This is a genomic window from Arthrobacter psychrolactophilus (assembly GCF_003219795.1).
GTDB classification, from domain to species: Bacteria; Actinomycetota; Actinomycetes; order Actinomycetales; family Micrococcaceae; genus Specibacter; species Specibacter psychrolactophilus.
This window is the reverse complement of sequence record NZ_QJVC01000004.1, coordinates 286,400-342,904: the sequence shown is the minus strand read 5'-3', so window position 1 is coordinate 342,904 and position 56,505 is coordinate 286,400. Positions and strand designations below refer to the sequence as shown.

Below are 56,505 nucleotides of genomic sequence, written 5' to 3'. Positions count from 1 at the left end.
GCCGCCGGGCTTGGCTTCAACGTCTCGCGCGCCCGCCTGCTGCTGACCATTCTGGGTGTCTTGTTGGCCGCGCTGCCTACCGCTGCGGCCGGCCCCATTTCCTTCGTGGCCTTCCTCTCGGGCCCCATTGCTAAACGCCTTAATGGGGGAGTGGCCAGTCTGCCGCTGTCGGCCCTGGTGGGTGCCGCGATTGTTTTGGCCGGTAATTTCACGGCCGTCAATGCCATCCCGGGAACCTCGTTACCCGTGGGGGTCGTCACGGGTGCGCTGGGTGCTCCCTTCCTGCTGTGGCTTCTCATCTCTTCTAACCGTGCGAATCAAGGAGGCTGACATGAGCGCAACAGCTGCGAATTCTGCCGCGACACTTTCCGCCCACACGCTGACTCTGGGCTACGGTGACCGCGCCATCGTGGACGAGCTCACCGTGGAACTTCCCGCAGGAAAGGTGACCATCATTGTGGGAGCCAACGCCTGCGGCAAGTCCACCTTGCTCCGTGGTCTGGCCAGGCTACTCAAGCCAAGTTCCGGCGTCGTGCATCTGAACGGGACGGACATCCATAGGATGCCCACCCGCGAATTGGCGCGAGAACTGGGTATCCTGCCGCAGACCCCCGTGGCGCCCGACGGCATCACCGTCGCGGACCTGGTGGGGCGCGGCCGCAGCCCGCATCAAGGCTGGTTCCGGCAGTGGACCCCGGCCGACGATGACGCCGTGGCCGCCGCGCTGAATGTCACCGGGACGGCCGAATTGGCCGGGCGCAGCATCGACGAGCTCTCCGGCGGGCAGCGGCAGCGTGTCTGGATTGCCATGGCTCTCGCGCAGGAGACCGATGTGCTGTTGCTCGATGAGCCCACGACCTACCTGGATCTGGCGCATCAGGTGGAGGTGCTGGATGTGGTCTCGGAGCTCAACGCGCGGCGCGGCATCACGGTGGCGATTGTCTTGCACGATCTAAACCTGGCCGCGCGCTACGCCGATCACCTGATCGCCATGAGATCCGGCTCCATCGTGGCCCAGGGTGCGCCCGGCGAGGTCTTGACGGCCGAGTTGGTGCAGACCGTCTTTGGCTTGGAATCGGTGGTCGTTCCGGACCCTGTTGTGGGCACACCCATGGTGGTGCCAATCGGCCGGCGTGCGGCGCAACTGGCCGATGCGGCGGCCACGAAATTTTCAGACGATGCAGCGGTCTTGAGCCCTGCTGTTGAAGGAGTGCAAGCATGAGTTCCGTAACCCTAGACAACGTATCCGCTGTGTCGAACCTCGACGACGATCCCGTCAAGCCCATGCGGGCCTTTGAGCTACGCGTCAGTGCCGTGCAGCAGCTGAGCGAGCACTTCCGCCGCATCACCCTGACCGGGCCTGACCTTGCGCTCTTTGGTTCCAATGCCGCCGGGGAAACGCTGGATCTGCGCGTCAAGGTCATGATTCCTTCTCCGGGTCATGCCTTGCCGGAATTGAGCAATATTCGTGGTTCGCTGCAGGACGATTGGTACCAAGGTTGGTTGGCCGTGGACGAGGCTGTCCGCGGTGTCATGCGAACCTATACGGTGCGAGCCTTGCGTCCTGCCGTTCCCGCGGTAGGCGATCAGGCAGCCATCCCGGCTGAGCTGGACATTGACTTTGTGTTGCACTTAGACGGCGGCTCCGGTCCGGCAGCCCAATGGGCCGCGTCGGCGCAGCCGGGGGATGCCTTGATGCTGGTTGGCCCCTGCGCACGCTGGGGTGATTGCCTCGGCATTGAATTTGCGCCGGGCGACTCGGAGCGCTTGTTGCTCGTGGGGGATGAGACGGCCGTTCCCGCCATCGCCGCCATCTTGGAAACCCTCCCGGCCCATGTCAGCGGACATGCCGTGCTGGAGGTCCCGACTAAGGCCGATTTCCTTGACATTTCTACTCCTGCCGACATGGAAATTCGCTGGTTAGCCCGGGATGCGGCGGCTCATGGCGTTGAGCTATCCCGCCAGGTGCGTGCCTTGGTTATTCCGGCAGCCTGCGATGTGGGCGAGGAGCCCGAGGACGTCGACGTTGACGCCACGATTTTGTGGGAAACTCCGATGGCGTCGGCCGGCCACGGACTATATGCGTGGATCGCGGGGGAGGCGGCCACGATTCGAGATCTGCGCCGTTACCTCGTGCGTGACGTCGGCATGGATCGCAATGCGGTGGCCTTCATGGGCTATTGGCGCAAGGGTCAGGCGCTGTCCTAAAAAATTCTCGTCCCGAATTGCTGACAGGGCGGCGGGGCCGGAGCATAATTTCAGTCATCACCTTCGTGAGTCTCATCCGTACCAATTCGGGAGCACCGTCATGACTGTACGTCTCAACCCTTACCTCAACTTTCGCGAGAACGCGCGGGAGGCCATGGAGTTTTATCACTCCGTCTTTGGTGGCACGCTGGAGCTGAGCAGCTACGGAGAGTCTGGCGTCTTTAATGATCCGGCCGAAGCGGAGAAGGTCATGCACGCCATGCTCACGGGCGACAATGGCGTGGTGCTCATGGGATCCGATGTGCCCGCGTCGATGGAATCTGGCCCGAATTCCAACATCTCGCTTTCCGGTGACGACGATGCCGTGCTGCGTGGCTGGTGGGACAAGCTGTCCGATGGGGCAACGATCGCCGAGCAGCTGACCAAGGCTCCGTGGGGTGACACCTTCGGGATGCTGGTTGACAAGTTTGGCGTGCCTTGGATGGTCAATATCGCCGGGGAACCCCAGGCGTAGACCCCTTCTGCGTTGACTCAGCAGATCACGCCCCTAAACCACAAGCTTAAGGGCGTGATCTGACGGGTCAACGAAGGGAACCGGAAGGGCGGGTCCGTTAGTCGCGGAGTTGGGCCAGAATCCTGGCCAACTCGGCGCGATCTTCGCCGCCCAGGCGGCTGAAGTACTCATTGGACTTGTCGCGCCGTCCCGCGCTGATGTCGGCGAAGAGCTGGCGACCGGCCTCCGTGGCCACAATCAAGGTGGCGCGCCTGTCCGTGGGATCCGGTTCACGGCAGACGAGTCCCTTAGCCTCCAGTTGATCCACGACCTCGGTCGCCGAACGTGGTGCAATACGCAGCCGCTCGGCCAGGTCCTTGAGTCGAATATCGCAAGGCGCGGCATCTGGGCGGCGCCGCAACAACGTCATGAGGGCCCGCCACTGATGGGGAGTAATCTCCCAGGGGGCTAATTGCTCCGCCCAGGTTCGGCGCAATCCACGGAAGGCGGCGTGGAAGAGTTCGCCAAGGTCTGGTGCTTCATCGTGGGAGGCCATAAACACATCATACTAAACTTGACGGGCAACCACATAGTGAGGTAACCTCTGTATTACTTGGTGCGATGCCCGCACCCCGCACACCATTGGAGGTGGCGCCCATGACGGAGAACATCCTTAAACAAAAACCAGGCCGTGACAATTCCGGCTCCTCAGATCACAGCGGCCGTGGACCGGCCCGCATTAAGCCCGCCGACAAGGCTCAAATCCAGCGTCACCCCGTGAGTTTAAAGCGCGTTGTCGCGTTATTTGCACCGCATAAGGTGACCATTGCCGTCGTCGTGCTTCTCATCAGCGCATCCAGTATTATCAGCCTGGCGCAACCCTTCCTCATCCGTGGCATTATCGACACGGCCCTGCCCAACAAGGACGTCCCGATGCTGGCCTGGCTGGCCGGCGCCATGATCGCGGTCGCCGCCGCAACCGCCCTGATTGGGGTGGTGCAGACGTGGATGACCACCTCGATGGGGCAGCGGATCATGCACACCTTACGCACACGGCTCTTCACGCATCTGCAGAAGCAATCGCTCGCCTTTTTCACCCGGACCCGCAGCGGCGAGGTGCAATCGCGCCTGAACAACGACATTTCCGGCATGCAATCCGTCATCACCTCAACGGCAACCGGCGTGGCCTCGAACGTCACCACGGCCGTCGCCACAGCGGTCGCCATGGTGGTCCTGTCACCGAAACTGGCGCTGCTGTCCCTCATCGTGATCCCGCCTGCCGTCTGGTTCTCCCGCCGCGTGGCCTTGCTGCGCCGCGACATCACCTCCACCATGCAGGCCGAGCTAGCCACCATGAACACCTACGTCGAGGAGGGGCTGAGCATCTCCGGCGTCCGGCTCGCGAAAACTCTCGGCACCACTGACCGCGACGCCACCCGCTACACGGAAAGTTCCGAACGCCTCATTGGGCTGGAACTGCGCTCGCAGCTGGCCGGTCGCTGGCGCATGGCCACCATGGGTATCATCTTTTCCGCCATCCCGGCGCTGATTTACTTCGCCGGCGGACTGCCCGGAAATACCATGAGCATCGGTACCATCGTGGCGTTCACGGCGCTGCAGGCCACCATTTTCCGCCCCATCATGGGATTGCTGAACCTCGGCGTCCAGTGGGTCACGGCCATGGCGCTGTTTAGCCGCATTTTTGAATACCTGGACCTGGTCCCCGACATCACGGCTCCGGCCGACCCGGTGGCGCTTGAGCCGTCCACGGTGCGTGGCGAGGTCCGCTTTGAGAATGTCCATTTCGCGTACGACGACGGGCCCGACGTTTTGGGCGGCATCAACCTCACGCTTCCCTCAGGTACCACCACCGCCGTGGTTGGTCCCACCGGTTCCGGCAAGTCCACGCTCGGCGCCCTGCTGCCGCGATTGCACGACGTCACCTCCGGCCGGGTCACGATCGACGGTGTTGACGTCCGAGATATTGCTCCCGAGGTGCTGGCTCGTATGGTGGGCGTGGTGTCGCAGGAGAGCTATTTGGTCCATGCTTCCATCCGTGAAAATCTCTTGCTCGCGGCGCCCGGCGCCGACGACGCAACGCTGTGGCAGGCTCTGGCTTCTGCACAGATCGCAGACCTTGTGGCCGGCCTGCCCGAGGGTCTGGAAACCCTGGTGGGTGCCCGCGGCCACCGCTTCTCCGGCGGCGAGCAGCAGCGCTTGGCCATTGCCCGCACCATCTTGCGTAATCCGCGCGTGCTAGTTCTGGATGAAGCCACCTCTGCCTTGGATAACACCACGGAGGCGGCCGTGCAGTTGGCCCTGGACCATCTGGCCGTTGGCCGCACCACGCTGACCATCGCCCACCGACTCTCCACCGTGGAGGACGCCGATCAGCTCGCCGTGCTCAGTGGCGGTTTGCTCGCCGAGGTAGGCACACCGTCCGATCTCAAGGATGCCGGCGGCGCCTATGCCGCCCTCCGTGAGGCCCGCGAGGAAGAACACACCGAAGCGCAGGAGTTGCCGTCAAGTAAGCGGCGCGGCTCCAGTCAGCGTGAATTCTCCGGACGGCGTTAGTTGGCCGCTCGTCGAGAGACCAGCAAGGTACTCACGGCCAGCACGGCGGCCACCCCAAACGCCATGACGTAGGCGGTCTCGCCCGACGTGAGTAGCGCGGCAAAGACGGCGCCGACAATGCTCAAGGCCGTCGCCGTCAGCAGTGTCTCGCTCAATTGCAGCGCTGAAGCGTTGGTGCCTTGCTCGCTGCGGGAGGACTGCCCCAGAACCACCACGGATTGCGTGGGGTAGGCCATGCCAATGCCAAATCCAGCGGCGGCCCACCCCAGCCACGCAATCCAGACAGGCCAGCCCGGAAGCAAGACCAGCGCCGAAATCAGCAGGCCAAGCGTCATCAAGAGGGCACCCCAGCGCACGCATTGCCGCGGCTGCAGAGTGCCCCGCGCCGAAAGCCACGCGCCAACGGCCCACGTCACGCCACCCACCGTGAGTGACAGCCCCGCAAGCCAGGCCGGCAAATGCCGCTGATCGATCATGAACAGCGGCAAATAAACATCCGCGATCGTGAAACCAGTTCCCATGAGCCCGCGCATGAGGATGAGTGCGGGCAGCCCCCGGGCCGCCCGCCACGTGCCTTGTGGCAACAAAATATTCACGGCGACGGCCAGAAGTACAACGGCGATCCCCAGTTGGGCGGGCCACCACGGCTGGGTGCGGGTCCCGGCGTCGCTCATCATGAGTACCGCGAGTGCCGCGATCAAGCCCCACAGGGGTTTCACCCATAGTCGGCGTGCCGCGGCCTTTGCGGGATCTTCCAGCGACTCCGGATCAACGGCCTGGTTCATGGAGGTTCCTCGGCTGCCTCGCAGCAGGAGCACCATGGCCACGATCGCCAAGACGGGAACCGTGGCGAATACCCAGCGCCAGCCAAAGTGTTCCGTGACGAGGCCGCTCAAGGCGGGGCCCACGACCGATGGCAGCAGCCAGGCCATGGCAAGGGCGCCAAACATTTTGGGACGGATATGGGCAGGAAAAACCCGTGCAATGGCAACATACAGGGCCACCCCGTCCAGTCCTGATCCCAATCCGGTGATCGCACGCCCGCCCACGAGCAGTTCCATGGTGGGTGCCGCCGCGGACAGCAACATGCCCACAACATAGATGCCCACCCCCAGAAGGAGTGGTTTCTGCGGGCCGGATCTATCGATCCACAGCGCGGCGAGTGACATCGAAACCACAGAGGTGGCCATCGTGATACCAAAGGCCAAACCGTAGAGCGGTAGGCCATTGAGTTCATTGGCCGCAGCCGGCATGGCCGTGGTGATGGCCGCCGTCGAATAAGCCACCATGAAGGCCAAGCCGAAAAATCCAAGGGTGGCGCCGCGATACTGGGCGGCCCAAATGCTCGTGGGGGCGTTCACGCGGGGCAAGGGTGGAACGAAGTCATAGGATTAGCCTAGTTAACATTTGGCGGAGAAATGACCGCCGAAAGAGTCGGCCGGCGCCGATGAGAGCGGCAAGGAGCAGCGTGGAATTTGCAACACGGTATGTGGCATTGGGTGACTCTTTCACGGAAGGCCTCGGCGACACCGACCCGGCCCTGCCCAACCAAGTTCGCGGTTGGGCAGATCGCGTGGCCGAGCAGCTCGCACTGGCCCATCCCGACGACTCCGTGGGATATGCCAACCTCGCCATCCGCGGTAAAAAGATGGATCAAATCCTGACGGAACAAATTGATCATGGCGTGGCTCTAAAGCCCACTCTGGTCACCATCTATGCCGGCGTCAATGACATCCTGCGCCCCAAGGTCGACATCGACGCCATGGTTGCCAGGTATTCCGAGGGCGTCGCCAAACTTGCCGCGACAGGTGCCAGGATTCTGGTGTTCACCGGCTTCGATGCCAGCAGTTCCAAGATCTTCTCCAGCATCCGCGGCCGCACGGCGGTCTACAACGAGCTGGTCCGTGAAGTTGCCGATCTGCACGGTGCAGAGCTGGTCGACTACTGGCGTTTTCGGGAATACGATGACTGGCGGTTGTGGGGCATCGACCGCATGCACATGTCCACGCCCGGCCACATCAACATGGCCAACCGGGTCTTGGAGCAATTGGGCGAAACCGTGCGGATTCCGCTTGTGGAGCTGCCGTCCATCCCGGAGAAGACGGCCAGGGAAAAACTTCAGGACAACGCCGCCTGGACGAAGGAATATGTGGGCCCCTGGGTGAGTCGACGCCTGCGTGGCGTGTCCTCAGGCGACAACCTCAGCGCCCGCTGGCCCGCCTTGCGGGCGCCTTTGGGATAAAGATACGTAGTACTTACCGATGCCCTGCGGCACCTCTTCTTCGTAGTCTCTTAGGTATCGCCACCATTCCGTGGTGAAAAGCGTCGATCCTGACGCGAGTAGCTGGGGGATATGGGGAGATGGGCATGACTGCAACAAGGGGAGAAACCGTACGGCTGGTCTCGAATCAGGGACGTGATTCGGAGAAGTTTCAGCATGACGGGCGGGGCAACGGTGTCGTCGACGGCGGAACAGCCGGGAGTTCGGCCGGGTACGAATCCTTGCCGATGTCGAGGAGTGTGCGTGCCTCAGATTCTGACATCAGGGGCAATTGGCCCATTTGGGCTACCTCTTTCCACTAATGCGCTGCGATGATCCGGGCAGTGTGGCGCTCAGCCACCGTTCGTTGGGGGATGGTGGCTAAGCCGATGTGTGGGGCCCGCGGGAGCGGCCGGGGATATTGGATTCGGGTCGATTCCTCGCTTTAGGGATAGCTATGGTATGCCAATTGGTCATATTCGTCTTGAGGAACTAGACTAGGCAGGCGCATAGGTAGCGCGGAGCGTGTGCAATTGCTCCGGTTGGCGGTGATTATCCTCCCGTAGGCCGGTAGTTAGGGGCTCAAGTTGCGTGCATTCGGGTATTCGCCGGACAGCACCTTCCTCATCATCATGGAAATGACGACGGGGAATCATGCTGTCCAAGGACGGACGCTGCCTACGCGCACGGTTTACACCAGTGAACCGTTTCCATTCATTTTTTAGGAGTGATCATGGCAGCACATTGCCAGGTGACTGGAGCCGAGCCGGGCTTCGGACATAGCATTTCGCACTCGCACCGCCGCAACAAGCGTCGGTTCGATCCGAATATCCAGAAGAAGCGCTACTGGGTACCGTCCTTGCGCCGCAACGTTACGTTGCAGCTGTCTGTCAAGGGCATCAAGACCATCGACGTCCGCGGCATTGACGCAGTCGTTGCCGAAATTCTGGCTCGTGGGGTGAAGCTCTAGTGGCAAAAGACAAGGACGTACGTCCGATCATCAAGCTGAAGAGCACCGCGGGTACCGGTTTCACGTACGTAACCCGCAAAAACCGTCGTAACACTCCGGACCGTTTGGTTCTGAAGAAGTACGATCCCAAGATCCGTCAGCACGTCGAATTCCGAGAGGAGCGCTAAGACTATGGCTAAGAAGTCCATGATCGCGAAGAACGAGCAGCGCAAGGTCATCGTGGAGCGTTACGCCGAAAAGCGTCTCGCCCTGAAGAAGGCCCTCGTTAACCCGGCCTCCACTCCGGAAGAGAAAGAAGCAGCCCGTTTGGGTCTGCAGAAGCTCCCCCGCAACGCCTCACCGGTACGCGTTCGTAACCGCGACGCCATCGATGGCCGTCCGCGTGGAACGCTCCAGAAGTTCGGTATCTCCCGTGTACGCTTCCGCAAGATGGCGCACGCTGGCGAACTGCCGGGTATCAAGAAGTCCAGCTGGTAATCACTGATTTTCAGTTGTAAAAGGGCGGCAACCTTCGGGTTGTCGCCTTTTTTGTTGCCCAAAACAGGGGCGGCGGCAGGGCCCATATGCGTCAAAATGGCCTCTCATGACTTGGCTGAGAGCGAAATATCCCTAGAATCCAGGGAATTTGCCTTCGAATTCACTGAAAAACACCAAAATTTGCCGGATTCCCGCGGAATTACTGGTAAGTTCGCTAGCAGTGGTTGACACGCAACCGCGTGGAATTAGATTCACTTGACGTCCAGGAGGACAAACATGGCTAAGAACCGTAGCGAACTCGTTGCTGAAGTTGCTGCAAAGGCTGAGACCAGCCAGACCGCAGTAAACGGCGTTCTGGATGCTCTCTTCTCGGTATTCGAGAGCTCCGTTGCTGCCGGCGAAAAGATCACCATCCCGGGCTGGCTCTCCATCGAGCGCACCGACCGTGCAGCTCGCACCGGCCGCAACCCGCAGACCGGTGAGACCATCCAGATTGCAGCAGGCCACAGCGTGAAGCTGTCCGCTGGTTCCAAGCTGAAGGCTGCTGTCAAGAAGTAATTTCTTCACAGAACCAGGTGAGGGCGGTCGGCATTATGCCGACCGCCCTCACTGCTTTAATGTGTAGTCTTGAGTCCGGTTTCCATTCCTGAGAACTCCCTGATTCGCCCGATGTTCACCGGGTGCAGGACAATAGAGGAGTGTCACCCGTAGATTCTTCCCCCGCCCCCACCGTCCATGCTGCACCCACCTCTGATGGGGGCACCTTCGCCGATGGCATTCGTAGCCGCTGGTGGTGGCTGGGGCTCGCGGCCGCGGTAGTCGCCGTCGTCCTTGCCTTGCTGTGGACAGGCGCCACGGGGGTGGCCCAGCTTGCCGATCCCGGAGCATTCACGCGCTGGGGACTGCCCATCGCCACGACAATCCACAACCTGGCCCTGTCCGCTGTGGTGGGTGCTTTGGTGTTTGCCGTGGTGATCCTGCCGAAGGATCTCAAGACCCGCCGCCCGCACTCGGGCAAGGCCAAGACGGCCAGACCGGCCAATCTTCCGGAACACCCGGCATTCGCCCGAGCACTGACGCTGGCCATGGTTGCCGGCGGAGTCTGGACCCTGTCGGCCATCGCCGTTTTGGTTCTCACTTACTCCAGTATTTCCGGTCTGGCATTGGCCGGAAGTACCGAGTATTCCAACATGTTGGTGTTCTTCATGACGGAGCTGCCGGTGGGGCAAGCCTGGCTCATGATCACCATTGTGGCCGCCGTCGTGACCACCTTGGTGATTGGCCTACGCAACATCAGCGCCCTGGCCGTGCCCCTCGTTCTGGCCCTGTTGAGCTTTGTGCCGCAGGCCTTGATCGGACACTCGGCCTCGAGCGCCGATCATAAGGGCGCCGTGAATTCGCTCCTGCTGCATGTCTCCGGGGCGTCGCTCTGGGTTGGCGGCATCATCGCCCTTGTGGTGGTTTCCGGTGCGCTCGGGAAGATCACGGCACAAACTCTCAAGCGGTTCTCGGCACTGGCCATCTTCGCGTTTGCGGCGGTGACCGGTTCCGGCATTATCAATGCGGCCATTCGCATCACCAACTGGCACGATCTTTTCTACTCTTCGTACGGCCAATTAATTCTGGCCAAGGTTGCGGCCACCGTGGCGTTGGGCGTCATCGGCTATATGCACCGTGAGTGGATCATCCCGCGGCTCGAGGGCGGCAAGAACGCAGACGGGGCCACGCGCCGCCTGCTGTGGCAGCTGATCTTCGTTGAGCTGTTGATCATGGGTATCGTCAGCGGCCTTGCCGTTGGCCTGAGCCGTTCCGCCCCGCCACAGTCGCGCGAGTTGGTGGCGGAATCGCTGAGCCCGGCCCAGATCCTGACCGGATATCCGTTGCCGCCCGAGCTGGTGCCCTCTCGCTGGATCACCGAATGGCGCATGGACTGGCTCTGGGTTGCCTTTGCCCTCCTCGCCGGTGCGGCTTACATTGCGGGCATTGTGAAGCTACGCAAACGCGGCGACAAGTGGTCTGTGCTGCGGAGCATCTCCTGGTTCGTGGGGCTGTTGTCCCTTGTCTACATCACCTCCGGAGGCACGGCCGTGTACGGTGCCGTGCTCTTCAGTGCTCACATGGTGGAGCACATGGCGCTCATGGTGATTGCACCCCTGTTCCTGGCGCTGGGTTCCCCCGTTTCCTTGGCGCTGCAGGCGCTGACGCCGCGTGGCGACGGCTCTCGCGGTATTCGCGAATGGATCTTGGTGCTGGTGCACTCGCGCTACTCTCAGGTCATCACGCACCCGCTCTTTGCTGCGGCAAACTTCTCCGGCAGCTTGGTGTTGTTTTACTACTCGCCGGCCTTCAAGCTGGCCATGACTTACCACGTGGGTCACGAGCTCATGATCGTGCACTTCACGCTCACGGGCTACATCTTTGTCCAGAGCATGATCGGCGCCGACCCGCTGCCCAAGCGCGCACCTTACCCACTGCGCCTGCTGCTGTTGCTCGCGACTATGGCCTTCCACGCCTTCTTCGGTGTCTCGCTCATGATGGCCACGTCCCTGCTCTCGGGCGAGTACTTCGGCAACATGGGCCGACCCTGGGGCGATAGTGCCCTCGTCGATCAGCAAACAGCCGGCGGTATCGCCTGGGGGGTGGGAGAATTCCCCACACTGATGATTGCCATGGGCGTGGCCTATATGTGGTCAAAATCGGATGCCCGAGAGACCAAACGCAAGGACCGGGCCGCGGACAGGAATAAGGAAGCCGAATTAGGCGCTTACAATGACATGTTTGCCCAACTGGCGCAGCGCGATGAGAAACTCAGTCATCGCGGCCCGGCCCTGCCCCATCTGCCCAAGGGTCAGCAAGAGACTCAAGACCAGCACGACGCCGGAACCCCCACCTCGGGTGCCCCCGGCACGACCCGTACCGAGATCGGCGGTCCGGACACTCCGGACGCTACGCAAGGAGAAGCGAACTAGTGGATTCCTCTACGACAATAAGCCCCGTCCGCATCAGGGCATCCGAACTTGAGGGTCGCGGCTGGCTGAATACCGGCGGCGCCGAGCTGAACCTTGAAAAGCTGCGCGGCAAGATCGTCATCCTTGATTTCTGGACGTTCTGCTGCATTAACTGCCTCCACGTGCTCGACGAGTTGCGCCCCTTGGAAGCTGAATACAGTGATGTGCTCGTGACGGTTGGTGTGCACTCGCCCAAGTTTGAGCATGAGGCTGATCCCGTAGCCCTGGCCGCCGCCGTGGAGCGTTACGACATCCACCACCCCGTGCTGGATGATCCGGAGCTGATCACGTGGCAGGCGTACTCCGCCCGCGCCTGGCCAACCCTGGTGGTCATTGACCCCGAGGGTTACATCGTTTCTCACCTCTCGGGTGAGGGGCATGCGGCCGGTTTGGCCTCTTTCATTCCCGAACTCATCGCCGAGCACGAGGCCAAGGGTACGCTCCACCGCGGCGATGGTCCCTACGTTGCGCCCGAGCCGGTCATCCGGGATCTGCGCTTCCCCGGCAAGGTTCTGCCGCTGGAGAGTGGCAACTTCCTCGTCTCGGACACGGGGCACCACCGTCTCGTCGAGATGGGCCCGGACCTGACTACCGTGGTGCGCACCATCGGCTCCGGCACCAAGGGCTTCCTGGATGGTGCCGCCGAGGACACGCAGTTCAACGAGCCTCAGGGTCTGGCACTACTTCCGGCAGAGCTGGCCGCGACAGTCGGCTACGACGTCGTTGTCGCCGACTCCGTCAACCACCGCCTGCGCGGCATCACCCTGACCACAGGGGAGGTGCGTACCCTCGCCGGTAACGGCATCCAGCGCCTGCTCGACGCCGGACCTGCTCGCATTTCGGACGACGGCGCCAGCGCCTCCGAGAGCGATCTGGGTACCGCGCCGCTCGAGGTTGCCTTGTCCTCGCCGTGGGATGTGGCCTACTCCTCCAAGTGCAACGCGGTCCTGATTGCCATGGCTGGCACCCACCAGATCTTCAGCCTCGATCCTGCCAGCGGCGCCCTGGCCGTGGTGGCCGGTAATGGCTTGGAAGGACTTTTGGACGGTCCGGCCGAGCAGGCCTGGTTTGCCCAGCCCTCCGGTCTCACCGAGGACGCTAAGGGAAATATCTGGGTTGCCGATTCGGAAACTTCGGCCCTGCGCGTGCTCAAGTTTGCCGACGACGGCGCCGTCACCGTGGAAACCGCGATCGGCGAGGGCCTCTTTGACTTTGGCTTCCGCGACGGTGAGGCCGCTCAGGCCCGCCTGCAACACCCCCTCGGTGTTGCCGTGCTCCCGGATGGTTCGGTCGCCGTGGCTGACACGTACAACGGTGCCGTGCGCCGTTACGATCCTGCCACCAAGACCGTCAGCACCCTGGCCCGCGGCTTGGCAGAGCCCAGCGATGTATTGCTGGATGAGTCCGGTGAGGTGCCGCTGCTGATCGTGGTTGAGGCTAATCAGCACCAACTGGTACGCCTGCCGCTGCCGAAGAACGCCCTCCAGGTCGACGAAGGCGCCGTCCAGACGCAGCGTCCCAAGACGCCGGTGGCTCCGGGCGAATTGACGCTGAAGATCAACTTTGCGGCTCCCACAGGCCAGAAGCTCGATGACCGTTGGGGAGACCCCACCCAGTTGAAGGTGTCCTCCACCCCGCCGGAGCTGCTGCTCGGTGGCGATGGCACCTCGATTGGCCTGTCACGGACCTTGACCTTGAACGCCGATGTACCCGAGGGTATCTTGCACCTGACGGCCCGTGCGGCGGCCTGCGATGGCCCCGAAGACGCCAGCGGCGAGATCCCGGATCACGCCGCCTGCCACCTGTACCAGCAGGACTGGGGCATCCCCGTGATCCTCAGTGCCGATGGTGCGGCCGATCTCGTGTTGGATCTGCGCGGAGTGTAGTTAAAGTCGAAAAGGGCGGCTCGGATTTTTCCGAGCCGCCCTTTCAGTCTTCATTTGGTCTGACCCTGCGTTGACTCGCCAGATCACGCCCTTAAACCGCTTCGATAAGGGCGTTACATGCCGAGTCGACGAGCGGCCCGGATTTTCCGAGCTGCAGCGGAAGGTGAGGGTCACGCCGTCGTACATGAGGGGCCAAACACGAAAGCCGAGCCTACGGCGGGGCATGTCCCTTAGCTGCGGAGTGGCTTAGTAGCTGACCACGGGTGTCACGGACACATTGGTACCCGAGATCGCCAGTTTCGCCGTGAAACCAAAGTCCTCAACGTCCTTGACCTCGTCGATGAGACCCGTGAAGAGATCCTGGCCGTCATACGCAACCTGGGCCTTGACGTTCATGGGCGACAGAATCCATTGCCCGCCAAAGGGTGAAATAGTGATGGCCGGGTATTCCACGACCGACCACGCCACCTCCGACACCACGCGGTTATCGGTGGCCGCGCTCATGGGGCAGCCCGTGGGCATGAGTACCGCCTGCTGGGTGCACGAGTCCAGATACTTGCGGATGGTCGCATCCACCTGACTCAACAGATCGCTGGTGGGCCCTGTGGCCAGCCCGACGGCGGGAACAGACTGCCCCGGTCCGCTCACGTTGCGTGAGACAGGCGGGGCGGCAAAGAGCGCCGAGCGGTACTCCAGCTCGTAGCTGCCGGGGTAAAACACGGCAAAGGTGTTTTTGCCGTCCGGCATATTGGCCACGGCACCGTTGATGCTGGCCTGATTGGCATTGACCACGGATGCGGAGATGGTGGGCAATTTTGTGGGAACGATATCCCAGCTGTTGAAGAACAGCCACTGATTGGGGCCCGAGGTCAGCCGGAACTCTGTGCTCATGGGGGCGCCGTCAATTGTGTACGAGACGGTCACGAGCTTCTGCCCGTCGGGGGCGTCGACGGGCTCGGACAGTGTGATGGACGCAAGCTTTTTTTGGGATTCGGCCAGGGCTTCCCCGTCTAAGGCTGCCGCATTGGCCGACGGCACCGTAGCGTGTAACAGCCCCAGAGCCTTGGCACCGTCGCCCTCCTTGAGTGCCTTCAGGTAGTTCGAGACGGTACTTTCCGGACCAAACTTTTCGGTGTTGACCACCGTAATGGTCACGATGGCAGCGGCGATGCCCAGCATGAAGATCATGAGCCACGCCGCGGCGATCTTGATGAGTTGGGTCCCGTTGTTCACGCCGTCCACTGTACCGGCTTCGGCGGCAGCATCCGGAATCGAGGGTGCCAGGTCATATCTCATGGTGTTCTCATCTGATTCTGGATCAGCGTCGGCGCTTCCGGGGCGCCGTGCCAAACATGTCACGCATGAGGTTCCGTCCCAGGGAGGTACCCATGGAGCGCACCATGGACTTCAGCCCGCCGCCAAGAGCCCCGCCCAAGGCGCCGATAACGTCGGAGGCGATGCCGCCGCCGTCGTTCGAGGGAGCCGGAAGCTCGACGGGAGGAGGGGGAGGGGGCAGCGGAGTGCCGACCGCGGGGCCGGTGCTGGCGGCAGGCGGGGGAGTCTGAAGTTTCTCATACGCGGAGACGGGATCCACGGCCGTCCCATAGCTGGGCAGCAGGGACGAGGCGGAGATGACGGCCTGCACGGCAGCCTCCGGGCTGGGACCCATGACCGAACCGGGGGCGCGCAGCCGCGTCAGGGCGACAGGTGTGGGCGAGCCATTTTCGTTCATGACTGTCACGACGGCCTCACCAATTCCAGCGCTCGTGAGGACTTCCTCGAGATCGTAATCGCTGGTGGGGAAGGTTGAGACGGTGGCCTTGAGCGCCTTGGCATCATCGGGTGTGAAGGCGCGCAGGGCATGCTGCACGCGGTTGGCGAGCTGGGCCAGGACGTCGGCCGGCACGTCCTTGGGGGTCTGGGTGACAAAGAAGATGCCAACACCCTTGGAACGAATGAGGCGGACGGTCTGCGTGATGGCCGTCAGGAAGGCCTTGCTGGCGCCATTGAATAGCAGGTGGGCCTCGTCAAAGAAGAACACGAGCTTGGGCTTGTCCACATCGCCCACCTCGGGCAAGTCGCGGAACAGGTCTGCCAGGAGCCACATGAGGAAGGTGGAGAACAGCAACGGCTTGTCCTGGATGCTGGGGAGTTCCAGACAAGTGATGACGCCGCGGCCGTCGGGCGCAATGCGAAGCAGCTCGGCCGTGTCGAATTCCGGCATGCCAAAGAATTCGCCCAGGCCCTGAGCATCGAGCGTGATCAAGTTGCGCAGGATGACGCCGGCGGTGGCCTTGGAGAGCCCGCCGAGTTCCTTGAGATCGTCCTTGCCCTCATCCGAGGAGAGGAATTGAATGACGGCTCGGAGATCCTTCAGATCGTAGAGCTCAAGGCCCTTGGAGTCGGCATAGTGGAACACCAATTGCAGGCTGGATTCCTGCGTTTCATTCAGATCAAGGACACGGGCCAGCAAGATCGGGCCAAAGGAGGTGATGGTGGCGCGGACGGGAACACCATTTCCGTTACCGCCCAAGGCCAGGAATTCGACGGGGAAGGCCTTGGACTCCCACTGCTGGCCGAGTGCCTCAGTGCGGGCGGTGAGCTTTTCGCTGGCTTCGGCTGCCGTGGCAAGGCCTGTCAGGTCGCCCTTGATATCGGCCATGAAGACCGGGACGCCGGCGGTGGAAAGCTGCTCGGCAATCATGTGAAGGGTCACGGTCTTGCCGGTTCCGGTGGCTCCGGCCACGAGGCCATGACGGTTCATCATGGCGAGCGGCAGCGATACCTGCGCCTCTGGGTGAACAGTGCCGTCCACCATGGCGGCGCCTAAGGCGATTGAGGAACCAGTGAATGTGTAGCCGGCCGAAATCGTGGCGATCAGCTCTGCAGGGGTTTTGGTAGCCATGACGAAAGCGTACCGCGAGCCCGATTCGCTATGCCGCATTGCGCCATTAGATTGCGGCGTGTGTAGCTCAGCCCAACAAGAATGCCACGCCAAACATGGCGGGAATGGCGAGCACTGTCGTCAGAAGGACGGTGTCCTTGGCGACGGCGAGTCCCACCTGGTAGCGCTGGCTCGTGACGTACACATTTTGCGCTGTTGGTAGCGCCGCGGCAACCACGACGGCGAAGAGTGCCGCCCCGCTCATGCCGAGGGCAAAGTGCCCCAAGAGGAAGGCAACGAGCGGGTGCAAGATGAGCTTAAAGCCGGTGCTCAGCAGGATGTCAGGGCGTCTGCCGTCAGCAGCAGAGAGCGGCTTGGTAGTCCCCAAGGACATTCCGAAGGCAATCAAAATCGCCGGAATGGCGGCACCTGCTACCAGGTGCAGCGGCTCGGCAATCAGATTAGGCAAGGCCCAGCCGGTGCTGGCCAAGACCAAACCCACGGCCGTGCCAATGATCATGGGATTACGCACGATCTGCAGCAGAACACGTCCCGGGGTGGCGCGGCGCCCGCTCGTGATGCTGTCCAGAAGCATTAAATAGCAGGGGGTGTAGAAGGCCAATTGGAAGACCAGAACCGGGGCGATCAAGGCGGCGTCACCCAAAACATAGGCGGCAATAGGGATACCGAGATTTGCCGCATTGGCGGTAGAGGAGGACATGGCCGAGACGAGGGACTCGGCGAGTTTGCGCTTGAGCCAGAACCGGACAATCAGTAAATAGCTGCCACCGGTAATGACAGCGCCGGCCGCGGCCACCAATAAGGGTGCGGCAAACACGGTCTGCAACTCTGCCCGGGAGAGGGTTTCCACAAGTAGGGCCGGACTCGCCACAAAGAACGATAGTCGGCTGAGGACTAGTTGGGCGTTGTCCCCGAGGACCTTTCGGCGCCCAACAAACCAGCCCACCAAAATGACGAGCCAGACAACCGAGAATCCCTCGATGACGGCTAGCACGGGGGCGCTACGGTGATGGTTTTGGGTATTGGCACATCACCACCCTAAGCAGGGAGTGCCCTTTATTGGCAAAATGAAGCGAGGTCCGTGACTCTGGGCTACGGCTGCTCTCCGTGTGTGAGTAGAAAGTGCTCCACGATGGGCCACCAGTGCTGCCGCGACATGGCGGGGCGCAGCAGTCATGCTTCGAGGGAGTCTCGCAATAATGGTTCTTTAGGGTTGTGCAAAGGCGGGGCGCAACAGGCCCTCGGTGATGGCCTCGGCCGGGTCGCTGCCCAGGTGCACAATCTTGTTGTCCGCGTCGACATGAACAACCGAGGGGACGTAGTCGAGTGCCTCGGCAGTGGTCATTTGGGCGTAGGTGATCAAGATGACGAGATCGCCAACACCCACGAGGTGGGCGGCGGCACCGTTGATGCCGATGACACCCGAACCGCGCTCGCCAGCAATCGTGTAGGTCTCTAGGCGGGCACCGTTGGTGATGTCCACAATGGAAACCAGTTCTCCCGGCAGAATGTCGGCAGCATCTAGTAGATCGGCGTCCACGGTCACGGAGCCTACGTAATGTAGATCTGCATGAGTGACGGTTGCGCGGTGGATTTTGGATTTAAAAATGGTTCGCATCATAACGGGATAAGTCTACCGCTGCACGGCCAATAAGGCTTGTGAAGTGCGTCTCCGTCACACTCACCGTCTGGCGACGGGTGTCAATTTGCGTCCCATGATGGCGCGGGTGAGCGCATCGATGACCTCGGTGTTCGCCACGGGGTTCCGGATTAAGGTGAAGTCAACATCGCCCACGGGTGGCAAATCAAAACGCTTCGTAATGACCTTCAGATCCTCGGGAATCAAGGACGTCGGCATGACGGCGATGCCAATGCCTGCCCGCAGTGCCGCGAGCACGCCGCTGATCTGTTTTGTTGTGCAGGTGACGCGCCAGGTACGTCCGGCGTTCTCCAAGGCATCGAGCGCGAGCTTGCGGCTCACGCTCGGCGCGGGGTAGGCAATGATCGGAACGGGTGCGCCCGGTTCCAGCATGGTTTCTTCCAGTCCCACCCAGGCGAAGCTGTCGTGTTTGACGACTTCACCTTCCTGCTCGCTGGCCACCCACTTCACAAACACCAGATCCAAGGCCCCGGCCTTGAGCCGACGATAGAGCTGGTCGCTCTGGCTCACCGTTAGTTCGAGGTTGATCTGTGGGTACAGCTGACGGAACTCGCGCAAGATGCGGGGCAAGCCCGTGATGGCCAGGTCATCGGCTGTTCCAAACCGCAGCCGACCGCGCATCGCGGCGCCGGAGAAGTAGCGCGTTGCAATGTCATTGGCGGCCAGAATCGACCGGGCAAATCCGGCCATGGCGTCCCCGTTGTCCGTTAGTCGTACCTCGCGGGTGTCGCGGGTGATCAAGATTCGCCCTGCGGCTTGCTCTAGTTTGCGGACATGTTGGCTGACAGTTGGTTGGCTGATGCCTAGGCGTTCGGCCGCGCGAGTGAAATTGCGAGTTTCGGCGACGGTCAAGAAACTCTTGAGTTGAATCGGATCAAAAAGTGGTGCTTCTGGCATGGGCGCTCCCCGAAACTATTACGAATCTCAATAGTATTTATAAGGACCATACCCTTTCTACATAATTCACCGCAGCCTAGGGTTGGAGAGATAGCTACCTATCCGCCCACCACACCCAGGACGAACGCGTTGACGCCCCCACCAGCACCGACGAACGCTGCCATGACCGCCCCCATCAATCTCGTGACGACTCGTCCCCCGTGGAGTCAGACCTTTTCCTCGCTCAAGATCCGTAACTACCGAATTTTTGCCTCCGCCAATATTGTGGCCGTCATCGCGGTGTGGATGCAGCGGGTGGCGCAAGACTGGATGGTGTTGGAGCTCTCGGGTTCCGTCACCGCCGTCGGAATCACCGTCTTTATGCAGTTTGTGCCCTCGCTGCTCCTGATGCCACTGGGCGGAATCTTGGCCGATCGCTATTCGAAGCGACTCATCCTGATGATGAGCCAAGGCGCGGCGGGTTTGTTGGCGGCCCTGATGGCCGTGCTGGCCCTGACGGGGCATTTGGAGGTGTGGCACATCTACCTGATCGCCTTTGTTCTTGGCCTCGTGGTCGTGGCTGATCAGCCGGCCCGACAGGTTTTTGTCAATGAATTGGTCGGCCCAACGCAGCTCCGCAATGCGATTAGCCTGAACTCCTCGATCTTCCAGCTTGGCGGGATGGTGGGCCCCGCCGTCAGCGGTGTCTTGATCATGGCCGTTGGCGGTGGTTGGGCCTTCGCCGCCAACGCCCTCGCGTGTTTGATCACGGTGGTCTCGCTCATGATGATTCGCTCGTCGGAACTGCTGACGATGCCGCCGGTGAAGCGTGCCAAGGGCCAACTCATGGAGGGCGTCCGGTATGCACTAGGGAAACCGACCATCTTCTGGCCGGCGATCATGGCTGCAGTCTTTGCCGTCTTCGGACTGAGCCTGGCCGTCTTGATGGCCGCCTACGCCAATGACGTCTTCAAAGTTGGTGCGGGTGGCTACGGCCTCCTGAACACACTTGTTGCTCTGGGCGCACTGTGTGGTGCGCTGGCTTCGACTCGGATCGCAAAACTTCGCTTGCGCGGCGTCATGACAGCGGCGGGCTCGTATGGTGTCCTGCTGATCATCGCGTCCGCGGCTCCCAATATGTTTACCTTTGGTGCCGTGATGGTAGTGGCAGGTTTTGCCTCATTGTTGTTCCTGACGAGCGCCAATCAGTTGGTTCAGATGTCCACGAATGTTTCCATCCGCGGCCGCGTCATGAGCCTGTACGTCATGGTGCTCCTGGGCGGGCAAGCCATGGGCGGTCCACTCATGGGCGCGCTGGCCGAACACTGGGGAGTCCAGTGGGCCATGGTGGTGGCCGGCGGTATGCCGTTGCTGGCCGCCGTCGTTATTGGATTGGTGCTGGCACAGCGCGGGCAGCTGACGCTGCAAATGAATCTGCGCAGCGCCCGCCGCCCGGTCTATATCGTGTCGAGGTAACCGGCTACCTCGGTGATAAGGGAGGGCTAGAGTCCCGGCAGCGGCAGGTGTGGGTAGCTTTCCTGTCGTTGCTGGAACTCGAGAATTGCCGGGTTGATGATGACGCCGTCGGAAATTTCAATGGCGCGCTGAATTGAATCAGACTCCGCCCAGGCATCCCGGCCGGCCAACACCGTTTCAACAAACGGCAAGAGCGCCTCACTGATCTCCCACGTGGCGGAATTCCACAAATAGCTGGGGCTATGATCAACCGCGTAGTAATTGATGTGCCGCCCCACCGTAAACATGGGGTCCTCGAAGGTGGTGCTGCGGGCCCAACTGAAGCCCATGCCCTCATCGCAGGAAACATCCACGATCAGGCTGCCGGGCCGGAAGGCGTCAAGGTCGTCCTTCGTTAAATACGTCATGGGATCGTTGGGATCCTGCAAGGTGCAATTGACCACGATGTCGGACTCGGCGAGGAACTCACTTAGCGGCTTTTCGCCGTCCTCCAGCATGACAAAGCCCTTGTGCGGTGCCTCGAGCGCGAAATCGAATTGCAGCATCTCGGCCGAGTGGATCGGGGCGGCCACCGCTGCCACGCTGCGACTCGTCAACACCTGGACCTCGTTGATGCCGAGGGCTTTGAGTGCCGTCACCGCTCCGCGAGCCGTCGCTCCAAAACCAATCACAACGGCCTTGAGGCGGCGCCCGTAATCTCCCGTTGAACCTGTGAGCGCCAGCGAATGCATGACGGAGGAATAACCGGCAATCTCGTTGTTCTTGTGAAACACGTGAAGGCCGAATCCGCCGTCGGAGCCCCAGTGGTTCATGGCCTCAAAGGCAATCAGCGTCAGCTTCTTATCAATGGCTAATTGGGTGATGGCGCGATCCTGCACGCAATGCGGCCAGCCCCAGAGAACTTGGCCGTCTCTCAGATCAGCCAAATCGGAGGCCTGAGGTTTAGGCAGCAAGACAACATCTGATTCTGCAAGGAGGACCTCGCGGGATGCGACCTTGCCTACTAGCGTGGCCAGAACGTCGTCGGACATGCCGAAACGTTCGCCATAGCCTTCTTCAACAATGAGCCGGGCCCGGACATCGTCTTCCATCCGGGAAAAATGCTCCGGGTGAATGGGGGCGCGACGTTCGTCAGGTTTACGCGATTTCCCCAGAACACCCAGGAGCAGCCCGGTATTTTCGGGACTCATTTCTTTTTGGTCGGCGTGGGTTTGTCAGAGATCGTCACCGATGACTCTCCGGCGCGCTTATCGGCGCGTTTTTCCTTGATGGATTTGCTGGATTTCTTCGATGCGGTTTGCCGTGGTGATTTGTCGCCCATGTCAGCTCCCTAAAGGTGAGGCCAAAATGACCCCATGGCCTGACCCTACACGCACCCTGAGTTTAAAGAACTGTAGCCCCTGCGGTTTTTCACAGGGGCTACAGTTACGCGGAGCGGGCGACGGGAATCGAACCCGCGTATCGAGCTTGGGAAGCTAGCGCTCTACCATTGAGCTACGCCCGCACTGGAAGATTCGTAGCGCATGGCCACGAGCGTTCCGCTATTGATTCTAGCCCGTGAGGTGGGGTGCTTCTGACCAGTGACACGCATGAACCACCGCCGAGAGAAAAAGATGAAAGTTCGACGGCGGCGAAGTGAGACTTGGTCTGTTTAAGGAATCAGGGTGGCTTTCACGGCCGCAAACTCGCTCTCGCTGAGAGCGCCCGAGGCGTGTAGTGCGGCTAGTCGTTCAAGCCGGGTGAGTAGGTCATCTTCGGGAACGGCAGGAGCCGCGAGTGGAGTCGCCACAGCCGGAGCGACAGCGGCCTGCTGGTTTGCAGCCTTGGCGTTGACGGCATTGCTGGCCGCCGTGGCAGTTCCTGCAATCACCGCGGTTCGCGCTGCCGTGCCAAGGAGCGAAGGACGTCGATTGCGTCGACCAAAAGCCATAGCGAACTCCAAGGGAGATTTGTTGCGCACCGGAGTCAAATGACTCCTTGTCCTCACGGTAGCCTGAGCTGCTGCTCTTGGGTAGGCCTTGTGGACGGCGAGAGCACGAAACTCAGGTGAGCTCCCGCCGTCGAACATCCCGAGGGGCGAGCCTAGATGGCTGGCTCCAACTTCTTGCCCTGGATCAACCGCATGAGCGGTTCCACGTAGCGGGCCGCAACCGGTCCACTGACCGCCATGATGAGCACGTAGGTGGTCGCGAGTGCTGCGAGTTCTTCGGGGACGGCGCCTGAGGCAACGGCCAGGCCGGCGATGACGATCGAGAATTCACCTCGGGCAATCAAGGCCGCACCGGCGCGTGCGCGGCCGGGGATGCCGATGCCTTGTCTCTGGGCTGCCCACCAGCCCGTCGCAACCTTGGTGAGCGCGGTGACGAGTGCCAGCAGCAGCGCCACACCCAAAACGGGAGGGATGGTGCGGGGATCTGTGTTCAGGCCAAAGAGGACAAAGAACATGGCGGCGAACAAGTCGCGCAGCGGTTCCAGCACCCGGGTGGCATTCTCGGCCGTACCGCCTGAAATGGCGATGCCCAGCAGGAACGCACCCACGGCGGCTGAGACCTGCATGGCCGAGGCCACCCCGGCCACGAGCAAGGCGGCGCCCAGAAGCTTCAGCAGGAACGATTCTCGGTCCGGGCTATCCAAAATATTGGAGACAACGTGCCCATAACGCAGGGCACCCACCAGCACCACCGTGATGACCAGCAAGGAAATTCCGACGGCGGTCAGTCCACCGAGGAAGGAAACGCCCGCCAATACGGCGGTCAGGATGGGAAGATATGCCGCCATGGCCAAGTCTTCAAAAACGAGAATGGCCAAAACAACAGGTGTTTCACGGTTTCCCAAACGGCCCAAGTCGCCGAGCACCTTGGCGATGATGCCCGAGGACGAGCTGTAGGTAATGCCCGCCATGACCAACGCGCCAACAGGCCCCCAGCCAAGAATCAGCGCAACGGCGGCGCCGGGCAGCATATTCAAGACGATGTCCACCACGCCAGCCATCCAGGACTGCTTCAATCCGGTGACCAGCTCCTTGGCGGTATATTCCAAACCAAGCATAAGTAGCAGGAGGATGACGCCAATTTCGCTGGCAATATGCGCAAACCCGTCGATGCCGCCCAGATGAACGAACCCGCCATCACCGAAGGCGAGCCCACCCAAGAGGTAGAGCGGAACGGGCGACATGCCGATCCGGCCGGCAAGTCGACCCAAGAACCCGAGAGCAAAGAAGACGATGCCTAGCTGAATGAGGGAGAGGGTTGTTGGGTCCATGGAGTGCTTACGCTCGTGACTGCAAGATGAGTGCTGCTTCAGCTAGTCCGGCGTCGGTTCCCACAATGACCACCAGATCGCCAACATGCAGCGTCTCATCCGGGCGGGGCGAGGCAATGACGTCGTCATCGCGCAGCAGGGCCACGATGGAGGTGCCGCTGCGGGTGCGCATCTGCGTTTCACCCAAGGTGCGTCCGGCGAAGGCTGATCCCTTGCGGATCAAAATCTGATGCGTGCTGATGCCAGAGACGTTTTCCTGCTCGGCGCTGAGCTGGGCGATAAGTTGTGCCGAGCCCAGGAGCTGGCCAAGTCCTGCGGCTTCGTCTGCCGTGAGGGGTATGGATGCGGCACAGGCATCGGGGTCATCCGCGCGGGAGAGGATGAGCTCCGTGCGACCGTCACGGTGCGTCACAACACCCACACGCCGTCCGGTGGTCAGCTGTAGCTCTCTGCGCACGCCGATTCCGGGAAGCGGTGTCTCTTCAATATTCATGGGTCTTACCTTAGCTGTGTGATTCTCTGAATGCCCTATGTTTTCAACGCAAAACAGCCGAATAATAATCCCAACACGGCATGGATACGATACTTTAATAAGGTGCTGATCTCTGACCGCGACATACGTGCCGAAATTGATGCCAAGCGTATTGTCTTGGACCCCTACGACCCCTCTATGGTGCAACCCTCGAGTGTTGACGTGCGCATCGACAGGTACTTCCGCCTGTTCGACAACCACCGCTACGCCCACATCGACCCGTCGGAGGAGCAGCCCGAGCTGACCCGCATGGTCGAGGTTGACCCGAATGAGCCCTTCATCCTGCACCCGGGCGAGTTCGCCCTGGCCTCCACCTATGAGACCGTTACGCTGCCTGATGACGTCGCCGCGCGTCTGGAAGGTAAGTCATCCCTGGGGCGACTCGGCCTCCTGACGCACTCGACGGCGGGTTTCATCGATCCGGGCTTCTCCGGTCACATCACGCTGGAGCTCTCCAATGTTGCCACCCTGCCCATCAAGCTGTGGCCCGGGATGAAGATTGGCCAGCTGTGCTTCTTCCAGCTGAGTTCCCCGGCCGAGAACCCCTATGGCACCGGCCCGCACCAGAACCGTTACCAGGGCCAGCGGGGCCCCACGGCCTCGCGGTCCTTCCAGAACTTCCACCGGACGCAGATCTAGTTCGGGATAGCTTTTCCCAAGAAGTACGACGACGGGAGCTCACCTTTTTATCCAAAAGGTGAGCTCCCGTCGTCGTCCTGTGAGAGAAAATTACAGGGCGGACTTGCCGTGCGGCGGCGCCTTGACCGGCAGGAGCAGCAAGAGCCCCAGCAGCAAGACCGCCAGAATGCCGATGATGCCCCAGCGCTGCGCACCAAAGATGATGATGCACATGCCGAAGAGCTGCGGTGCGAGGAAAGACACGGCGCGCCCGGTCGTGGCGTAGAGGCCGAAGAGCTCACCCTCTTGCCCCTCGGGAGCCAGACGGCCCATGAAGGTGCGGGCCGAGGATTGCGCCGGACCTACGAACAGGCACAGGATCAGGCCGAAGAACCAGAATGCGTTCTTGCCGTCGAGGAAGAGCAGTGCGCCGCCGGAGACAAGCAAGCCCACAAGGGAGGTGACGATGACCGCCTTGGGACCGAATTTGTCGTCGAAGAATCCTGCCGACAGGGCGCCGATGGCCGCTACGACGTTGCCGGCGATGGCAAAGATCAGCACGTCGCCGGTCTTGAAACCAAAGGAACCAACGGCCAACACGGCGCCGAAGGTGAAGATCGCGGCGAGCCCGTCACGGAAAACGGCGGAGGAAATGAGGAAGTACACGGTGTGCCGATCCGTCTTCCATAGCAGCGCAATGGTTCGGAACAATTCCCGATAGGACTGGAAGAATCCCACCTTGGGCATATTTGGGTCCGGGGCGGATTCGGGGATGGCTAGCAGGACCGGAATCGAGAAGACCAAGATCCAGGCGGCCGAGAAAAGGGCCACGGCGCGGTACGTCATGCCGTCGGCGCTCGTGATGCCGAAGACGCCCACCTCGGGTTTGATCAGGGCCACGTACACGATGAGCAGGGCTACGATGCCGCCGAGGTAGCCGGCCGCCCAGCCTAAACCGCTGATGCGCCCAATCGTCTTTTTCGTGGAGATCTGCAGCAACATGGCGTTGTAATTTACACCGGCCAGTTCGAAGAAGACGTGGCCGGCCGCGATGAGCATGCAGCCAAACAAAAGGTACGACTCGTGAGGTTGCACGAAGAAGCACGCCGCGGTCAACACTGCGACGATGGCCGTATTGATACCGAGCCACAGCTTGCGCCGGCCGCTGTGGTCCGTGCGCTGACCCGCGACCGGTGCCAAGAGGGCGATCGCAAAGCCAGAGATCGACAGGGCAAAGGCCAAGGTGGCCGTAGCTTTATCGGCGCCGCCAAAGGCGTCGCCCGTCAGGTAGAGCGCCGTGAAAATGAACGTCGTCATGACGGCGTTAAATGCTGCACCACCCCAGTCCCAGAGTGACCAGGCAATGACCTGTCGTGGTGTTCCGGGGGTCTTGGCCGGAGCCACAGGTGGGAAGGCTGCGGCGGGCGGATACTCAGTCATACGGCACATGCTATCCGGCGCATGGGCACCACGGGGGTAATACGAGTGAACATTGCGTGACCGCGGCGTGGTGAGGCAGCGGATCACAGTAGGGTGGGAAGTGCTCCGCTACTACGAAAAAGGAATCTGTGGCGAGCTCCACTTGCTAGGATAGTGGGGTCGGGAACCGACTATAAACTCCGTGATTCGCTCATTTCCAGCCCGAAACATGTGGAGCTACTAGTGTTGTTTGTCCTCTGTGCGCACTTCAGTGTTGCCATAATTGCGCCCATTTTATTCTCCCGATGGGGCCGATCAGCGTTCTACGCTCTTGCGGCCATTCCGGGGATTAGCTTCATTTGGCTCCTAGCGCAATATGAAAATGTGTTCTCCGACACACTTTCGAGTCCCTCGTTGGACGTGGACTGGATTCCCGTTCTCGACTTGAACCTTTCCTTCCGCATGGACCAGCTGGCGTGGATCATGTCGCTGCTGGTGCTGGGTGTTGGCGCCCTGGTTCTGGCCTATTGTGCCCGCTACTTTAAAAGTAACGACCTCGGATTGGGTGGATTTGGCGCCCAGCTCCTGGCTTTTGCCGGCGTCATGTTCGGACTTGTCACGGCAGATAACCTGGTCCTGCTCTTTGTCTTCTGGGAACTGACCACGATCCTGTCCTACCTTCTGATTGGCTACGCGCGCACCCGTATCGCTGCGAGGCGAGCAGCGCTTCAGGCCCTTATCGTGACTACCTTTGGCGGCTTGGCCATGCTGGTCGGCATGATCATGGTCGGTGAGGGTGCCGGTACCTACAGCATTTCCGAGGTTCTGGCGAAGGCGCCGGAACTCATGGCGGCCACGGGAAGCGCCCGTACGATCCTAGACATTGGTATTGCGCTGCTACTCGTGGGTGCCGTCACCAAGTCGGCCCTCATCCCCTTCCACTTCTGGCTCCCAGGTGCCATGGCGGCGCCCACCCCGGTCAGCGCCTACCTGCATGCCGCGGCCATGGTGAAGGCTGGAATTTATCTCATCGCCAGGCTGGCCCCGGGCTTCGCGCAGACCGAATTCTGGCAGCCCATGATTGTCGTCCTGGGACTGGGAACCATGCTGCTGGGAGGTTGGCGAGCACTGCGCCAATTCGACCTCAAGCTCATTCTGGCTTATGGCACCGTGAGCCAGCTCGGCTTCATCACCCTCGTGGTGGGCCTCGGCGGCCAGGAAGCAGCCATGGCCGGGTTGGCCATGGTTTTGGCACACGGCTTGTTTAAAGCAGCGCTATTCCTCGTGGTGGGAATTATTGACCACCAAAGCGGCACCCGAGATATCCGTGAATTGTCCGGGGTGTTTAAATCAGCACCCATGCTCGGCATTGTGGCCCTCATCGGCGCGGCCTCCATGGCCGGTTTGCCACCCATGGCCGGCTTTGTTGCCAAGGAAGGAATCTTCCAGGCGTTCATCGCCTCGGCTCAGTACGGCCCCGCTGGCCCTGCCGTTGGCTGGACCGTCCTGGTTGGCATGGTCCTCGGCTCGATCCTGACCTTTGCCTACAGCGCCCGATTCATGTGGGGCGGCTTCTCCACGAAGAGCAAAGGCATGGCGACGGTCTTCAAGCCCGTCGGGTGGTTGTTCCTCGCCGCACCGGCCTTGTTGAGCGTGCTGACCCTTGCTTATGCTGTTGTTCCGCAGATCGTTGAAGGCTGGATCAAGCCCTATAGCGACCTCTTCCCGGCATATGACCCGCACGGCATGCATCTGTTGCTGTGGCACGGATTTACCCCGGCATTGGGGCTCAGTGCCATCGTGGTCGCTGGCGGTCTGGCGTTGTTCTTCTTACGCACCAAGGTTGAAGCCGCGCAGGGCCGCATCCATGCGCCCGTAGACTTTGAACGGGCCTACCGGCAATCCATCGTGGCCCTAGACATGGCCGCCATCTGGGTCACGGGACGCACCCAGCGTGGTTCGCTGTTCTTCTATCTGGCCGTCATTTTGTCGACTGCCATGGGCTCCGTACTGGCCGTGCTGTTCCTGACGGAGCAGAACTGGACCCGTAACGTCTACTTTATTGACCCGGGATCGCCTTTTCAGATCATTGCCGGAATCGCGATCGTGGTCGGCGCGATTTCCGCGGCGAGGGCCAGCAAGCGCTTCATGGCGGTACTCATGGTGTCCGTCACCGGCTATGGCATCGCCCTGATCTTCGCGCTGCAAGGTGCCCCCGATCTGGCGCTGACGCAGATGCTGGTGGAGACCATTATTCTTGTGGCCTTTGTTCTCGCCATGCGCCAGCTGCCACCTGGCTTATTGGAGCGCAAGTCAGCGGGAAGTCACCGCGGCATTAGATTGCTCCTAGGTATTGTTTTTGGCGCCACGATGGTCATTGTGGCGATCGTGGCCATGGGATCGCGCATCCATGAGCCCGTCAGTTTGCAACTGCCCGAGCTGGCTTATCTTGGTGGTGGCGGACTCAACGTGGTCAACGTGACCCTTGTTGATATCCGGGCTTGGGATACCTTTGGCGAAATCTCGGTCTTGGCCATTGCCGCCACCGGAGTCGCCAGCTTGATCTTTGTTCGCGGCCGAGGCAACAGGCTCCCGCGCGCCGAGACGGTTGCCACCGGGAGCATTGGGAAGCTTCAAGTTGACGCCTCCCAAGCGGCTCTGAAAGTTGCCAAGCGCTTTGGTCAGTCGGAAAGTAACCCTTGGCTCGTGGCCGGGCGGACGCTGGCACCTGAGCGCCGCTCGATCATTATCGAGGTCGTCACCAGACTGGTCTTCCACAGCATCATCGTTCTCTCCATCTATCTCTTGATAGCTGGGCACAACGGAACGGGTGGCGGCTTCGCGGGCGGTCTCGTGGCAGGTCTGGCATTGACCATCCGCTATCTGGCGGGCGGCCGCTTTGAATTGGCAGAAGCCACCAGAATTTCAGCCGGTACCTTGCTGGGTGTGGGTCTGGCCCTAGCTGCATTGACAGGTGTTGGGGCGTTGTTCTTCGGGGGAGAGGTCTTCCAAAGCGCCATTATTTCCTTTGATCTGCCAATTTTCGGGCACGTCAAATTCGTAACCTCCACACTCTTCGACATTGGCGTGTACCTCGTAGTGGTTGGTTTGGTGGTCGATGTTCTGCGAAGCCTTGGATCTGAGATTGATCAGCATGAAGAAGATGGGACGGGCAGCAACGAGCTGATCGAAGACGACGAGCCACTGGAGGTGGGACGATGAGCGTGAATCTCACCTTATTGCTGGTCATGGGAGTGCTTTACGCCGTGGGGATTTATCTCCTGCTGGAACGAAGCCTGACCCGGGTGTTGCTAGCCTTGATGTTGCTGGCCAATGCGACTAATCTGCTGCTCTTGACCACCGGAGGGTATGCCGGCCTGGCTCCGATCTTCAGTAAAGACATTCCAGCATCGGAGTTTAATGACCCGCTGCCACAAGCCTTCATCTTGACCTCAATCGTGATTTCCTTTGCCGTCACTGCCTTCATGCTGAGCCTGATTTACCGTTCTTGGCTGCTGAGCAAGGCCGACCATATCCAGGTGGATATGGAAGATATTCGCGTTGCTAAGCAGGAGATCTACGACGACGAGGAGGACTCGGAAATCGCCGTTGAAATCTCCGACTTCCATGAAAATGACCAACCACTTGCGAAGCGAGAAACCGTTCCAGGTATCGGCCCCAAGAAAACCCCGCTTGCTCCTGACGCAACGAGCAAACACAACGGCGTTCATCCAGTGACGCCCGGTAAGGACAAGGAATGAACGTCGCCAGTATGGCCCCGCTTGCCGTAGTCCTCCCTTTCCTGGGTGCTGCTCTTGCCTTTGTTCTCATCAAGCATCCGCGTGCTCAACGTCGCGTCAGTCTTGGCACGATTACCCTCACCCTGTTGCTTGAGGTCTGGCTTCTGGCGTTTGTCTGGAACTCGGGACCTGTTGCGGTTCAGCTCGGTGGTTGGGCGCCACCCTTTGGCATTGTCATGGTGGCCGATCAGTTCTCGGCCCTCTTGCTGGTGATTTCATCGGCCGTGAGCCTTGCGGTTCTGGCGTATGCAACCGGACAGGGTGCCGCTGACGGAGAAGAAGGCGGACCCGTTTCCGTCTTCCACCCCACTTATCTGATTCTGGTGGCCGGTGTCTCCAACGCCTTCCTGGCCGGTGACCTATTCAATCTGTACGTTGGCTTTGAGATCCTGCTGACCTCCAGCTACGTCCTCATGACACTGGGTGGCACAGGATCCCGCATCCGGGCCGGCATCACCTACGTGGTGGTCAGCGTGGTCTCGTCCCTGCTCTTCCTCATAGCCATTGCCATGGTCTACGGGGCAACCGGCACCGTGACGCTCGCCGACCTGGCCGTCAAGCTGGGCGAACTCGACCCGGGCACACAAAACCTTCTGCATGTTTTGTTGCTCGTGGCGTTCGGGATCAAGGCAGCGGTCTTCCCGCTGTCCTTCTGGCTCCCCGACTCCTACCCCACGGCCCCGGCACCGGTGACGGCGGTGTTTGCCGGGCTGCTCACCAAGGTGGGCGTATATGCCATTGTGCGTACGGAAACGCTGCTCTTCCCTGGCGATGATTTCAACTCTCCACTGCTCATTGTGGCCTTGTTGACCATGATCGTGGGAATTCTCGGTGCCGTGGCACAGACCGACATCAAACGTATGCTCTCCTTCACCCTCGTCAGCCACATTGGGTACATGATCTTCGGTGTGGCGCTGTCGTCGGTCTTGGGCCTAGCGGCCACCATCTTTTACGTCATTCACCACATCACCATCCAGACCAGCTTGTTCATGGTGACCGGCCTGATTGAACGTCGTGGCGGCAGCTCCTCCATCACACGCTTGGGGGGATTGGCGAAATTGTCGCCCATTCTTGGGGTGCTGTATTTCATACCGGCGATGAACCTGGCCGGTATCCCACCCTTCTCCGGGTTCCTCGGAAAACTGGGACTCTTGCAAGCTGGCGTGGCCGACGGATCACCCCTGGCCTACACCTTGGTAGTCGGCGGCGTTGTCGCCAGCCTGCTGACCTTGTTGGCCATGGCCCGTGTCTGGAACCGCGTGTTCTGGCGCAGTACCGCAGATGCAGAGGATCCAGACCCCGTATTGCTGGCCACGGCTCCGGATTCCTCGGGCGTTCCGAGCATGCGCGCGCTACGAACCAGCAAGCATGTGGACGCTACCGAAGGCCGCTTCTCCGGGGATAACGAAATCCCGATTCTGCCGAGAATGATGGTGTATTCCACCATGGGGCTGGTTGTTTTGGGTTTGGGTATGACGTTCTTTGCCGGTCCGCTCTTTGACCTGAGCGAGCATGCCGCCATCAGCATGCTCGAACGCACACCGTACATCGAGGCCGTTATGGGCAGTGGGGCGGGAACTCCATGAGTCAGTCAATCAGCTACCGTCGCAAACTGAATTTCCTGCAGAAGCTGCCGCTGCTTATTTGGCTCGTGGTTGTGTGGGGTGCCTTGTGGCAAGACTTTAGTGCGGGGAACCTGATCTTCGGGGCCCTGATCGCTATTGCCGTGTCGCAGATCTTCTACCTTCCGCCCATTGAACTCAGCGGCCGCTTCAATGTGCTGTGGGCGCTGACCCTGGCATTGTGGTTCGTCAAAGAGGTCTTCGTGGCCAGCTTCCAGGTGCTCTTCTGGGCTGTATTCAAGGGGCCCACAATTCGTAACGCCGTCATAGCGGTGCCTTTGCGTAGTCCCTCAGATTTACTCATGACAGCAGTGGGCCACGTACTTTCACTCATCCCGGGGTCGCTCGTCGTGGAAGTCGACAGGGGATGCGCCACACTGTACGTTCACGCCATGCATGCGCCCGACCCAGAATCTGTTGAGCGAGTTCGCAAGGGTATTCAAGAAATTGAGGCCCGGCTGATTCACGTCATGGGGACAAGAGAAGAACTGGCAATGATCAAAGCAGAGATATCAGGCTCTCCCATGACCAGTTACGCGGATAAGATGCGGTCTGCGAATACCCCGTCCGCGCACTCGACACAAGCCGAAGAGGTGCAGTAAGCGTATGGGCGTTGTTGTCATTATTGTTACGGTGCTGCTGTCGCTAGCCTCAGCGGGCACGATTTACCGCATCGCCAAGGGTCCCTCATTGCTCGACCGGGTGATTGCCGCCGATGTTTTATTGGCGATTTTCGGTGCGGCGCTGACCACAGAAATGGCTATGAATCGACACATCGATAATTTGGCGTTGCTAGTGGTGCTGACGGTCATTGGTTTTATTGGCTCTGTCACGGTTGCCCGTTTCGTGGCTCATAGGAAAGAGGACGTATGAACACGTTGCTTGATGTCCTCACGGGCGTTGCCTTGATCCTAGGCGCGTTTATGAGTCTCGCCGCAGCTATCGGTTTGCTACGTTTCCCTGACCTCATGAGCCGCATGCACGCCGCCACCAAGCCGCAGGTTCTGGGCTTGCTGTTGATGTTGACGGGATTGGGCCTGCAGATGCGATCCTGGACGCTGCTGCCGTTGCTCATCGTGGCGTGGCTATTCCAGCTGCTGACCGTGCCCGTCTCAGCCCATATGGTGGGTCGCGCCGGCTACAGAACCAAGCACCGCGCCCCAGAAACGTTGAGCGTGGACGAGCTCGAGCAAGTCGTGGCCGCAGTAGTCGAGGATGACTCAAAGAAGTAATCGTCACAATGGCGTGCCCAAGGTGATCACCGATCGTCGCGGGTGACACGCAAAAGGCCCCGTCCGGCGTCGTATTAACGCGCGGAACGGGGCCAACTGTGCAAGGAGGTTAGACCTCTTCGGGGTGCTTGTTGAAGCGGGCGATGGCCTTCTGCGTGGTGCGTCCGGCGAGGGTCTGAATGATGGCCGCCACGACGGAGGAGACGAGCGCGAAGGTCAGCGCCGAGCGGAGACTGCTCTCGAGGTCGGCGCCGTCCTTAGGCGGCTTGTTCCCGGTGCTTTTCTCCCAGACGGTATCCACGAGCTTGCTGGCGACAAATCCAGCTCCGATACTCACGCCGGTTCCGAGCAACTTGAAAACAATGTTCATGAAGGGCTCCTTTAAGTATTTGTTAGGGCCAGCCTAACCGCATCCTGCGCCGCCGAGGTAGCCCGTGAGCGCACGAAGCGCGAGGTTCCTGTGACGGCACATTAGTTTCCGCGATGGGCGGGAGGTAAACTGAAGCCGCAATTCAAACACGACAGGGGAGCGTCATCCCATCCTGGGAAGCGACGCTGAGAGTGCGGTTCGCCGCAGACCCTCGAACCTGCTCCGGCTAGTACCGGCGAAGGGAGTCGAGTTCTCTTCGGCTGCGCGGAAATACCGTCGCGGCCGCCCCTCCTGCAAAGGAGGAAACATGAGTAAGTCATTCGCGGGCGAAAACGCCCCGCAAGCACAGCAACAAAACAAGAAGTCCACGTGGCGCGTGGTCGATATTGTTGTGGTTTCAGTTCTCGGTGTCGCCGTGGGCGTCATTTTCTGGCTCTGGTCCGCGGGCTACGGCTTCATCAGCGCCTTCACCGCCGCCTTCCCACCGATCGGTGGACTTTACGGTGGTGGCTGGCTGATCGCCGGAGTTCTCGGTGGACTGGTCATCCGCAAACCCGGTGCAGCCTTGTACTGCGAATTGATCGCCGCCATCGTTGAGGGCCTCCTGGGCACCCACTTTGGGTTTACCGTGCTGCTCTCCGGACTCGTTCAGGGTCTCGGTGCCGAGCTGGGCTTCGCCATTTTCCGATACCGCAAGTTCAACCTTCTCGCGGCTCTTGTAGCTGGCGGGCTTGCCGGTTTGGCGATGGGTATCAACGACAGCGTGCTGTGGAACATCGTCTGGGCCTTTGAATGGAAGGCTGTTTACGTGGTCCTGGCCATCATTTCCGGGGCTGTCATCGCCGGCCTGCTCTCCTGGCTTGCCGTACGCGGTTTGGCCCGAACGGGAGCTCTGTCGAACCTGCCCTCGCGCAACGCCGCTACCGAACGCGCGGTGTAGCTATGGCTTCGGCGCAGCTGGGCGCCCCCGCGCGAATCAGCGCCAAAGGATGGGGCTGGCAGCATTCGGGGCGTAGCGGTCGTGCCGTTCACGACCTGGACTTGGAGATTGCCCCGGGGGAGCGCGTGCTGCTCTTGGGGCCTTCTGGTGCCGGAAAATCGACGCTGCTCCACGCCTTGGCGGGTGTCCTTGGCGACGATGAGGACGCAAATGAGTCGGGCGAACTGCTCATCGATGGCCGGCCCGTTGCGGAATCCCGCGGCCGGGCCGGGCTCATGCAGCAGGACCCCGACGCCCAAGTTGTGCTCTCGCGCATCGGCGACGATGCGGCTTTCGGTGCCGAGAATTTGTCGGTTCCGCGGGAGGAAATTTGGCGCCGGGTGGGTGCCGCCCTGGAATCCGTTGGCCTGAATCTTCCGCTTGACCACCCCAGCTCCGCGCTGTCCGGTGGGCAAAAGCAGCGTCTAGGCCTGGCCGGAATGTTGGCCATGCGCCCGGGCTTGCTGTTGCTGGATGAACCCACCGCCAACCTCGATCCGGCCGGCGTGGTTGAGGTGCGCGATGCTGTGCGCCGCAGCCTCGATGAAAGCGGCGCCACCCTGGTCGTGGTTGAGCACCGGGTCGCGGTGTGGCTCGACGTGGTCGACCGGATCGTGGTCTTGGCCCCGAGTCGACTCGGCGAGCCCGGCGGTGTCCTCTTCGACGGCCCGCCCGCCACGGTCATGGCACAGAGCCGGGAGTTGTTGGCTGCGGCAGGGATCTGGGTGCCTGGTTACGTCCCCGCGGTTCGGCCCCGGAACGCCGACTCTGCTGACATGCACGACGCCGGCCAGCAGCTTTTGCTTCTGGCGTCGGCTCTTGCCGTCTCCCGCACCAAGGGACGGCGACGTCACCCGGTGGTTCCGGCTGCCGTGGTGCCAACAGTTCAGGTGCTGGCCGGGGAAGCGCTGAGCGTGACCGGAGCCAATGGAACCGGAAAATCGACCCTCGCGTTGACGCTTGCCGGGCTACTGGCTCCCGTAGGCGGTGATCTCACGGCGCTTCCTCCGCTGGCTCGCGGCGCGGGCTCATCGCCCTTGAAGTGGCGTGGGCGTGATTTGATCAGCCGCATCGGCACGGTTTTTCAAGAACCGGAGCATCAGTTCATTGCCAATAGCGTCAGGGAGGAGCTGTTGTTTGCGCCGAAGCTCTTAGGGCGCGGGGTCGACTCCGTGGATGATCTGCTCGCGCGGCTGCGACTTGAACACCTCGCCGACGCTAACCCGTTCACGCTGTCCGGAGGCGAGAAGCGTCGCCTCTCCGTGGCGACCGTGCTGGCGGCCAGTCCGCAACTCTTGATTCTGGACGAGCCGACTTTTGGGCAAGATGCAAACACCTGGGCCGAATTGGCATCTCTGCTGACGGAGCTCCTGGATGCCGGGACCGCGGTGGTGTCTGTGACGCATGATGCGGCGTTTAGCGCCGTGCTCGGCGGACGGCACTTGCGCCTGGGTGACCACCCGGAACTGGTGGAGAGTCACTCTGTGCTGAGGGAGGCGCGACGATGAGCGTTGACATTATTGCCACACCGCGCTCGACGGCGTGGCTGGCTCACGCCAATCCACTGGCGAAACTCGGGGCAGGCCTGACCCTGACACTGGTGTTGCTCATCAGCGTGGACTGGGTTTCTGCCAGCGTCGCGCTGATCCTGGAATGCGCGGTGTTGCCGCTGGCCGGGCTGAGTCTGCGCATGTTGTTGCTGCGGGGCTGGCCCATCTTGTTGGCGGCCATCGTGGGCGGCTACGGAACGGCCCTGCTGGCACCTAAAACCGGTGAGCTCATCGTGGCGTGGGGACCCATCATCTTCACCAGTGACTCGATCGAGGCCGGTATTGCCATTGCCCTGCGTGGCATGGCCATCGCCTTGCCCGGAATTATCGTGTTGGCTTCGACAGATCCCACTGATCTGGCCGACGCACTGGCGCAGAAACTACGGCTGCCGCATCGTTTTGTGTTGGGCGCACTGGCTGCCATGCGACTCGTGGGACTGCTTGTGGCAGAATGGCAAACCCTCGGTATGGCACGCCGTGCCCGCGGGGTGGGTGGCGAACCCGGCCTCTTGCGTGGACTTAAAGCGCAGCTGGGGCAGGCCATGGCGTTGCTCATCCAGGCCGTTCGGCGGGCCACGCGGCTCGCCGTCACGATGGAGGCAAAGGGCTTCGGTGCGGGCCCCCGCACGTGGGCGCGGGTGTCCACCTACTCGCGGCAGGACCTCTGGATCGTGAGTGGGGGAGTGGCGATGGCTGCCGTTTCGGTGAGTGCCGCCGTCGTACTGGAGACCTGGAATCCGGTGTTTGGCTAAAGGTTCGGCGATTCCCGTGGGTGTGCTGCTCATTTCAGGGGTGGGGCCGGGGTACCGTTAGAAGGTATCTCGGCCCCATGCCCAGAATTAGACCATCGAATTTATCGCACCTGATGGATATATATCCATATTTATCGCGAAGACTGTCCAAATGGTCACATTATTCTAAGAAATATGCATACCGTGATATAAAAGTCTTATGACTCAAATGGCTGCAGAAACCGTTGGCGTATTGGTTCGAGATGCGCGCACCGATAAAGGTTGGACCCAAGGCGAATTGGCGACCCACCTGGGGACGAGCCAAAGTGCCGTGGCCCGCATGGAACAAGGCAAGCAGAATCTGAGCCTGAAGATGATCCAGCGTATGGAAACCCTGCTGGAAGCCAATCTCTTCAGCGTTGGCGCCACCTCCAAGAACGCCGTCACGCACCTGCGCGTCCACGGTGGCCGGGAACTGTCCGGCAGCGTTGACGTCAATACCAGCAAGAACGCCGGCGTGGCTCTCCTGTGTGCCAGCCTGCTCAACCGCGGCACCACCACGCTGCGCCGCCTGGCCCGCATCGAAGAGGTCAACCGCATTGTGGAGCTGCTGACCTCGATCGGTGTCGAGTGCACCTGGCTCAAGGACAACGATCTGCAGATCCGCCGCCCCGCCGTGCTGGATCTTGCCGCCATGGATATCGCCGCCGCCAAGCGCACCCGCAGCGTCATCATGCTGCTGGGCCCGCTGCTCGACGAGGAAGATACCTACCGCATTCCGTACGCCGGTGGCTGCGATCTGGGCACCCGCACCGTGGAGCCGCACATGCAGGCGCTGCGCGAGTTCGGGCTCGGCGTCATCGCCCACGACGGGTTCTACCAGGTGCAGGCCCCCGTCAGCGACACCGAGGACCGCACCTTTGTGCTGACCGAACGTGGTGACACCGTCACCGAAAACGCCATCATGGCCGCCGCGCACCGCGAGGGCACCACCGTGATTCGCAACGCCAGCCCCAACTACATGGTCCAGGATCTCTGCTTCTACCTGCAGGCGCTCGGCGTCACGGTGGAAGGCGTGGGATCCACGACGCTGACCATCAAGGGCAAGTCACGCATCGACATGGACATCGAGTACGCGCCGTCCGAGGACCCCATCGAGGCCATGAGCCTGATTACCGCTGGTATCGTGACGAAGTCCAAGGTCACGGTCAAGCGCGTTCCTATCGAGTTCATGGAAATTGAGCTCAAGGTGCTCGAGCAGATGGGCTTCCGCTACCTCAAGAGCGCCGAATACATGGCCCGCAACGGCAAGACCCGCCTCGTTGACATCACGACGCTACCGTCCGAGCTCAGGGCCGCCCCGGATAAGATCCACCCCATGCCGTTCCCGGGTCTGAACATTGACAACCTACCGTTCTTCGCCGTGATTGCCTCTTGCGCGCAGGGCACCACGCTGATCCACGATTGGGTGTACGAGGGCCGCGCCATTTACCTGACGGAGCTCAACCGACTCGGCGCCGGCGTGCGCCTGCTCGACCCGCACCGCATCGACATCAAGGGCCCCACGGCCTGGCGTGCCGCCGAGATCGGTTGCCCGCCCGCACTGCGCCCGGCCGCCTGCATCCTGCTGGCCATGCTCGCCGCGAAGGGTACCAGCGAACTCCGCAACATCTACGTCATCGAGCGTGGCTATGAAGATCTCGCCGAGCGCCTGAACACGATTGGCGCCGAGATCGAGTACTTCCAGGACTAAACTCTTTTCCAAGCACGACGGCGGCCGGTGACCTTGTGCGAAAAGGTTACCGGCCGCTTGTGTTTGGGTAAACTCGAGCTATGTTCCCTTGGACGAAACGTGACACCGTAGCTGCCCTCCCGCCCGCCGCCATCCCCCGAAGCGGTGGCATTCCATGGCAAGGGGAGGGGATAAGTGCCGTCGACGTGGACCTGCCGCACGGGCGCAAAGGCACCCGACTTATCCATTGCGTGCAGCTACGCGTTGGCGAGTTCACGGTGGAATTCATGTTCCAAGAGGTGCTCGATCTCCTCAACGGACGGGTTCACGTGGTTGACCCCATGGGCCGCTCCCACGACGTCTTCCTTTGCGACGCCAGCGGCGTGGAGGCCGCCGCGACGGCCTCCGAGACCGGCGCCTGGATGGCGAAGTTCCCCTCCGACGCGCTGGTCATCATGCGGGTGCCCGTGACCGAGCCGCCTGTGATCATCCTCCCCGCCGACGCTGTGGCGAGCCTGTCCGAGTGGGTGCGGAAACAGCCTAAATAGCGGCCAGCGCCTGCGCCAGATCGGCCTTGAGGTCATTGACATCCTCGAGGCCCACGGACAAGCGCAGGAAACCATCGGAGAGCCCAATCGCCGCGCGTGCCTCCGGGCCCATGGCGCGGTGCGTCGTCGTGGCGGGGTGCGTGATGAGGGACTTCGCATCGCCTAGGTTGTTGGAAATATCGATGATTTGCAAGGCGTTGAGCAGCGCAAACGCCGCGTCTTTTGTGGTTCCCTTGGCAGGCTCGGCCAACTCAAACGTCAATACCGTACCGCCGGCCTTCATCTGCTTCTTCGCCAGCTCATACTGGGGGTGTGACGGCAGATGGGGATACAGCACGCGGCTGATCTGCGACTGTGCCTCCAGGAATTCGCCCAGCGCCAACGCATTCGTGCAGGAGTGCGTCACGCGCAGATTCATGGTCTCCAAACCCTTCGTCAGTACCCAGGCGTTGAAGGCCGAGAGGGCCGGGCCGGTGTGGCGCATGAGGTTCTTGACGGGTCCGTCGATGAATTCCTTGGTGCCGAGAATGGCGCCGCCCAGCACTCGGCCCTGCCCGTCGATGTGCTTGGTGCCCGAGTACACCACGATGTCCGCACCGAAATCGCCACAACGTTGCAGCAGCGGTGTCGCGAAGACATTGTCGGCCACAACCTGGGCGCCGGCCGCATGCGCCAGATCGCACACGGCCTGCACATCCACGATTTCCTGCATGGGATTCGAGGGCGATTCAAAGAACACGGCGGTGGTGGGCACCGAAAGCGCCTCACGCCATTGCTCAAGGTCCGGCCCGTCGACGAACACGGTCTCGACGCCCCAGCGCGGCAAGAGTTCGTTCAGAATCACAAAGCAGGAGCCAAAGAGTGAGCGCGCGGCAACCACTCGATCGCCCGCGGCCAACAATGCGCCCAACGCGGTGAAGACGGCGGACATGCCCGACGCCGTCGCAAAGCACGCCTCCTTGCCCTCGAGCAATCGCAGCCGTTCCTGGAAGGTCGCCACCGACGGGTTGCCGTAGCGTGAGTACACGAAGCGGTCTACCTCGCCCGTGAACGCCTGCTCGGCGGCTTCGGCTGACTCGTAGACAAAGCCCGAGTTCAAAAATAACGCCTCGGATGTTTCCTGAAAGTTGGTCCGGTCCAGCCCGCCGCGCACCGCCGCGGTGTCTTCGGCCCACGTGGCGGCGTGCTCGTTAAAGTTGCTCAATTGCTGTTCCTTGGCTTTTGCTGATGCTGATGGAGTACGACGGCGGCACAACTATTGATGTGCTTGGGCTCGCCTTGGGTGGTGGCTGGGGCTAGCGCCAGGGCAGTTTTCGGTTCTTCCAGCCGTTGACCACCCTGTCGCCGTAGCGATCGGGTTCGCCTTCAAAGCCTTCGAGGACGTTATAGGCCGTGTATCCGGCGGCCGTGGCAGCCTCGGCGGCGGCGATGGAGCGTGCGCCCGAGCGACACAAGACGATGAGCGGCTTGTCGGTGGGGACCTGGGCCTGCAGTTCACTGAGGAACTCGGGGTTGTTGCGGCCCGTGGCCAGATTCCACTGGATAAAGACGGGCTCGGTCTTGAGCGAGGAGGTATCGGGGACGCCGATGTGGGTCCATTCGCCATCCGTGCGGACGTCGAGCAGCACAGCCCCGGCCGCTACGTGCTCCCAAGCTGTCGTGGGTGCGAGATCTCCGGCGTAGCTCATGCGATGCCTTCGCCGTCAAAGTCCAGCTCGGAATCAAGGTCGTCGAGGGCGTTGGCCACGGCGACATCGCTGCTGGCGACGGTCTGCGGGAGGATGACGGCCTGGGCGCAAATGACGTCGCTGCCGTTGAAGGTCACGGCGGGTCCGCCGTGGAGGACATAGCCATCGGCGAGAGCTGCCGAGATGCGCTCACAAAAAGTGCGGTCGTCGGGGCCGGTGATTAGGCGGTACGCCAGGGGTGCTTCGTTCGCAGACATGGGTCTCTCCTCATTGCATGTGGCTGACAGATGCAAGCGGGAGGTGGCTGCGGCGCATAAAGCGATACTTCTGACGCTGCTGGAGGGTTCACGCTTGCAAACACCCGCCGTTGGTTGCTGGGTTTGCCGAGTAGTCACCTGAGGCACCCCGCCGAAAAGAGGGTTGCCGGCCAGCAAGTCAGGGCTTGATACTGGCACTCATTACTCACCTTGAAAGTAACACATACCTTCGGGGTGAGGGATAAAAACATTTCATGTGTGGCGCAACATGACGGCAGGTTTGTATACAGGTGCTCCGCGCAACTGGCAAGATATTGCCATGACCACCACGCGCATCTTTGCCGCAGCCCGTTTCCTGTTCGGAGCCGTAACCCTTATTGCCGTGGGAACCCAACTGGGGATCCACATCAGCAACGGCTTTTCGGTGCTGAACTTCTTTAGCTACTTCACGAATCTCTCCAATATCTTTGCCGCCGTGGTGCTGCTTGTGGAGTCGATTTTGACATGGCAAGGGAAGACCTTAGGGCCGTCGTGGCAACTCTTGCGAGGCATCTCCGTGGTCTGCATGGCGCTCGTGGGCATCGTTTTTCAGGCCCTGCTGCGTGATGTGGATCTGGGCTCGCTGCTGCCCTGGATCAATACCTGGCTGCACTACGTCATGCCCGTCGTGATCGTGGCCGACTGGCTGATCCAATCCCCGCGCCACCTCATTGCACTGCGTACATTGTGGCTCGCCCTGCTGTTCCCGCTGGTGTATCTGGCGTATTCGCTGATTCGCGGCGCGGCCATCGGATGGTATGCCTACCCGTTCCTGAACCCGAGTTCCGGTGGCTACGGCCCTGTCGCGATCACCTGTGTCATCGTTGCCGTCGCCTTCGTCGTGACCAGCGCCGTGCTGTTCTGGTTGGCGAATAAGTTCCGCCCGCTGATCCCTACAGCGTCGTTGCTAGAAGTGCGCTGAGCTCTTCACTGAGTTCGGCACGGATGGCTGCCGTGCCAATTTCCTTGCCGTCGATCGTGTTGACGGGGGCCAGTAGTCGCAGACTCGAAATCAACCACACCGCGTCGGCATCCAGCAGATCCGCTGGCGTCACGGGGCCGTAGCCCAGCTCCCAACCGGCCTCCTTGGCTGCCGCGAACAAGGCGCCCTGCGTGGTGCCGGGCAAGATGCCGGTGTCCAGATGCGGTGTGATAAGTCGCTTCACGGGAACGCCTGAGTCGTCGGAAATATGCGCCAACAGCACGGACGAGGTGGGTCCTTCCAGCACGAGATCGTCACCGCTCGTGAAGATCACGTCATCGGCACCTTGCTCATGGGCGTGACGCAGTGCCGCCATATTGACGGCGTAGGAAAGCGTCTTGGCGCCCAGCAGCAGCCAGGGTGCGCGGGCCGAGATGCCACTGTCATAACCACGCTCGAGCAAGAGGACGTCCAAGCCCTTGGCACGTTGTTCGGCTAACGCCGGCGAAATGGCCGAAACCTGCACCCACGCCGTGGGGGTATTGGCGCCCTCGGGGCCGCGGGTCACCACGAGCTTGACCACACATTGGGCAGGGGCGTCTGCTGCTGGTGCCGAAGCCAGCGCAACGCTTGCCGAGAAGGCGGTGACCGCCGTCGTAATAGCCGCCTGCCAGAGCTCGGCAGCGGGGATGACGAGGTCCATGGTCCGGGCCGAACCGGCGAGCCGCTCGAGGTGGGCCTGGATCTTGCGCGGGGTGCCGTCGACCGCGAGCAGAGACTCAAAAATCCCGTCCCCCCGCGTGACACCTTGGTCCGTGGCCAGAAGGCTCGGGGTGGCAGCATCGACCAATCGGCCTGCGGGGTGGGCGGGATCCAAGAAAACCAAAACTGTCATGCGATAGAGCTTAGCGCCCTACATGTGGCTCCTTGCCAAAGGTCAACGCCCGCACGAGGCCGACGACACCCAAAATGATCAGCGTGATGGCCGTGATGAGCAGCAACCAGGCGGCCGTCCAGCCGGGAACCGCCAGCACCATAACACCGGCGATGATGCTCACGATGCCGAAGATGGTCGCCCAGAGACGGCTGTTGCTCTTGCCGGCCTCGACCATGGCGATGACACCTTCAATGATCCAGCCGATGCCGATCATGATGACCGTGAAGATCAACAACAGCTCGCCCGTTGCCGAGGAGTTGCGCACCGTGATGATGCCAGCAATCAAGACGAGCAGGCCCAGGAGGACGTCGAGGATGCGGGTGCCCGCGGAGAGGCTGTGGCTGAAGATGCCTACGCCCATCTTGACGGCGCCCGTGATGAGGAAGTTAATGCCGAGGAACACGGCGACCACGGCCAGAGTCTTGGTGGGCCAGAAAAGCAAGATAATACCAAGCCCGAGGGCTGCGACGGCGCTGATGGCAAAGGCGATGCGCAAACCCGTGATGGCCTGCTCGGTGAGTGAGTTGGGTTCGATAGATAAGGTATCGATAGTGACGTGCGGGCTATTCATGGCGGGCGTCCTTAGCGGTAGAACCGGAAATTATGCTCAGCCTAACCGGATGAGGCTGTCCGGTGCGGTGTGTGACAGGCTTTGCCGTGATGTCGCTTGGTGCAGCGTGATTGCCGATAGGCTGTTCTCAATTGCGGGGGCCATGACCAGAAGGCAGCCGAATCGATGATAAGAGAGGGCTAGATGGTTTGGACCGCATTTAGTCTGCCAACGAACAGTGTCTGGCTTTCGGCACTGGTGCTGCTTGTCGACATGGGTATTCGGATTGCCGTACTGGGCATCATCCCCGGTAATCGCCGGCCCACGACCGCCATGGCCTGGCTGCTATGTATCTTTTTCCTGCCCTATGTTGGCTTGATCTTGTTTTTGATGTTTGGAAACTTCCGCCTGTCGCGGCGGCGGCGGGAGAACCAAGCCGCCGTCAACAAGCGCATCTTGGAAGGCACCAAGGAAGTCGCCTCTCTCGTGCCCGACTATGAGGGCCCGGCCTGGGTGAAGTCCGCCATGGAGCTCAACCAAAATCTAGGCTATTTCCCCGCACTGGGTGGCAATACCGTGCAACTCATCGAAGGCTATCAAGAGTCCCTGGATGCCATGGCCGAGGAAATTAGCCGCGCCAAGAATTTCGTTAACGCGGAGTTTTACATCATGAGCTCGGATGACTCCACCGACAAGTTGTTCCGTGAGCTCGAGGCCGCGGCCGAACGCGGCGTCCGCGTGCGGGTGCTTTTTGACCATATTGGCTCGCTCCGAGTGCCTGGTTACCGGGATATGATTCGCCGGCTCAAGGCCAGCAAGATTCAATGGCGCCGCATGTTGCCCCTGCTGCCCGTCAAGGGCCAGTGGCGTCGACCGGACCTGCGCAATCACCGCAAGATTCTTGTCGTGGATGGCAGGGTGGGCTTCACCGGATCCCAAAATCTCATCGAACCGTCATACCGGCAGAAGAAGAACCGCAAGATCGGGCGCGAATGGGTTGAACTCATGTCCCGGCTGGAGGGGCCCATCGTAGGAACCCTCAACGTCATGTTTGCCACCGACTGGTCCTCGGAAACCGAGGAGTCCTTGGCGTCGCAACTGGCCACGGATCACTGGGATTCCTTCGCGGGCGGTTCCTTGTGCCAGGTGGTGCCCAGCGGGCCGGGATTTGTCACGGAGAATAATCTGCGGCTGTTTAACACGCTGCTGTACTCGGCCGAAGAGTGCATCACGATCTCCAGCCCTTATTTTGTGCCGGATGATTCGCTGTTGTACGCCATCACCACGGCGGCCCAGCGTGGCATTGTGGTGGAGCTGTTCGTGTCAGAGGCGGGGGACCAGTTCCTGGTCCATCACGCTCAGCGCTCCTACTATGAGGCACTCCTCAAGGCCGGGGTCAGGATCTTCCTGTATCCCAAGCCCTTTGTGCTCCATGCCAAGCACTTCACGGTGGATTCCGACGTGGCCATCATTGGCTCCTCCAATATGGATATGCGCAGCTTCTCTCTGAACCTTGAAGTCACTGTCATGATGATCGACCGTGAAGTGGTCCAACAGATGCACACCGTCGAGGACCACTACCGTGCCATCTCACGGGAGCTGAAACTCGAGGAGTGGCTCGAGCGGCCCGTTCTCGCCCGCTATGTGGACAATGTGGCTCGCCTGACGGCCACGCTGCAATAGCTCTGGGAGGATTTGATGTTGCTAGCCCGGGAACTCTGAGCCCAAGGTAGACAGCACGCCGTAGGCCTTGGCCTGAATTTCCTGCCACTCCGCCTCGTCCTCGGAGTCGGCCGTGATGGCGCCGCCGATCCCCAGCGAAAGGTGAGTGCCGCCGTCGTCCGTGTCCTGTAAGACCAAGGTGCGAATCACCACGGAGAGATCCACCGCGGCGTTGAGCGAGAAATAGCCGATGGCGCCCGAATAGATGCCGCGCGGGCCCGCCTCGAGCTCGTCCAGGATGGCCATGGTGCTGATCTTCGGCGCGCCCGTCATGGACCCGGCCGGGAACGCCGCGGCGACGGCCTGCGCCCGGGAACTGCCCGAGGCCAGCTGCGCCTCGATCGTGCTGACCATCTGATGCACCGTCGCGTAGCTTTCAATCGCGCACAGGCGCGGCACGGTGAGCGAGTGCGGCAGCGCGAAACGCGACAGGTCATTGCGCAGCAGATCGACGATCATAATGTTTTCCGCCCGATCCTTCAGGGCCGTGGCGAGATCGGCCTTGAGTGCGGCATCCTCGGCGGGGTCAGGATCGCGGCGCCGGGTGCCCTTGATGGGCTCGGCGCGCATGAGCCCGGCGGTGTCAATGCGCAGAAAACGCTCGGGCGAGGTGCTGCACACGCTTAGCTTGCCGAGGCGCAGGAAGGCGGCAAAGGGCGCGGGATTGCGCCGACGCAGCGCCCGATAGCTCGCCCACGCATCCACCCGCTCCGGGGTGTGCGCCTCCAGCTGGGTGGTCAGGCAGATCTCGTAACTATTGCCGTCGTGGATCTCGGCCTGTGCCGCGGCGATCATGTCCTTATAGCGGCGCTCGCCGTCCCAAGCCGTAAACCTTGGGGGTGTGCCCGTGATGGTCGACGCCGGACTCGTGCCTTCGCTGCCCCGGCTCGCCTGGGTGGTGGCGTGCGCCGCGCGGACCGCCGCCTGGAATTCTGCAGCCTCGCGCTCAGATCCGGGCAGGTGCGGGCCGCTCAACGTCAAGGCATAGAGACAGTTCTCTTGGTGGTCCAGCACCACGGCGCGCCCGGTAAAAAGCAGGGCGGCGTCAGGTACGGCGGCCGGGCCGAGCGCTGCGGCGCCGCCGGTCTCGGCCTTGAGTTCGTAGCCAAGGTAACCCAGCCAGCCGAGGGTAAAATCGCCGGGATAATGCTGTGGTGCCCGAACCGCTTTCCGGCCCCAGACCGAATCGAGCCACGGGAAAAACGGGCCGCGAATCCGGGTCGTGAGCTGGCCGGAGATGACGGTTGTCAGGCCCTGTTCGTGGCGGGCAACTTGCCCGAAGAGGCCTGAATTATCCGCCATGATGGAGAATCTGGAGCGCGCGGCAGCCTCGGCGCTGGGTGCTTCTGTGGCGGCTTTCTTGATTTCCGTCAGGGAGCTATCGAGCCACACGGCGGTGCGGGATTCCCCATACAACGCCTGAAAGAGTTCCTCGGCTGGGGGCAGAGCATCGATGCGTACGGCGGAGAGCTCCAGTCCGCGGCGTCGCGCCAGCTCGGGGGCAAGAACATGTTCCATCGCTGGGAGCTGGGTCAAGGCATCGAGGACATGAGCAGGTGCCTCGGCCACACCGTGGGTGCCATCGATCAAGATGTCGGCGTGCTCAGCGGAGGACGCGCCATCGAGGAGATGGTCTTCCTGTTCGGCCCAAATATCCCAGAAGGGTGCATAACTCTCACCATCGCGGGCCAGCGCCCGTTCCTTCCGAGCCTGGGTGGGCGTATCAACCCAGATGATCGCGTCGAGGAAGTCGGCGGCACGGCCATGGGAAGCACCCACACCTTCCACGAGCACCACGGGGGCAACAGCGGTGGTGCGGGAGGCGCCGTCGTGCTTGGCAGTCCAATCCCAGGCCGTCCACGTGGCCGACTGGCCCTCATGCAGCGGTCGCAATACAGAATCGATGTAACGCTCCACGCCACCAGCCAAGCCATCCCAGCCCGGATAAATGTCCTCGAGATGGAAGAGGGAAACGCTGCGGTGGCGGCGCAACAAGGCCGCGAGTTCCACGGCGATCGTGGTCTTGCCGGCGCCGGAGCGGCCGTCGACGGCGATGATGATGGGACGATCAGCCACGGGCGTGCGCCAAAATACCCGGAATGGCGGCCGAGATGAGATCCCAGCTGACCTCGAAGTCCTTCGCGTTGCCGTACCAGGGATCGGAAATGCCCTGTCGGGCTGTTCCCGCATTCGCCACGGCCGGGTCGAAGGAACGCAACATGCGCACCTTGGCGGCGGCCGCGGCGTCGGGTGCCAAGGCAAGGAGCGCGTCATAGTGGTCCGTGTCGAGGGCCAGGATCAAATCACGCTCGGCAAACCAGGCAGGCTGAAACTCCCGCGCGGCATGATCTGCGGCGGTAATGCCATGGTGGGCAAGGATGGCGGCGGCCCGTGGATCGATGTGATTTCCGACCTCCCATGCCGTGGTGCCGGAGGAATCAACCTCCACGGCCATGCCGGATTCAGCAGCAGCGCTCGCCACCATGAACTCAGCCATGGGGGAGCGGCAGATATTGCCGGTGCAAACGGTCATGATCCGGTAGGGATTACTCATGGGGGTCATTCTATCGGCGCTCTCGGCGGCGGACAGCGACCGGGGGCTAAATGCCCGTTCACTTGGCAGATCACGCCCCTTCACCCGCGCCATAGCGGCGTTATCTGCCAGGTCGATGGGCGCATCGGAGGGGCTACACGAGCGCCAGCAAGATCCCCACGACGATGAAGAGGATGCCGAAGACACGGTTGAGGACCAGCTGCCCGTGCTCGCTGGCCGTCAGATGCTTGAGCTGCTTCGCACCGGCGGCAAAAATGAACCACATGACGATGATGTCAATCACCACCACCGTGGCCGTGAGGATGAGGTATTGCGGCAGGAGCGGCTCGGCGGGGCGGATGAACTGAGGCATGAACGCCAGGAAGAACACGATCGCCTTGGGGTTGAGGAGATTGACCCACAAGCCGCGGCGGAACATGGAGAACCCAGGCTCGAGGGTGACAGGCGTGTCTCCCGTGACGGCTTCCTCGGCCTTCGCGAGCAGTTTCCGCACACCCAGATACACCAGGTAGGCGGCGCCAACGTAGCGAATCAACATGAACAGGACAGGCGAGTTGGAGACGATAATGCCCACACCCGCCGCCACGATGATGACATGCACCACGAGCGCCAATTGCTGGCCGAGGATGCCCCAGATGGAGCGTCGGAATCCAGAGGACAAGGCGTTGGACATGGTGTTGATGGCGCCTGCGCCGGGAGTCAGGCTAATCATGGCACCGGCGCCCGCGAGGGCCAGCCATAGAGAGAATTGCACTCGTTCAGCTTACGGCTTTCGCAATATTTCTCGACTGCAGACTACGCACGGGCGATGATCTCGACGTTCGGCATGAGGAAGCAGCCGTCCGGCGAATCTCCCCAGGACCGCCATCCAGCCGCGATGCGGGCCAGCGCGCTCGCATCCGCGAAGCCGTAAGAGATGGCTTGTTCGGCGAAGGCCGAGCTCACGGTGCGCTCCGCCCACACCCCCGTCAACCAGGCGCGCTGTTCGGCTGTTGCGTAGAGCCAGTTAGCGCTCGACGGCGTGATGTCACCAAATCCCGCGGCCCGCGCCCAACGGACCAGATGTCGCCCGGCGTCGGGTTCGGCGCGATTGCGCCTCGCCACTTGCTGGTACAGCGCCATCCAGTCGTCCAGTGCCGGCAGCTGCGGATACCAAAACATGCCGCGAAAATCGGCGTCACGTGCGGCAACAATGCCACCGGGCTTGGTCACGCGGCGCATTTCACGCAAGGCGGCCACGGGATCGGTGAGATGCTGCAAAACCTGATGCGCGTGGACCACATCAAAGCTCTCATCTGGGAAATCAAGATGGTACACATCGCCCGTCTCGAAGCTGAGGTTCTCCAGCTGCTGCTCCCGTGCCAAATCCGTTGCCGCGGTGATGACCTCGGTGGAACGATCAATCCCGAGAACTTTTCCAGGCGCAACGAGCCGGGCAAAATCGGCCGTGATGGTGCCGGGGCCCGAACCCACGTCCAGTACCGTGAGTCCGGGAGTGAGGTGCGGGATCAGGTAGGCGGCGGAGTTCTCGGCCGTGCGAGAGGTGTGCGATCGCAACACGCTTTCGTGGTGGCCGTGGGTGTAAACGTCTGCAGATTCCGGGTTCTGACTCATGCGAGCAGACTATTCCACGAAGCTCACCAGTCTCCACGGGTGTCCAGAATCTGATATTTGAAGTCCATTATATGGACGCACTGTGGACGAGAACCTGAGGCGAAGGGGGCGCAAGGTGAGGTGTCCGCCGTCGAGCATTGTTCGCCTAAAGTGAAAGTTGAGCCAACTACGCTCAACTTCATTTGACAACAAAACGAGCCTGAGTAAAGTTGAGTGCAGAACGCTCAATACCGCTGTTGAGCGAGCCGCCACCCTGGCGGATAAGTTCACGCAGCGGCTCATGAAAGGAACCTCTTATGTCACGTGCCGTAGGTATTGACCTCGGAACCACCAACTCTGTCATCTCCGTCTTGGAAGGTGGCGAGCCCACCGTTATTGCCAACGCTGAAGGCGGTCGCACGACCCCCTCGATCGTTGCCTTCTCCAAGACCGGCGAAGTTCTGGTTGGCGAAATCGCCAAGCGCCAGGCCGTCAACAACATCGACCGCACCATCGCTTCCGTCAAGCGCCACATGGGCACCGACTGGACCGTCGCGATCGATGACAAGAAGTACACGGCGCAGGAAGTCTCCGCTCGTACCTTGATGAAGCTCAAGAACGACGCCGAAGCTTACCTCGGCGAAAAGGTCACCGACGCTGTTATCACCGTCCCGGCCTACTTCAGCGATGCTGAGCGCCAGGCTACGAAGGAAGCCGGCGAGATCGCGGGCTTGAACGTCCTGCGTATCGTCAACGAGCCCACCGCCGCAGCGTTGGCTTACGGTCTGGAAAAGGGCAAGGAAGACGAGCTCATCCTCGTATTCGACCTCGGTGGCGGAACGTTCGACGTTTCCCTGCTCGAAGTTGGCAAGGACGAAGACGACTTCTCCACCATCCAGGTTCGCGCCACTCATGGTGACAACCGCCTCGGCGGCGACGACTGGGACCAGCGCGTAGTTGACTACCTGCTGAACCAGCTCAAGGTCAAGGGCATCGACCTGTCCAAGGACAAGATTGCCCTGCAGCGTCTGAAGGAAGCTGCTGAGCAGGCCAAGAAGGAACTCTCCTCGGCAACCAGCACCAGCGTTTCCCTGCAGTACCTCTCCGTAACCGCTGACGGTCCGGTTCACTTGGACGAGCAGCTGACCCGTGCGAAGTTCCAGGAACTGACCGCTGATCTGCTCGAGCGCACCAAGAAGCCGTTCAACGACGTCATCAAGGAAGCCGGCATCAAGGTTTCCGACATCGATCACATCGTGCTCGTCGGTGGCTCCACCCGTATGCCTGCTGTTTCCGAGCTCGTCAAGGAACTCGCTGGCGGCAAGGAGCCCAACAAGGGCGTCAACCCGGATGAGGTTGTGGCCGTTGGTGCCGCACTTCAGGCCGGTGTTTTGAAGGGTGAGCGCAAGGACGTTCTGCTCATCGACGTCACCCCGCTGTCCCTCGGTATCGAAACCAAGGGCGGTGTTATGACCAACCTGATCGAGCGCAACACGGCCATCCCGACCAAGCGTTCCGAGACCTTCACGACGGCTGACGACAACCAGCCCTCTGTTGCTATCCAGGTCTTCCAGGGTGAGCGTCAGTTCACTCGCGACAACAAGCCGCTGGGCACGTTCGAGCTGACCGGTATTGCTCCGGCTCCGCGCGGCGTCCCGCAGGTTGAGGTCACCTTCGACATCGACGCCAACGGCATCGTGCACGTATCCGCTAAGGACAAGGGCACCGGTGTCGAGCAGTCAATGACCATCACGGGTGGCTCCTCGCTGTCCAAGGATGACATTGAGCGCATGGTTCGCGAAGCTGAAGAGCACGCAGCCGAGGACAAGGAACGCCGCGAGGCAGCAGATCTGCGCAACTCCGCAGAGCAGCTGCACTACTCGGTTGACAAGGTTCTGGCCGACAACGATGACAAGCTCTCCGACGAGGTCAAGAACCCCGTCAAGGAAGATGTCACCGCGCTCAAGACCGCTCTTGCCGGCGACGACGATGCAGCTGTCAAGGCTGCCTTCGAGAAGCTGCAGGCTTCACAGTCCACCTTGGGTGAGGCCATCTACGCCGCAGCCCAGGCTGAGGGCGCAACGGCCGACGCCGGTGCCTCCGAAGGTGCTTCCGAGGCTGGCGCTGACGAAGACATCGTCGACGCCGAGGTCGTCGACGAAGACGCAGACGAGAAGAAGTAGTCATGTCTGAGTCCGTAAACCCCGAAGAGGGCCAGCCGGTAGACCCGAAGGACCCGACGGTTGAGTCCGCCGAGACCGAAGGCGACGCGCTTTCCCAGGCCGAGGACATCCTCAACGGTGTTGAGGTTCCTGCCGAAGAATCCGTAGCTCAGGGTTCCGCCACGGACGAGGCGCTCGAGCTGAAGAATGACCTTCTTCGCCTCCAGGCCGAGTACGTCAACTACCGCAAGCGCGTCGAGCGCGACCGGGCAGTTGCCGGCCAGATGGCCGTCATTGGCGTCCTGAACTCGCTGTTGCCGGTGCTCGATGATATCGATGCTGGCCGCACTCACGGTGACATTGTCGACGGTCCGTTCGCGGCTATCGCCACTAAGCTGGAGACCGCCTTGACCACGTATGGCTTGGAGAAGATCGACGCCGTTGACGTCGCCTTCGACCCGACCGTGCACGAGGCACTCATCCAGCAGCCGTCTGCCGATGTTGAAATTGACACGGTCAGCCAGGTGCTGCGCAATGGTTACCGGTCCGGCGACCGCGTTCTGCGCGCCGCTCAGGTAATCGTGGCAGTTCCCGAAGCGTAATACCCACGCCCTCCCGGCCTGAATTCGCTGGCGCGAATTCAGGCCGGGGCCCTCGGGCGCGTGGGCCCGACGCAGCAACATCCCACAAACTTTTAGAAAGGAGGCGTCTTGGCAAGTCAGGACTGGGCAGAAAAAGACTTCTACAAAATCCTTGGTGTATCCAAAGATGCGTCTGAGGCTGATATTAAGAAGGCCTACCGAAAGCTGGCCCGCAAGTATCATCCGGATACAAACTCCGGTGATCCCCAGGCCGAGAAGACTTTCAAGGACGTCTCCGAAGCGTATTCCGTGCTCTCGAGCAAGGAAGACCGCGAGCAGTACGACGCGATTCGCGCCATGGGCGGCGGTGCCCGCTTCAGCGCAGGCGGTGCCGGTCATGGTGGCGGCGGCTTTGAAGACGTCTTTGGTGACCTCTTCGGCGGCGGCCGCGGCGGACAGCGCGGCGGTGGCGGATTCGGTGGCGGCTCAGGCCTGCCCCCGGAATTTGCAGACCTCTTTGGCGGTGGCGGCGGTGGCGGTTTTGGTGGCTTCCAGCCCCCTCCCTCTAAGGGTGCCGATCGCAGCGCCAGCACCACCATCTCCTTCGGTGGCTCCATCAAGGGAACAAAGATTGCCTTGCGTGAGCCCAATGGCGAGGTTATCGACGTTCGCATTCCCGCGGGCATCAAGGATGGCCAGAAAGTTCGCGTCAAGGGCAAGGGCCAGCCAGGCGCTGCCGGACCCGGCGATCTGATGGTCACCGTGAAGGTCAAGCCACACGACTTCTTTGTCCGCGACGGCGACAACATCCGTGTCCACGTTCCCGTCACCTTTGCCGAGGCGGCCCTCGGAGCCGACATCAGCGTCCCAACCCTGGTTGGCGACACGGTACGCGTCCGCGTGCCTGCCGGAACGCCGTCGGGCCGTACCTTGCGCGTCAAGGGAGCCGGTGTGCAGACCAAGAAGGGCGACGGCGATCTCCTCGTCACGATCGATGTGACAGTTCCGCAGAAGCTCAGCAAGGAAGCCGAAGAAGCCGTGCGAGCCTTCGCGGCAGCCACGGCCGACGGCGACCCCCGCGCCACGCTGGCGGACAAATCTAAGCTGTAGCCACCACCGCTGGTCGAGCCTAGCGTTATCACCACTACTTCAGAAAGGAGCTCACGATGATTGTTGACCCGTATTCACCGATCTTTGTGATCTCCGTTGCGGCCGAATTGGCCGATATGCATCCGCAGACCTTGCGGCAGTACGACCGGCTGGGGATTGTGAAGCCGAGCCGCGCGCCCGGCCGATCGCGGCGCTATTCGCAGCATGATGTGAACATGCTCCGGGAGGTGCAGCGGCTCTCACACGAGGGCGTCTCCCTCGAAGGTATTCGGCGCATCATGGAGTTGCAAAATCAGGTTGATGCGCTGCGTTCGAAGGTCGTAGAACTGAGCGAACAGCTTGAACTGGTCACGGCCGAGATGGAGTCCCGACCTCCCCGCACCAACAGCCGCGTCTTTGCCGCCGGCCTGATGGGCGGAGACATCGTGGCCCTCTCACGGGGCCAGCGCCCTCGGCCTCGCAGCCAGGCCATGGTGGTGTGGAGCCCCCGAGCGCTCACAGCCAAAAAGAAGTAACGAGCCACAAACAGGCCCGCAGCTGCTGACTACCTCACGAACCATTCGTGAGGTAGTCAGCAGCTGCGGGTTTTGCTTTAAGCACCCTTTGCGCAGTCGCCACCTGCGTTTTGAGTCGTCACGTCACGCCCTTATCCACGCGGCGAAAGGGCGTTAGCTGACGAGTCGATGAGCGGAAGGGGCGCAGGGGAGCCTGCCGCGTGACTGACTCCCCTAGAGGCGGGATTTCTCAGTCTCGGAAGAGGCCGGCCAGATCGGTGGCTGTCAGGGCGCCGCTGGAGAGCGAATCACCGCTCATGACGTCCGAGAACAGCTGCGACTTCTTGGCCTTCAACGCCATGACCTTTTCTTCGATCGTGTCCTTGGCGACGAGACGGTACACCATCACGTTTTTCTTCTGTCCGATGCGGTGGGTACGGTCCACGGCCTGAGCCTCGGAGGCGGGGTTCCACCACGGGTCAAGGATGAAGACGTAGTCGGCCTCGGTCAGGTTCAAACCAAAACCACCGGCCTTGAGGCTGATCAGGAACAGCGGGGAATCGCCATTCTTGAATTCATCCACGACGGCGGCCCTATTCCGGGTAGCTCCGTCAAGGTATTGGAAGTCAATACCCTCGGCCACGAGGCGATCACGCACCTTGCCCAGGAAGCCCGTGAACTGGCTGAAGATCAGCGCGCGGTGCCCTTCCTTGACCACGTCTTCGAGCTGTTCGAAGAGTACATCCAGCTTGGACGAGCGCACCCCGGCCTGGCCTTCGTCGACGAGCGACACATCCAGGCTGAGCTGGCGCAGCAAGGTCAGCGACTGGAAGATCGTGAAACGGTTCTTGTTCACGTCTTCGAGCAAGCCCAGAATTTTGGCGCGTTCACGCTGCAGATGTGTCTGGTAGATCTTCTGGTGACGTGGATTCAGCTCAACTTCTAGCACCTGCTCCTGCTTGGCCGGAAGATCGGCAATCACGGCTTCCTTGGTGCGGCGCAGCATGAGCGGCTTAACCCGGGCACGCAGTTTAGTCAGCAACTCGGAGTCCGCACTCTTTTCAATGGGACGCTGGTAGAACTCGGCAAAACGCTTCGGGCTGGGGAACAGACCAGGAGCCACGATCGAGAGCAACGCCCACAGCTCCATGAGGTTGTTTTCCATGGGAGTACCCGTGACGGCCAGCTTGAACGGAGCCTTCAGCTTCCGGGCGCACTGGTAAGCCTTCGACTGGTGATTCTTGACGAACTGCGCCTCATCCAAGATCAACCCGGCAAACGGCTGCATACCGTACTCGGCGAAATCGATCCGGAACAAGGCGTAAGAGGTAATGACAATATCCGCACCATCAAAGAAGGCCGCCGAATTCAGGCCGCTCTTGGCAAAAGTCTCGGACACGGTGACGACGCGCAGCCCCGGCGCAAACTTGATGCTTTCACTAGCCCAGTTACCCACCACGGAGGTCGGTGCGACCACGAGGAAGGGCTTATTGCCGGACCCTGAACCGGATCCAACGCTATCGCCCGTGCCCGCCTCGGTGGCAGCATCGGCGCCTACGCCGGCAGCCGCATCGGCCTTAACCTGGCACATCAAGGCCAAGGTCTGGACGGTTTTACCCAAACCCATGTCATCGGCAAGAACGCCGCCAAGACCAAAGCTGTACAAGAAATGCAGCCAGTTAAAACCATCCAACTGGTATGGACGCAAAGTCGCGTTGAGGCCCTCAGGAGTTGGCAGCGGTACGGGAGGTCCGCCGTCGAGCAGACCAGAAATCGCCTTACGCCAAGCCTGCGCCTGCTCGTCGACAATGCCCAACTGGGCCAACTCGTCCCACAAGCCAGCCTGGAAGCGGCTGATGCGCAGCTCCCCGTCCTTGTTGTCGTTGAGGCTGCGAGCTTCGTCAATCAAGGCGCGCAACTGGTGCAACTCGGGGCGATCCAGGGAGAAATAAGCGCCACTGGGCAACAGCATGCGCGTATTCCCTGCAGCCAGCGCGGAGAAGACGGCGGCGAAGGAGACATACTGTCCCTCGAGCGTGATCACAATGCCCAGGTCAAACCAGTCGCGCTCGTCGGTGGCCTTGGTGGAAATCGTGACGACGGGAGCCTCGGTGACCTCGCGGTAGCTGGCGATGTCACCGCTGGTATCGACTTCAACACCGGGCAGTTCCCGCAAACGCGGCAGGACCGTCTCGGTGAAGGTCAGGGTATCGAGCCCGCTCAGAGCTGCGGTCCCCGCCAACGTAGGGTCACCCCAGGCATGATTCGCCGCGACACCCATATCCGTAATGTCTTCCCACGGCTGCCCAACACTGGCAACGAGTCGAGCCTCCGCAGCGGTATCCCGCACCGCGTGCTCGCCCAGTTCCGGCCAGAGCGGCAGGGACGTCACGCGATTACCGACGGGGTAGTGCCATTCCCAATGCAAACGAACCGTGTGATCGGAACCGTAAGCGGCCAAGAGTGAAAGCGTCGGCTCTACATAGGCTGGAAGCTCCACGGAATGATCGGCTGACACCACGGGGGCGGCCTGCTTCAGCTGCGGGTAGAACTGGGTCAGGAACTTCTCCCTGGCCGTCTCCGGAACGTGGACAAGTTCCTTGCGAAGGGCGAAATCAAGCATCTGCGTGGAGACATCTGCCGGCAAGGGAGCCAAGGTGAGATCTCCGCGTACAACGCCACCGCTGTGGCTTACCGGGGCCGGTCCGC

The 56,505-nt window shown here is 61.4% G+C and carries 55 protein-coding genes, 1 tRNA gene and 2 riboswitches (2 of these 58 only partly in view); of the genes, 31 read left to right on the top strand and 25 right to left on the bottom strand.

Features of this window, described 5'->3' with window-relative positions; genetic code table 11:
* The 4 genes from CVS30_RS07780 to CVS30_RS07765 form a co-directional block, all read left to right on the top strand.
* A protein-coding gene (locus tag CVS30_RS07780; RefSeq protein ID WP_245934485.1) for a FecCD family ABC transporter permease crosses the window boundary here: on the top strand, positions 1-330 show its final stretch. The gene continues 702 nt to the left of window position 1, outside the view; only the last 330 of its 1,032 coding nucleotides appear in the window; its start codon lies beyond the left edge, outside the window; it ends in the stop codon at positions 328-330.
* Position 331: 1 nt separating this feature from the next.
* A complete protein-coding gene (locus CVS30_RS07775; RefSeq protein WP_110484750.1) occupies positions 332-1,222 on the top strand; it encodes an ABC transporter ATP-binding protein in 891 nt (296 codons plus the stop codon).
* The gene (locus CVS30_RS07770; RefSeq protein WP_110484749.1) at positions 1,219-2,208 is read left to right on the top strand and encodes a siderophore-interacting protein; all 990 of its coding nucleotides are present in this window, start codon (positions 1,219-1,221) and stop codon (positions 2,206-2,208) included. The genes CVS30_RS07775 and CVS30_RS07770 overlap by 4 nt, the downstream gene beginning before the upstream one ends.
* A 100-nt stretch (positions 2,209-2,308) precedes the next feature.
* On the top strand, positions 2,309-2,722 hold the full coding sequence (locus CVS30_RS07765) for a VOC family protein (protein WP_110484748.1): 414 nt from the start codon (positions 2,309-2,311) through the stop codon (positions 2,720-2,722).
* 97 nt (positions 2,723-2,819) lie between these two features.
* On the opposite strand, the gene CVS30_RS18405 is transcribed toward CVS30_RS07765, so the two are convergent.
* Positions 2,820-3,257: a MarR family winged helix-turn-helix transcriptional regulator gene (locus CVS30_RS18405; RefSeq protein ID WP_110484747.1), complete on the bottom strand. Its 438-nt coding sequence runs from the start codon at positions 3,255-3,257 to the stop codon at positions 2,820-2,822.
* 101 nt (positions 3,258-3,358) lie between these two features.
* Here CVS30_RS18405 and CVS30_RS07755 point away from each other — a divergent pair, with 101 nt between their 5' ends.
* Entirely contained in the window at positions 3,359-5,275 is a 1,917-nt protein-coding gene (locus CVS30_RS07755) for an ABC transporter ATP-binding protein (protein ID WP_245934484.1), read from the top strand.
* On the opposite strand, the gene CVS30_RS07750 is transcribed toward CVS30_RS07755, so the two are convergent.
* A complete protein-coding gene (locus CVS30_RS07750) occupies positions 5,272-6,636 on the bottom strand; it encodes an MFS transporter (protein WP_110484745.1) in 1,365 nt (454 codons plus the stop codon). The two genes, CVS30_RS07755 and CVS30_RS07750, sit on opposite strands and share 4 nt — an antisense overlap.
* Positions 6,637-6,743: 107 nt before the next feature.
* On the opposite strand from CVS30_RS07750, the gene CVS30_RS07745 reads away from it, so the two are divergent.
* The 7 genes from CVS30_RS07745 (at position 6,744) to CVS30_RS07715 (ending at position 13,876) form a co-directional block, all read left to right on the top strand.
* Complete coding sequence (locus CVS30_RS07745; protein ID WP_110484744.1) at positions 6,744-7,517, top strand: SGNH/GDSL hydrolase family protein; 774 nt, start codon at positions 6,744-6,746, stop codon at positions 7,515-7,517.
* Positions 7,518-8,268: 751 nt separating this feature from the next.
* Positions 8,269-8,505, top strand: coding sequence for a 50S ribosomal protein L28 (gene rpmB / locus CVS30_RS07740; RefSeq protein WP_038465685.1), 237 nt, complete (start codon positions 8,269-8,271; stop codon positions 8,503-8,505).
* Positions 8,505-8,672 (top strand): 50S ribosomal protein L33, encoded by a 168-nt coding sequence (gene rpmG / locus CVS30_RS07735; protein ID WP_044574616.1) that lies wholly within the window; start codon positions 8,505-8,507, stop codon positions 8,670-8,672. Before rpmB ends, rpmG begins: the two co-directional genes overlap by 1 nt.
* 4 nt (positions 8,673-8,676) lie before the next feature.
* Complete coding sequence (rpsN, locus tag CVS30_RS07730) at positions 8,677-8,982, top strand: 30S ribosomal protein S14 (protein WP_062007872.1); 306 nt, start codon at positions 8,677-8,679, stop codon at positions 8,980-8,982.
* Positions 8,983-9,258: 276 nt separating this feature from the next.
* On the top strand, positions 9,259-9,540 hold the full coding sequence (locus tag CVS30_RS07725; RefSeq protein WP_038465691.1) for an HU family DNA-binding protein: 282 nt from the start codon (positions 9,259-9,261) through the stop codon (positions 9,538-9,540).
* Between the two features lie 140 nt (positions 9,541-9,680).
* Positions 9,681-11,951, top strand: coding sequence for a bifunctional copper resistance protein CopD/cytochrome c oxidase assembly protein (locus CVS30_RS07720; protein WP_110484743.1), 2,271 nt, complete (start codon positions 9,681-9,683; stop codon positions 11,949-11,951).
* Positions 11,951-13,876 carry an NHL domain-containing thioredoxin family protein gene (locus CVS30_RS07715; RefSeq protein WP_245934483.1) on the top strand — a complete coding sequence of 642 codons (1,926 nt, stop codon included), beginning with the start codon at positions 11,951-11,953 and terminating at the stop codon, positions 13,874-13,876. Before CVS30_RS07720 ends, CVS30_RS07715 begins: the two co-directional genes overlap by 1 nt.
* A 246-nt stretch (positions 13,877-14,122) precedes the next feature.
* Here the strand turns inward: CVS30_RS07715 and CVS30_RS07710 are convergent, their stop codons facing one another.
* The 5 genes from CVS30_RS07710 to CVS30_RS07690 form a co-directional block, all read right to left on the bottom strand.
* Positions 14,123-15,172: a hypothetical protein gene (locus CVS30_RS07710; RefSeq protein ID WP_146233371.1), complete on the bottom strand. Its 1,050-nt coding sequence runs from the start codon at positions 15,170-15,172 to the stop codon at positions 14,123-14,125.
* Positions 15,173-15,194: 22 nt separating this feature from the next.
* Positions 15,195-16,781 carry a helicase HerA-like domain-containing protein gene (locus CVS30_RS07705; protein ID WP_110484786.1) on the bottom strand — a complete coding sequence of 529 codons (1,587 nt, stop codon included), beginning with the start codon at positions 16,779-16,781 and terminating at the stop codon, positions 15,195-15,197.
* A gap of 67 nt (positions 16,782-16,848) precedes the next feature.
* Positions 16,849-17,775 (bottom strand): AEC family transporter, encoded by a 927-nt coding sequence (locus CVS30_RS07700; protein WP_110484741.1) that lies wholly within the window; start codon positions 17,773-17,775, stop codon positions 16,849-16,851.
* A 213-nt stretch (positions 17,776-17,988) separates the two neighbouring features.
* The gene (gene panD / locus CVS30_RS07695; RefSeq protein WP_110484740.1) at positions 17,989-18,402 is read right to left on the bottom strand and encodes an aspartate 1-decarboxylase; all 414 of its coding nucleotides are present in this window, start codon (positions 18,400-18,402) and stop codon (positions 17,989-17,991) included.
* A gap of 60 nt (positions 18,403-18,462) precedes the next feature.
* Positions 18,463-19,338, bottom strand: a complete 876-nt coding sequence (locus tag CVS30_RS07690) for a LysR family transcriptional regulator (RefSeq protein ID WP_110484739.1) — start codon at positions 19,336-19,338, stop codon at positions 18,463-18,465.
* 162 nt (positions 19,339-19,500) lie between these two features.
* Between CVS30_RS07690 and CVS30_RS07685 the strand changes: the two genes are divergently transcribed.
* On the top strand, positions 19,501-20,793 hold the full coding sequence (locus CVS30_RS07685) for an MFS transporter (RefSeq protein WP_110484738.1): 1,293 nt from the start codon (positions 19,501-19,503) through the stop codon (positions 20,791-20,793).
* A gap of 26 nt (positions 20,794-20,819) precedes the next feature.
* Here CVS30_RS07685 and CVS30_RS07680 read toward each other — a convergent pair whose 3' ends face one another.
* From CVS30_RS07680 to CVS30_RS07660, 6 genes are all read right to left on the bottom strand, one after another.
* Complete coding sequence (locus CVS30_RS07680) at positions 20,820-21,983, bottom strand: N(5)-(carboxyethyl)ornithine synthase (RefSeq protein ID WP_110484737.1); 1,164 nt, start codon at positions 21,981-21,983, stop codon at positions 20,820-20,822.
* The gene (locus CVS30_RS18400; protein ID WP_281268072.1) at positions 21,980-22,114 is read right to left on the bottom strand and encodes a hypothetical protein; all 135 of its coding nucleotides are present in this window, start codon (positions 22,112-22,114) and stop codon (positions 21,980-21,982) included. Before CVS30_RS18400 ends, CVS30_RS07680 begins: the two co-directional genes overlap by 4 nt.
* 112 nt (positions 22,115-22,226) lie before the next feature.
* A tRNA-Gly gene (locus CVS30_RS07675) sits at positions 22,227-22,297 on the bottom strand.
* Between the two features lie 147 nt (positions 22,298-22,444).
* Positions 22,445-22,723 (bottom strand): SHOCT domain-containing protein, encoded by a 279-nt coding sequence (locus tag CVS30_RS07670; protein WP_110484785.1) that lies wholly within the window; start codon positions 22,721-22,723, stop codon positions 22,445-22,447.
* A gap of 152 nt (positions 22,724-22,875) precedes the next feature.
* Positions 22,876-24,054: a cation:proton antiporter gene (locus CVS30_RS07665; RefSeq protein WP_110484736.1), complete on the bottom strand. Its 1,179-nt coding sequence runs from the start codon at positions 24,052-24,054 to the stop codon at positions 22,876-22,878.
* Positions 24,055-24,061: 7 nt separating this feature from the next.
* Positions 24,062-24,547, bottom strand: coding sequence for a cation:proton antiporter regulatory subunit (locus CVS30_RS07660; protein WP_110484735.1), 486 nt, complete (start codon positions 24,545-24,547; stop codon positions 24,062-24,064).
* Between the two features lie 102 nt (positions 24,548-24,649).
* On the opposite strand from CVS30_RS07660, the gene dcd reads away from it, so the two are divergent.
* Positions 24,650-25,225, top strand: a complete 576-nt coding sequence (dcd, locus tag CVS30_RS07655; RefSeq protein WP_110484734.1) for a dCTP deaminase — start codon at positions 24,650-24,652, stop codon at positions 25,223-25,225.
* Positions 25,226-25,315: 90 nt separating this feature from the next.
* Here the strand turns inward: dcd and CVS30_RS07650 are convergent, their stop codons facing one another.
* Positions 25,316-26,644, bottom strand: a complete 1,329-nt coding sequence (locus tag CVS30_RS07650; protein ID WP_181419722.1) for an MFS transporter — start codon at positions 26,642-26,644, stop codon at positions 25,316-25,318.
* Between the two features lie 222 nt (positions 26,645-26,866).
* Between CVS30_RS07650 and CVS30_RS07645 the strand changes: the two genes are divergently transcribed.
* Genes CVS30_RS07645 through mnhG form a run of 6 tightly spaced genes read left to right on the top strand, consistent with a single transcriptional unit; the run spans position 26,867 to position 33,277 of the window.
* Entirely contained in the window at positions 26,867-29,845 is a 2,979-nt protein-coding gene (locus CVS30_RS07645; protein ID WP_110484784.1) for a Na+/H+ antiporter subunit A, read from the top strand.
* Complete coding sequence (locus CVS30_RS07640; RefSeq protein ID WP_110484732.1) at positions 29,842-30,384, top strand: Na(+)/H(+) antiporter subunit C; 543 nt, start codon at positions 29,842-29,844, stop codon at positions 30,382-30,384. Before CVS30_RS07645 ends, CVS30_RS07640 begins: the two co-directional genes overlap by 4 nt.
* Positions 30,381-32,009: a Na+/H+ antiporter subunit D gene (locus CVS30_RS07635; protein WP_110484731.1), complete on the top strand. Its 1,629-nt coding sequence runs from the start codon at positions 30,381-30,383 to the stop codon at positions 32,007-32,009. Before CVS30_RS07640 ends, CVS30_RS07635 begins: the two co-directional genes overlap by 4 nt.
* Positions 32,006-32,647 carry a Na+/H+ antiporter subunit E gene (locus CVS30_RS07630; protein ID WP_110484730.1) on the top strand — a complete coding sequence of 214 codons (642 nt, stop codon included), beginning with the start codon at positions 32,006-32,008 and terminating at the stop codon, positions 32,645-32,647. The genes CVS30_RS07635 and CVS30_RS07630 overlap by 4 nt, the downstream gene beginning before the upstream one ends.
* A 4-nt stretch (positions 32,648-32,651) precedes the next feature.
* Positions 32,652-32,918, top strand: a complete 267-nt coding sequence (locus CVS30_RS07625; protein ID WP_110484729.1) for an MrpF/PhaF family protein — start codon at positions 32,652-32,654, stop codon at positions 32,916-32,918.
* Positions 32,915-33,277 carry a monovalent cation/H(+) antiporter subunit G gene (gene mnhG / locus CVS30_RS07620; RefSeq protein ID WP_110484728.1) on the top strand — a complete coding sequence of 121 codons (363 nt, stop codon included), beginning with the start codon at positions 32,915-32,917 and terminating at the stop codon, positions 33,275-33,277. Before CVS30_RS07625 ends, mnhG begins: the two co-directional genes overlap by 4 nt.
* Before the next feature lie 109 nt (positions 33,278-33,386).
* Here mnhG and CVS30_RS07615 read toward each other — a convergent pair whose 3' ends face one another.
* Entirely contained in the window at positions 33,387-33,647 is a 261-nt protein-coding gene (locus CVS30_RS07615) for a DUF4235 domain-containing protein (RefSeq protein ID WP_110484727.1), read from the bottom strand.
* Positions 33,648-33,790: 143 nt separating this feature from the next.
* Positions 33,791-33,908, top strand: a riboswitch (TPP riboswitch).
* Positions 33,909-33,954: 46 nt separating this feature from the next.
* Between CVS30_RS07615 and CVS30_RS07610 the strand changes: the two genes are divergently transcribed.
* From CVS30_RS07610 to CVS30_RS07590, 5 genes are all read left to right on the top strand, one after another.
* On the top strand, positions 33,955-34,587 hold the full coding sequence (locus CVS30_RS07610) for an ECF transporter S component (RefSeq protein ID WP_110484726.1): 633 nt from the start codon (positions 33,955-33,957) through the stop codon (positions 34,585-34,587).
* 2 nt (positions 34,588-34,589) lie between these two features.
* Positions 34,590-36,134 (top strand): ABC transporter ATP-binding protein, encoded by a 1,545-nt coding sequence (locus CVS30_RS07605; protein ID WP_110484725.1) that lies wholly within the window; start codon positions 34,590-34,592, stop codon positions 36,132-36,134.
* Complete coding sequence (locus CVS30_RS07600; protein ID WP_110484724.1) at positions 36,131-36,928, top strand: energy-coupling factor transporter transmembrane component T family protein; 798 nt, start codon at positions 36,131-36,133, stop codon at positions 36,926-36,928. Before CVS30_RS07605 ends, CVS30_RS07600 begins: the two co-directional genes overlap by 4 nt.
* 199 nt (positions 36,929-37,127) lie before the next feature.
* On the top strand, positions 37,128-38,660 hold the full coding sequence (locus CVS30_RS07595) for a UDP-N-acetylglucosamine 1-carboxyvinyltransferase (RefSeq protein WP_110484723.1): 1,533 nt from the start codon (positions 37,128-37,130) through the stop codon (positions 38,658-38,660).
* A gap of 80 nt (positions 38,661-38,740) precedes the next feature.
* A complete protein-coding gene (locus CVS30_RS07590) occupies positions 38,741-39,187 on the top strand; it encodes a hypothetical protein (RefSeq protein ID WP_146233370.1) in 447 nt (148 codons plus the stop codon).
* Here CVS30_RS07590 and CVS30_RS07585 read toward each other — a convergent pair.
* From CVS30_RS07585 to CVS30_RS07575, 3 genes are all read right to left on the bottom strand, one after another.
* A complete protein-coding gene (locus tag CVS30_RS07585) occupies positions 39,180-40,391 on the bottom strand; it encodes an O-succinylhomoserine sulfhydrylase (RefSeq protein ID WP_110484721.1) in 1,212 nt (403 codons plus the stop codon). The genes CVS30_RS07590 and CVS30_RS07585 overlap by 8 nt on opposite strands.
* A 91-nt stretch (positions 40,392-40,482) precedes the next feature.
* Complete coding sequence (locus tag CVS30_RS07580; protein WP_110484720.1) at positions 40,483-40,875, bottom strand: rhodanese-like domain-containing protein; 393 nt, start codon at positions 40,873-40,875, stop codon at positions 40,483-40,485.
* Entirely contained in the window at positions 40,872-41,132 is a 261-nt protein-coding gene (locus CVS30_RS07575) for a DUF1737 domain-containing protein (RefSeq protein WP_110484719.1), read from the bottom strand. The genes CVS30_RS07580 and CVS30_RS07575 overlap by 4 nt, the downstream gene beginning before the upstream one ends.
* Positions 41,133-41,217: 85 nt before the next feature.
* Positions 41,218-41,338, bottom strand: a riboswitch (SAM riboswitch).
* A gap of 113 nt (positions 41,339-41,451) precedes the next feature.
* Here CVS30_RS07575 and CVS30_RS07570 point away from each other — a divergent pair.
* Positions 41,452-42,093 carry a Pr6Pr family membrane protein gene (locus CVS30_RS07570; RefSeq protein WP_110484783.1) on the top strand — a complete coding sequence of 214 codons (642 nt, stop codon included), beginning with the start codon at positions 41,452-41,454 and terminating at the stop codon, positions 42,091-42,093.
* Here the strand turns inward: CVS30_RS07570 and CVS30_RS07565 are convergent.
* Together CVS30_RS07565 and CVS30_RS07560 are read right to left on the bottom strand one after the other, a co-directional pair.
* Positions 42,065-42,988, bottom strand: a complete 924-nt coding sequence (locus CVS30_RS07565; protein ID WP_110484718.1) for an aminodeoxychorismate lyase — start codon at positions 42,986-42,988, stop codon at positions 42,065-42,067. The genes CVS30_RS07570 and CVS30_RS07565 overlap by 29 nt on opposite strands.
* Positions 42,989-42,998: 10 nt before the next feature.
* Entirely contained in the window at positions 42,999-43,601 is a 603-nt protein-coding gene (locus tag CVS30_RS07560) for an HdeD family acid-resistance protein (protein ID WP_110484717.1), read from the bottom strand.
* 183 nt (positions 43,602-43,784) lie between these two features.
* On the opposite strand from CVS30_RS07560, the gene cls reads away from it, so the two are divergent.
* A complete protein-coding gene (gene cls, locus CVS30_RS07555) occupies positions 43,785-45,263 on the top strand; it encodes a cardiolipin synthase (RefSeq protein WP_110484716.1) in 1,479 nt (492 codons plus the stop codon).
* 21 nt (positions 45,264-45,284) lie between these two features.
* On the opposite strand, the gene pabB is transcribed toward cls, so the two are convergent.
* The 4 genes from pabB to CVS30_RS07535 all read right to left on the bottom strand — a co-directional run bounded on the left by pabB (position 45,285) and on the right by CVS30_RS07535 (position 49,470).
* On the bottom strand, positions 45,285-47,378 hold the full coding sequence (pabB, locus tag CVS30_RS07550) for an aminodeoxychorismate synthase component I (RefSeq protein ID WP_110484715.1): 2,094 nt from the start codon (positions 47,376-47,378) through the stop codon (positions 45,285-45,287).
* Positions 47,371-47,856 (bottom strand): low molecular weight protein-tyrosine-phosphatase, encoded by a 486-nt coding sequence (locus CVS30_RS07545; protein WP_306418760.1) that lies wholly within the window; start codon positions 47,854-47,856, stop codon positions 47,371-47,373. The genes pabB and CVS30_RS07545 overlap by 8 nt, the downstream gene beginning before the upstream one ends.
* 133 nt (positions 47,857-47,989) lie before the next feature.
* Positions 47,990-48,610 (bottom strand): LysE family transporter, encoded by a 621-nt coding sequence (locus CVS30_RS07540; RefSeq protein WP_110484713.1) that lies wholly within the window; start codon positions 48,608-48,610, stop codon positions 47,990-47,992.
* A gap of 41 nt (positions 48,611-48,651) precedes the next feature.
* Positions 48,652-49,470 carry a methyltransferase domain-containing protein gene (locus CVS30_RS07535; RefSeq protein ID WP_110484712.1) on the bottom strand — a complete coding sequence of 273 codons (819 nt, stop codon included), beginning with the start codon at positions 49,468-49,470 and terminating at the stop codon, positions 48,652-48,654.
* Between the two features lie 296 nt (positions 49,471-49,766).
* On the opposite strand from CVS30_RS07535, the gene dnaK reads away from it, so the two are divergent.
* From dnaK to CVS30_RS07515, 4 genes are all read left to right on the top strand, one after another.
* Complete coding sequence (gene dnaK / locus CVS30_RS07530; protein WP_110484711.1) at positions 49,767-51,632, top strand: molecular chaperone DnaK; 1,866 nt, start codon at positions 49,767-49,769, stop codon at positions 51,630-51,632.
* 2 nt (positions 51,633-51,634) lie between these two features.
* Positions 51,635-52,213: a nucleotide exchange factor GrpE gene (locus CVS30_RS07525; RefSeq protein ID WP_110484710.1), complete on the top strand. Its 579-nt coding sequence runs from the start codon at positions 51,635-51,637 to the stop codon at positions 52,211-52,213.
* Positions 52,214-52,321: 108 nt separating this feature from the next.
* Positions 52,322-53,302 carry a DnaJ C-terminal domain-containing protein gene (locus tag CVS30_RS07520; RefSeq protein WP_110484709.1) on the top strand — a complete coding sequence of 327 codons (981 nt, stop codon included), beginning with the start codon at positions 52,322-52,324 and terminating at the stop codon, positions 53,300-53,302.
* 56 nt (positions 53,303-53,358) lie between these two features.
* Positions 53,359-53,817: a heat shock protein transcriptional repressor HspR gene (locus CVS30_RS07515; protein ID WP_110484708.1), complete on the top strand. Its 459-nt coding sequence runs from the start codon at positions 53,359-53,361 to the stop codon at positions 53,815-53,817.
* A gap of 229 nt (positions 53,818-54,046) precedes the next feature.
* Here CVS30_RS07515 and CVS30_RS07510 read toward each other — a convergent pair whose 3' ends face one another.
* Positions 54,047-56,505, bottom strand: the 3' portion of a protein-coding gene (locus tag CVS30_RS07510; protein WP_110484707.1) for a DEAD/DEAH box helicase. The gene runs 1,051 nt beyond the window's last position; 2,459 of the gene's 3,510 nt are visible here — the last part of the coding sequence; the start codon falls outside the window, past its right edge — the gene reads right to left on this strand; the stop codon is at positions 54,047-54,049.

Bases quoted from the DNA above. Each gene is read 5' to 3' on its own strand.
- CVS30_RS07635 (WP_110484731.1), top strand. From the start codon at position 30,381: ATGAACGTCGCCAGTATGGCCCCGCTTGCCGTAGTCCTCCCTTTCCTG.
- CVS30_RS07600 (WP_110484724.1), top strand. From the start codon at position 36,131: ATGAGCGTTGACATTATTGCCACACCGCGCTCGACGGCGTGGCTGGCT.
- mnhG (WP_110484728.1), top strand. From the start codon at position 32,915: ATGAACACGTTGCTTGATGTCCTCACGGGCGTTGCCTTGATCCTAGGC.
- CVS30_RS07595 (WP_110484723.1), top strand. From the start codon at position 37,128: ATGACTCAAATGGCTGCAGAAACCGTTGGCGTATTGGTTCGAGATGCG.
- CVS30_RS07575 (WP_110484719.1), bottom strand. From the start codon at position 41,132: ATGTCTGCGAACGAAGCACCCCTGGCGTACCGCCTAATCACCGGCCCC.
- CVS30_RS07580 (WP_110484720.1), bottom strand. From the start codon at position 40,875: ATGAGCTACGCCGGAGATCTCGCACCCACGACAGCTTGGGAGCACGTA.
- CVS30_RS07670 (WP_110484785.1), bottom strand. From the start codon at position 22,723: ATGGCTTTTGGTCGACGCAATCGACGTCCTTCGCTCCTTGGCACGGCA.
- CVS30_RS07535 (WP_110484712.1), bottom strand. From the start codon at position 49,470: ATGAGTCAGAACCCGGAATCTGCAGACGTTTACACCCACGGCCACCAC.
- CVS30_RS07705 (WP_110484786.1), bottom strand. From the start codon at position 16,781: ATGGCTACCAAAACCCCTGCAGAGCTGATCGCCACGATTTCGGCCGGC.
- panD (WP_110484740.1), bottom strand. From the start codon at position 18,402: ATGATGCGAACCATTTTTAAATCCAAAATCCACCGCGCAACCGTCACT.
- cls (WP_110484716.1), top strand. From the start codon at position 43,785: ATGGTTTGGACCGCATTTAGTCTGCCAACGAACAGTGTCTGGCTTTCG.
- CVS30_RS07690 (WP_110484739.1), bottom strand. From the start codon at position 19,338: ATGCCAGAAGCACCACTTTTTGATCCGATTCAACTCAAGAGTTTCTTG.
- CVS30_RS18405 (WP_110484747.1), bottom strand. From the start codon at position 3,257: ATGGCCTCCCACGATGAAGCACCAGACCTTGGCGAACTCTTCCACGCC.
- CVS30_RS07630 (WP_110484730.1), top strand. From the start codon at position 32,006: ATGAGTCAGTCAATCAGCTACCGTCGCAAACTGAATTTCCTGCAGAAG.
- CVS30_RS07615 (WP_110484727.1), bottom strand. From the start codon at position 33,647: ATGAACATTGTTTTCAAGTTGCTCGGAACCGGCGTGAGTATCGGAGCT.
- CVS30_RS07770 (WP_110484749.1), top strand. From the start codon at position 1,219: ATGAGTTCCGTAACCCTAGACAACGTATCCGCTGTGTCGAACCTCGAC.
- CVS30_RS07710 (WP_146233371.1), bottom strand. From the start codon at position 15,172: ATGAGATATGACCTGGCACCCTCGATTCCGGATGCTGCCGCCGAAGCC.
- CVS30_RS07590 (WP_146233370.1), top strand. From the start codon at position 38,741: ATGTTCCCTTGGACGAAACGTGACACCGTAGCTGCCCTCCCGCCCGCC.
- CVS30_RS07665 (WP_110484736.1), bottom strand. From the start codon at position 24,054: ATGGACCCAACAACCCTCTCCCTCATTCAGCTAGGCATCGTCTTCTTT.
- CVS30_RS07725 (WP_038465691.1), top strand. From the start codon at position 9,259: ATGGCTAAGAACCGTAGCGAACTCGTTGCTGAAGTTGCTGCAAAGGCT.
- CVS30_RS07545 (WP_306418760.1), bottom strand. From the start codon at position 47,856: ATGAGTAATCCCTACCGGATCATGACCGTTTGCACCGGCAATATCTGC.
- CVS30_RS07625 (WP_110484729.1), top strand. From the start codon at position 32,652: ATGGGCGTTGTTGTCATTATTGTTACGGTGCTGCTGTCGCTAGCCTCA.
- rpmB (WP_038465685.1), top strand. From the start codon at position 8,269: ATGGCAGCACATTGCCAGGTGACTGGAGCCGAGCCGGGCTTCGGACAT.
- dnaK (WP_110484711.1), top strand. From the start codon at position 49,767: ATGTCACGTGCCGTAGGTATTGACCTCGGAACCACCAACTCTGTCATC.
- CVS30_RS07775 (WP_110484750.1), top strand. From the start codon at position 332: ATGAGCGCAACAGCTGCGAATTCTGCCGCGACACTTTCCGCCCACACG.
- CVS30_RS07605 (WP_110484725.1), top strand. From the start codon at position 34,590: ATGGCTTCGGCGCAGCTGGGCGCCCCCGCGCGAATCAGCGCCAAAGGA.
- CVS30_RS07650 (WP_181419722.1), bottom strand. From the start codon at position 26,644: ATGACTGAGTATCCGCCCGCCGCAGCCTTCCCACCTGTGGCTCCGGCC.
- CVS30_RS07755 (WP_245934484.1), top strand. From the start codon at position 3,359: ATGACGGAGAACATCCTTAAACAAAAACCAGGCCGTGACAATTCCGGC.
- CVS30_RS07570 (WP_110484783.1), top strand. From the start codon at position 41,452: ATGACCACCACGCGCATCTTTGCCGCAGCCCGTTTCCTGTTCGGAGCC.
- CVS30_RS07515 (WP_110484708.1), top strand. From the start codon at position 53,359: ATGATTGTTGACCCGTATTCACCGATCTTTGTGATCTCCGTTGCGGCC.
- CVS30_RS07525 (WP_110484710.1), top strand. From the start codon at position 51,635: ATGTCTGAGTCCGTAAACCCCGAAGAGGGCCAGCCGGTAGACCCGAAG.
- CVS30_RS07610 (WP_110484726.1), top strand. From the start codon at position 33,955: ATGAGTAAGTCATTCGCGGGCGAAAACGCCCCGCAAGCACAGCAACAA.
- rpsN (WP_062007872.1), top strand. From the start codon at position 8,677: ATGGCTAAGAAGTCCATGATCGCGAAGAACGAGCAGCGCAAGGTCATC.
- CVS30_RS18400 (WP_281268072.1), bottom strand. From the start codon at position 22,114: ATGGGCGACAAATCACCACGGCAAACCGCATCGAAGAAATCCAGCAAA.
- CVS30_RS07560 (WP_110484717.1), bottom strand. From the start codon at position 43,601: ATGAATAGCCCGCACGTCACTATCGATACCTTATCTATCGAACCCAAC.
- CVS30_RS07640 (WP_110484732.1), top strand. From the start codon at position 29,842: ATGAGCGTGAATCTCACCTTATTGCTGGTCATGGGAGTGCTTTACGCC.
- CVS30_RS07565 (WP_110484718.1), bottom strand. From the start codon at position 42,988: ATGACAGTTTTGGTTTTCTTGGATCCCGCCCACCCCGCAGGCCGATTG.
- CVS30_RS07765 (WP_110484748.1), top strand. From the start codon at position 2,309: ATGACTGTACGTCTCAACCCTTACCTCAACTTTCGCGAGAACGCGCGG.
- CVS30_RS07680 (WP_110484737.1), bottom strand. From the start codon at position 21,983: ATGAGTCCCGAAAATACCGGGCTGCTCCTGGGTGTTCTGGGGAAATCG.
- CVS30_RS07685 (WP_110484738.1), top strand. From the start codon at position 19,501: ATGACCGCCCCCATCAATCTCGTGACGACTCGTCCCCCGTGGAGTCAG.
- CVS30_RS07660 (WP_110484735.1), bottom strand. From the start codon at position 24,547: ATGAATATTGAAGAGACACCGCTTCCCGGAATCGGCGTGCGCAGAGAG.